The organism is Scandinavium sp. (assembly GCF_036271055.1).
Taxonomy (GTDB): domain Bacteria; phylum Pseudomonadota; class Gammaproteobacteria; order Enterobacterales; family Enterobacteriaceae; genus Scandinavium.
Window position 1 is genome coordinate 343,524 of sequence record NZ_DATBBJ010000073.1, and the last position, 57,303, is coordinate 400,826.

Sequence of the window (57,303 nt, forward strand, 5' to 3'; positions counted from 1 at the left end):
GAAAAAAGGCACGCCGGAGTTTGTGGATACCTGGCCGATTGGTACGGGACCGTATGCGCTGCAACAGTACAAAGTGGATTCGCTGATCCGCTACATTGCCAACCCGAATTATTGGGATGGCGAAGTGCCGACCAAACACCTGATTTTCTCCATCACACCGAATGTGGAAACGCGTCTGGCGAAGCTGCAAACCAACGAATGCCAGATTATCCCTGCGCCGTCGCCGGTACAGTTCGACATCATCAAAAAGAACAAAGATTTGACGCTGCATTCCGTAGATGCGCTGAACGTCGGCTATCTGGCGTTTAATACCGAGAAAAAACCATTTGATAACCTGTTAGTGCGTCAGGCGCTGAACTACGCCACCGACAAAAAAGCCATCGTCAACGCGGTATTTATGGGCTCCGGTACGGTCGCAAAATCACCGCTGCCGCCGAAAATGCTCGGTTACAACGATGGCTTGCCGGACTACGGTTACGATCCAGAAAAAGCCAAAGCGCTGCTGAAACAAGCGGGGCTGGAGAAGGGCGCGGAAGTGACACTGTGGTCGATGCCGGTGCAGCGTCCGTATAACCCGAATTCACGCCGTATTGCCGAGATGATCCAGAGCGACTGGGCGAAAGTGGGGATTAAAGCCAAAATCACGACCTATGAATGGGGTGAATATCTTTCCGGCATGCGTAAAGGCGAGCACGATTCTGCGCTGTTTGGCTGGATGTCGGACAACGGCGACCCGGATAACTTCGCTGATGTCTTGCTCGGCTGCGACAGCATAAAAACCGGCTCTAACGCCGCACGCTGGTGTGATAAAGGGTATGATGGTCTGGTTAAAAAAGCCAAACTGACCAGCGATCCGGCCGCACGCGCGAAGCTTTATCAGCAGGCGCAGGAGATTTTCTACCAGCAAGCTCCGTGGATTGCGCTGGCTAATGGGAAAACCTTCTTTGCCACCCGCAGCAACGTGAGCGGCTACAGTGTCAGCCTGATGGGCAGTGATTTTTCGAAAGCGAAGCTGAATTAAGGAGAAGGTATGTCACATCTGGAAGAGGTCAGCACCCGCGTGGATGCAGCGATTGAAGCGGGTTCTATCACCGGAATGAATGAATTGCTGATTGTACTCAGCGATGATGCGGAACTGAGCCGGGAAGAACGCTACGAGCAGCAACAGCGCCTGCGCACGGCCATCGCCCACAAGGGGCGTCATCATAAAGAAGAGCAAGAAGAACGCCACGAGAATTTGACCAAAGGCGGCACGATTATTTAAGTTTTCGTCTGTACCGGGCAAATGCCCGGCGGCGGCAAAGCCTTGCCGGGCCTACGGAGAGTGGTAGGCGCGGTAAGCGAAGCGCCACCGCGCGAAACAGTTAAAAAGATCGTCTGGCCACCAACCACGCTCCCACCACCAACATCACCGCACCGCATATCGGGCCAATGAGCGCCCGCCACGGAATGCCCTGCTGACGCAGAATATCCATCGCCAGACCACCGATGAGCTGGCTTGCGACCAGCACAGCAATGGTCGTTGCCGCACCCACATACTGATAGCCGCTGATGCTGGCGAACACAAAAAACGACCCGAGCAGACCGGGAATTAACGTCCACCATTTGACGTTTGAAGCCAGCTCCTGAAAGCCACTCAGCCCGTGTTTAATCAGCAAAATCGACACAAACAGCACAATCCCAACCAGCGAGTTGAGCAGCATCGCAATCAGGATCGTGGACGCCGATTGGGTAATTTTCACCATCAGGGTGTTCTGGATAACCAGTCCGATCCCGGCGGCAATCAAAAAGGTGAGGGTTAACGACTGATTCATCCGCGCGCGTCCGGTTCCTGACGTTGGTCGAGCTGGAGCTGCATAAAGGTCAGATCCAGCCAGCGGCCAAATTTAGTGCCGACTTGCGGCATCTGCGCCGTGGTCACGAAACCGAGCGAGGCATGCAAATTGAGTGAAGCCTGGTTCTGCGATTCAATGCCTGCCACCATCACGTGCTTGCCAATCTGTTTGGCTTCGACAATAAGTTGGGTCAATAAAGCACGGCCTAACCCTTTACCCTGGTGCTGCGGGTGAACGTAGACCGAATGCTCAACGGTATGACGAAAACCATCGAATGCGCGCCAGTCGCCAAAGGAGGCGTAGCCGGTAATAGTCCCGTTTTCTTCACTGACTAAAACCGGATAACCCGCAGTCTGTCGGGCTTCATACCACGCAATGCGGTTGTCGGTATCGACGGTTTGATCATTCCAGATAGCCGCAGTGTGCAGGACGGCGTGGTTGTAGATTTCCGCGATCGCCGCGCAGTCTTCCTGGTTTGCGTAACGAATGTTCATGGCTGGCCTCGGGTGTTCACTATAGTAGTACGGTATAGATACTATAGTTCTGCTGGTTTTGACAAGAGGCCAGCGTTATTTGGCAATTACTGCGCTAGCAGGAAGCAGCCAGTTCGGCGCGGTGAATTTTTTCAGCGCTTGCGGGCGATACAGTTGGTTCTTCCATAATCCGTTACTTTGTTGAACGGGTGAAAGCTGCGAGCTTTGCAAACGTGTCACGGCGGCCTGGTGGATCATCATGTCTGCTGATGTGGGGTTATTCAGTTCGCGCGGGGTCGTTTTGTACGGTTTTCCGTCGCCCCATTCACAATGAATGCGGCCCAATGGATCTTCATCATAATGGCGAATATTCAGGTTTACTTTTAGCGTCGCCAGTTCATCACGCAGCCAGCGATAACTGATATTGGACAAGCCATTTCCATCCTCTGCCGCGCTATAACCACCACCGACATCGGCATGAATACCGGAGAATAACACCTGCACAATGCCGGAACGCGGATCCCAATAGGTCGGGGTGAAGTCTATTCGCTGTTCATCTATGGCAATCGCCTGACGCCCAAAACGCACGCCGCTGCCGAGTTTAGTATCTGCAAAGCGATAGAGATCGACGCGTTTGTCGTTCATATACGCAGGAATGCCGAGTGAACCGACCGTTTCCCACACCGCAACGGCTTCTATGGGGACGTTGTAAATCATCGACGCGGGGTCGATGTCCTGACCGAAGAAGTGTGGCGCATCGAGCAAAATATCGGTGAACAGCGAATCTGACACGCCCGATGCTTTGCGATAGTTGGCCCACACCGCCGAGCCTAAGCGGTAGGCGCTGACTTTATCCTGCAAATCCAGTTTGCTGGCGTCCAGCAGCCCGCATTTGCCGATCATTCCCGCCAGTGCGCGCACCGTGTATGCGCCACGGCTGAAACCGACCAGATAAATGCGATCGCCTTTCTGATAGTTGCGGCTGATAAACGTATAGCCGCGCACAATGCGTTCGATAATTCCCGCCCCAAACACGCCGCCCATGATTTTGACGTACCAGTTACGCGAATCGCCCACCCCGTGCAGGTATTTCGCTATCTGAGTGACGTTGCCTGAGGCTGTAGTCACCGTTTTCTCCTGCTCGTTGCCGAGTTTCAACAGCGTAGGATCGTCAACGCCAACTAGATCGGTATACAGGCGATAAACGTTGGTGAAATCCGGTAGGCCGTCGTCATCGTCTTGCTGATTAGGGCCGTTCCAGGTGCCGTCGGCGCAGAAAATAATGTTTTTGCTCATGAGGATAATCGACGCAGGGGAAGGTTATGTTAACTCTAGCGAAGTTGCGTGGGCTTGCCACTCGAAAAGCCATCGAATGCACTATAGTATTACGCCATGAATACTATCGAAGACAATCTTAACCAGCGGATCAGCGCGCGGATCCGCATTGAGCGTGAATCTCGTGGCTGGTCACTCAGCGAACTGGCAGAGCGGGCGGGCGTGTCGCGCGCAATGATCCACAAAATCGAACGCGCTGACAGCAGCCCGACGGCGACGATGCTCGGTCGGCTGTCTGGCGCATTCGGCATCAGTATGTCTACGTTGATTGCGCGGGCTGAAATGCAGGAAGGGAAACTGCTACGCTTTGCTAATCAACCGGTGTGGCACGATCCGCAAAGCCATTATCTGCGTCGTCATGTTTCTCCGCGCAGTGATTTACCCATCGATTTAGTGCAGGTTGAGCTTCCGCCGGGGAGCGATATTCCGATGCCTGCATCGTCTTATGCGCTGGCGCGACAGCTGATCTGGCTGCAGCAGGGCGAATTGTTGTTTATCGAAGGCGACACGCGTCATGAAATGCAGGCGGGAGACTGTCTCGAACTCGGGCCGCCCAATGATTGCCGATTTATCAATGAAACCAATGAGATCTGTATTTATCTCGTCGTGCGCCTGAATCATTCCGGCTCATAATGGTAAGCATGACGCGCGATGAACGACTAGTCTCAGGGGACGTTTTCACAAAGGAGCAGACCATGAATCAACCTAATTTAGGTCATCGTCGCTGGGTGCTGGCATCCCGTCCACACGGCGAGCCGACAAAAGACAATTTCCGCCAGGAAGAGGGCAACGTGCCCACCCCAGGTAACGGGCAGCTGTTGCTGCGCACGGTTTATCTCTCGCTTGACCCTTATATGCGCGGTCGCATGAGTGACGCGCCATCCTATTCGCCGCCAGTTGAGATTGGCGCGACGATGGTTGGCGGCACAGTCAGCCGCGTCGAGCAGTCGAATCACGCTGATTATAAACCGGGCGATTGGGTGCTGAGCTACGGCGGCTGGCAGAACTATGAGATTTCTGACGGTCAGGGGCTGGTGAAACTGGGTGATAAGCCCGAGCATCCGTCATGGGCGCTGGGGATTTTAGGGATGCCGGGGTTCACCGCGTATATGGGCCTGCTGGATATCGGTCAACCAAAAGCCGGTGAGACACTGGTGGTGGCTGCCGCGACTGGGCCTGTTGGCGCGACCGTCGGGCAAATTGGCAAGATTAAAGGCTGTCGCGTGGTTGGCGTCGCGGGTGGCGAAGAAAAATGCCGTTATGCTGTAGAAACGCTCGGCTTTGACGTTTGTCTCGATCACCGTGCAGATGATTTTGCCGATCAACTTGCGAAAGCCTGTCCACAAGGCATTGATGTTTATTACGAAAACGTCGGCGGTAAAGTGTTTGATGCCGTGCTGCCGCTGCTGAATACCTCCGCGCGCGTGCCGGTGTGTGGGCTGGTGAGTGGCTACAGTGCCACTGATCTGCCCGCCGGGCCGGATCGTTTGCCTCTTTTGATGGGCACGCTGCTGAAAAAACGCATTCGCATGCAGGGCTTTATCATCGGTCAGGACTACGGCCACCGTATTGATGAATTCCAGAAAGCGATGGGGCAGTGGATCAAAGACGGATCGATAAAATATCGTGAACAGATAACCGAGGGTCTGGAAAATGCACCAGAGGCCTTTTTCGGTTTATTAAAGGGCAAAAATTTCGGTAAAGTCGTTATCCGCGTCGGTTCCGACGAGTAAGAAATCCTCAGCGGCGCGTCGAGCGCCGCAACTTTTCGTGCAAAAATTCCATTAGCGTCTTTAATTAGTTGTGCAATAACCGTTTTGTATGAAGTGTACGGCCTAAATAACAACCTAATAATTAAATAGTCAATAAAAGTAGCAAATTGATCCATGTTATTTCCAACACCACCCACGATACAGGATATATCCTGCCATCGTGCTGAGTTGTTTGCTCTCGGGCCGTGAAGAGAACAATGATTATGGAAACAGGAAATAACCATGCTTGATTTTGAAAAAGCACAGCGAATGAGTCTGACAACGCAAGTGGAAGTGAATTTGAAGAGCGCGCTTATCATCGGGGCGCTAAAACCTGGAGCACGACTGGTGACCCGGGATCTCGCTGAGCAACTGGGAACCAGCATCACACCGGTACGTGAAGCGCTGCTGCGACTGGTTTCGTCAGGGGCGCTACAGGCGACGCCCGCGCAGGCCTTTCTGGTGCCGGAGGTATCACTCCAGCGCTATACCGAAATCAATCAGATCCGCAAAAAGCTGGAGAGCATGGCGGCTTCAGCGGCGGCAGCGTTGATAACGGAGGAAAAACTTCAGGATTTGCGCGGTTACGTTGAGGCGTTCCACGAAGCGAAAGCAAAAGGCGATATGGAGGCTGCCTTGCAGGCCAACTGCCGTTTTCGTTTTCGTCTTTATGATTACGCAGAAATGCCGACACTAACCACGCTCATCGAGCAACTGTGGGTGCGCATTGGCCCCTGTTTTAATTATTTGCATCCGCTGTCGTGCGAAGTGTTCAAACAGGATCGTTATTATGACGATCTGCTGAGTGCGCTGGAAAAAAAGGATGAAGCAGAAAGTGGGGCGGCCATATGCCGGGCTATTGATCAGGGTGCGGCTATTTTACAGCGACAGTATTTTAATTAATTTCCGTTATTAATCTGTATCCATAAGCCCTAAAATCTGTGCCGGATTACCCGGCACAGATCCACTATTACTGGAACGAATAAGCGACCGATAAACCGACGCCGTAATTACGCCCCGGTGCGGGTTCGTAATAACGTCCGTTGGATTCGTTCACAATCACCGATCCTGCATATTCGCGGTCGAACAGGTTATCGACGCGACCAAAGACGTCCATTTTCCAGTTACCCACGCCAAATTTATAGCCGGTGTTCAGGCCAACGACTGTCCACGACGGCGCTTTGGCCGTGTTCTCGTCGTTTGCCATGATATCGCTCAGATAACGAATGTCGCTCCCCGCGTACCAGCCGAGTTCCGGCTCATAGCCAAATGAAGCGTAACCCATGTTGCGCGCAATGCCCGGAATGCGATTACCGTTGCAGTTGGTGTCGTCGCAGACATTGCTACGGTATGTCGCGTCGATCCATGTCCAGGCAGCTTTCAGACGCCAGCTTTCCCCAAACTGCTGATCGAGAGACAGCTCCGCGCCCTGACGACGGGTTTTGCCCGCATTTTTATAGGTGGTACGCCCGCCGCTGCTGGTGTCAGTAACGATTTCATTGTCGGTATCGGTCTGGAACAGGGCGGCGGTCAGCAGGCCATTGCCAATACGCGTTTTGCTGCCCACTTCAACCGTTTCATTGGTGGACGGTTGCAGGCCAAAGTTCAGGCCGCTCTGGTTGTCCGGACGATAGGAAAGTTCGTTGATTGTTGGTGTTTCGAAACCGCGTCCCGCAGAGACATACACGTTCCACGCGTCGGTCACCGCATATTTTAATGAACCTGCCGGGAGCCATTTATGATAACTGGCGTCGCCGCTGTCGTTGCCATTACCCGGCGTGACGTAGAAATCGTTCGAATCGAACCACACTGAGCTGTAACGCACGCCCGCGTCCAGGCTAAGTTTATCCGTCAGTTGCCACTGTGTTTGCAGATACGGGTCGAGGTTCCACATCAGGTTGCGCTCGTTGCGGCGCATCGCCCCTTGCTGACCGTAGTCCGGCACACCGTTATCCAGTACGTAGTTTTCGTAACCTTTGCGCTTCTCGCTCATGTTTTCGTAGTCGAGGCCAGTGGTGAAGGTTACCGGCACCAGCAGTTCGCCACGGTGCGTCCAGCGGGTGTCGATGCCCTGATAATGACGGTCGAGATCGATAACGCCGCCGGAATGCGAAGGATTCTGCTGCGGCCCCATTGGGACCGACTGATATTGCGTGGTCTGGCGCTCACCGGCATACATCATCACGCTCAGATCGTCTTGCTCGCTGAGCTGGCGTTCATAGCGCATGCCCGCCTGGGTCTGTTTAATCGTCTTGCGAGTGTCGTACTGATCTGCACGCGGTGACTGCTGCGGATCCGCACGCCATTCGCTGTAGGTCAACCCACCCGGATCGTTCGCCTTGATGTCGACACTGTTGAACATTAGCGTCAGTTTGCTGACGTCATTAATGCGCACGCCAAGTTTGGCGTTGGCGAGGTTTTTCTGTGCGCCGCTGTCATCACGATAGCCGTGCGTAGAGAAACGAGTGGTAGAAACCGTGTAATCGACGTCGCCTGCCTGCGTGCCATCGCCGACCGCACCGCTGGCTTTCAGGCCGTAGCGCCAACTGCCGTAGCTGCCGTAATAACTGCTGGCTTCAATCGTTGTCGGCTGTTGCCCGGTTTCGGTGGTGACGTTCATCACGCCGCCGGAGGAATTACCGTAGAGCGCCGAGAAGGGGCCGCGTAAGACTTCAACGCTATCGACGCTGTTGATATCAATATTCGACGTCTGGCCCTGACCATCTGGCATGGTTGCCGGAATACCATCGACATACAGGCGAATCCCGCGCACGCCGAACGTCGAGCGCGAACCGAATCCGCGAATGGAAAGCTGTAAATCCTGGGCAAAGTTCTGGCGATTTTGGATCTGCAAACCTGGCACTGAACCGAGGGATTCCGAGAGGTTAACGCGCGGCGCGGCCTGGCGCATCTCGTCCCCATTGACCACGCTGACGGCGGCAGGGGTATCTAACTCGGAAACGGTTTTGGGTGTGGCAGACACCACCATGGTTTGTTCGTCAGCAGCGTAGGCGTCTGGCAGTGAAAGAAGTGGCAAAAGTAATGCCGGAAGCGCGGCCCTGCGGACAGTAATGATTTTCATGTAATTCTCGTGGTAATGAACAAACTGAAACAACTGTGAATATGTTAAAGCTTTTGTAAATCATTTGAAAATCATAACGGCACATTACGTTAAGTGCAGGTTTAACAATGGCATGTTTTTGACGAAACGGGAGAATTATCGCTCCCTTTTTAGATGATTAATGATTACTATTCTCAACAACTAACGCAGTGCCATGACGCTGCGAGCAGGAAGCATGTCGGGCAGTAAATTAATTTGCGTTTCAAAGGGAGTCGTCATGTCTTTACGTCATATGTCCATGCCACGTTTTCGCCGTTCTCTGCTGCTGTCTTCTTTATTGCTGGCCGGATCGTTTAGCGCCCATGCTGCGGATGAAATGCTGCGCAAAGCCGTCGGCAAAGGGGTTTATGAAATGGCCCTCAGCCAACAGGAAAACGCGCTGTGGGTGGCAACGTCACAGAGCCGTAAAACCGATAAAGGTGGGGTGGTTTACCGTCTTGACCCTGTCACTCTGGAGGCGACTCAGACGATCCACAGCGATCTCAAACCATTTGGTGCGACCTTCGACAACCAGACGCAAACCCTGTGGTTTGGCAATACAACCAACGGCACTGTCACGGCGATTGACGGCAAAACCGGCGATGTGAAAGGGCGCGTGGTACTGGATTCACGCCAGCGCAGTGAAACCGTTAAGCCATTGCAGCCGCGCGAACTGGCAGTCGATGAAAAAACCAACACCGTGTTTGTGACCGGCGTGGGCAAAGAGAGCGTGATTTGGGCGATTGATGGCGCAACGCTGAAGCTGAAAGCGACCATCAGCGGCACGGGTAATCGCACGACCGCGCTGGCATTGGATAACGATGCACGTCGTCTTTACACCGTGAGTGCAGACGGCGAGCTGATCACCATCGACACCGATAAACACAGTATTCTGACCCGTCAGAAACTGGTGGATGACGGTAAAGAACATGCGTTCCTGAACATCGCGCTGGATAAGGCTAACCACCGCGCTTATATCACCGATTTCAAACAGCCAGAACTGTTAGTGGTGGACTATCGTGACGGCAAAGTGCTGAACAAAATCGCAGTGCCGGAATCCTTGGCTGTGGTGTTCAACCCGACGCGCAAAGAAGTGTATGTGACAAACCGTAAGGCCGGGAAAGTCAGCGTTATCGACGCGAAAACCAATAAAGTGGTGAAAACGTACGATACCCCAACCAACCCGAACAGCCTGGCGCTTTCTGCTGATGGCAAGACGCTGTACGTCAGCGTGAAACAGGCATCCAGCCGTGAGAAAGAGGCCACTCAGCCAGATGATGTGATTCGTATTACTCTTTAATCTCAGGCATGAAAAAGCCGCTCATTTTGAAGTGAGCGGCTTTTTTTACAGCCAAAACCTGTAGACCTACGCAAGCGCAGCGCCGGGCAAATTATCTTATTTCACTTCATCCGGATGAACCGGCGCGGTGCTGTGGATTTCGTTCACGCGCTTACGCACACCGAACCAGCCCGCAACCAGCAGCACAGCTAACAGCGGAATTGAGCCGATAGTGTAAGTGCCGTTCGGGTAATCGAACGCCATCAACACCAGCACGCTGAACAGGAACAGCAGCGTCAGCCATGACGTAAACGGTGCGCCCGGCAGCTTGAAGCTGACATCGGCACATTTACCTTCTTTGATGAACTTACGCAGACGCATCTGGCACACCACGATGAACGCCCACGAAGCGATAATGCCGATAGACGCGACGTTCAGCACAATCTCAAACACCCGTGAAGGCACCAGATAGTTCAGGAATACGCCGACTACATACACTGCCAGCGTTGCCAAAATGCCCGCGTAAGGCACCTGATGACGGCTCATTTTCGACATGAATTTCGGTGCAGATCCGCCCATCGACATCGAACGCAGAATACGCCCGGTGGAGTACAGGCCGGAGTTGAGGCTGGAGAGTGCCGCCGTCAGAACCACCATGTTCATCACGTCACCCGCGTAAGGCACGCCAAGTTTGGAGAAGAAGGTCACGAACGGACTTTGTCCGGCCTGATACGCATTCCACGGCAACAACAGCACCAGCAGAACAACCGAACCAACGTAGAACAGACCGATACGCCAGATAACGCTGTTGATGGCTTTTGGCACCATCGTCTGTGGATCTTTACATTCGCCCGCCGCAGTACCGACCAGTTCAATCGACGCAAACGCAAACACCACGCCCTGAACCAGCACCAGCGCAGGCAGTAGGCCGTGCGGGAAGAAGCCGCCATTATCGGTGATTAAATGGAAGCCGGTTGTACCCCCGTCGAGCGGTTTGCCGCTGCCGAGGAAAATGGTTCCCACAATAAGGAAGGCGACAATCGCCAGCACTTTGACCAGCGCGAACCAGAACTCCATTTCGGCGAACCACTTCACGCCGATCATGTTCATGGTGCCGACAATCGCCAGCGCGCCAAGGGCAAACACCCATTGTGGCACGTCGCCAAACGCGCCCCAGTAGTGCATATACAACGCGACGGCGGTGATATCGACGATCCCGGTCATGGCCCAGTTGACGAAGTACATCCAGCCTGCGACATAAGCTGCTTTTTCGCCGAGGAATTCACGGGCATAAGAAACGAAGCTGCCGCTCGAAGGGCGATGTAAAACCAGTTCGCCGAGCGCACGCAGAATAAAGAAAGAGAAAATACCGCACACCAGATAAACGATGGCGAGAGAAGGGCCTGCCATCTGCAAGCGAGCGCCTGCGCCCAAAAACAACCCTGTACCGATTGCGCCGCCGATGGCGATCATTTGTACCTGACGGTTGCCCATCGCTTTGTGATAGCCCGCTTCATGCGAGTTCAGCCAGCTGCGTTTAGCTGCGTGATGCTCCGCCGTGGTGTCCTGTTTTGTGTTCATGTTGTGTATCCCGGTTACCTGTCTTTACCCCAATCGGGGCCCAAAAAGTCCCGCTGCGTTTAAACGATTACGCGGCAGCACACCGTTCTGTCTTTCTCAGCATTCTGACGTAGAGATAAGGCAAAACATGGCGCAGCATCCTACCTGCAAATGGTAAACGACGCAAAACTTACCCGGCTATCCGGTGACGCGTTTCTCGGTTTTTCGAGTGGTCGGAGCACACGAGTGAAGATAAGTCACAAAAGGGACAAGAAAGCGCCGAGTTGCGCAACAGATTCAAGGTGTTAGGCGAAGGCTGAAGGCGTTTTCACCCGGTGCTCAACTGAACACCGGGCGAGGGGGTTAGTGGGTTTCGTCGAACTGTAACAGTCTGCCGGTATTTCCGAGCACCATCAGCGTACTCAGGTTATGCAGTAAGGCGGCCACCAAAGCGCCTGCGCCGCCGAGCCAGCCGAGCGCTGCGGCGGCAACGATCAGGATGGTCCAGCCGAGACCGATAAAGACGTTGACCATCAGCGTCTGGCGACATTTGCGGCTCAAGCGGATGGCAGAGGCAATGCGGCGCAGATCGCTCCCGGTCAGCACCACATCTGCAGAGACGAGGGCGATATCCGCACCGTTCGCCCCCATCGCCATCCCAACGGCACCGGCTTTCAGCGCCAACGCGTCATTAATACCATCGCCCACCACCAACGGTCGCCAGCCTTCGTTGACGGCTTTTTGTACTACCTGCAATTTCGTGGCAGGCAGCGCCTGAGCTACCACTTCCTGAATACCCAACGACTGAGCGACACTGTTCGCCGCCGCCAGGCGATCACCGGTCAGCAGGAGCTGTTTATCAATGCCCATCTGGCGCAGTTCCTGTAACGCTTCGGGTGATTCCGGACGCAGCGTATCTGCCAGCAGCAGCCAGCCAAGGAACTGACCCTGATGGGCCACACCTACAATTGGCCCTTGATGGTCAGGCTGCGGGAGCGTCGTGATGGCGTATTCCGCGAAGAGATCAGCGCGTCCCAGCAGGGCAATACCTGAGTCGGTGCGGGCCACGATCCCCAGTCCCTGTTTTTCCTCTACGTCCTGAACCGACACCTTATTCTGCGCATCGACATATTCTGCCAGCGCATGGCTGACCGGGTGACTGCTGGTTGCGCCGAGCGAGGCGGCAAGTTGCAGGACTTGATCATACTTGCATTGCGGGGCAAGCACCGAATCCACCAGACGCAAACGACCTTGTGTTAGCGTACCGGTTTTATCGATGATCAGCGCGTCGACATCCGCCAGTTCTTCGAGAAACGCAGCATTACGGATCAGTACGCCATGACGGGCCGCCACAGCGATCCCTGCCATCGCAGTGGCTGGCGCGGAAAGCACCAACGCGCACGGACAGGCGGCGACCAGAACGGCAAGCATCGCCTGACTGTCGTAGGTTAAGAACCAGGTGCTGGCGGCGATCAGCAACACGAGGATCAAATATTGCGAGGCGTAACGTTCAAGCAAACGCGTAATCGGGGGCTTTGCCTGCTCGGCATCTTTCATTAAGGCAATCACTTTCCCCAGCGTCGATTGCTCGCCGGTATGCGTGACCTCCATGCGCAGCAGGCCGTTCAGGTTGATAGCGCCGCCGAAAATCAGCGTGCCGGGGCCTGCTTCCTGTGGCACCGATTCCCCGGTGATTGAGGCGACATCCAGGCTGGCGTAGCCGCTGATGATTTTGCCATCCGCAGGCACGTTGTCCCCGGCGCGGATCTCCACAATGTCGCCTTTTCGCACGGCGCGACTGTCGATTTCCTCAAGCGAATCATCGGCACGAACGCGTCGCGCTTTGCTGCGCGTGAGTTGCGTCAGCCCGGCAATCGCTTGTCGGGTGCCCATCACGCTGCGCTCTTCAAGCATATGGCCGAAGATCATCAGCACCGGCAACAGTGCGGCGGTGATCAAATCGCCCAGCGCCCAGGCTCCCAGCATGGCAAGCACAATCAATAAGTCCGTGACGCCATGCAGGTCAGGGTGGCGAAGGCTGTGCAGGCCCGCGCGAAAGACCGGAATGGCAACGATAAGCCAGGCCACGCCTGCTAACAGATCGCTGATAGCGGTCTGCTGCGGGGCAAGTGAACGCCAAAGCAGGCTCAACAGGATCAGGCCAATTGTCGTCATCGCCAGACTGAGCTGAACGGTCATTCGTCGCTGCTCTTCGGGCGTCAGCAGGGTCTGGCTAAAGTTAGGGTGGATATGCCCGTGACTGCATTGATGACTCATGGAATGCCTCCGTACCACTGCGATGAAGAGGAGGGCTGTTCAACCTGTGGTGTTGGCCCCGGTAAAATTAACTTGCTGTCGTCGTCCGGGTTGACGGTAATGACTTGTCCGGCGTGGGAGAGGACTGCCGAGATTTTCTCGCGCCAGATACGTTGCAGCATTCCGGCATCGCTGCCTGTGGCCCGCACCTGAGCCAGCTTAGTGATCGTTTGCGTAGCCACTTCCGCTTTGGCATGCATTTCGCTGCTGCTGGCTTGTGCCTGCTGGATAAGACGGTCTGCCTGCTGTTGCGATTTCTGCAACTGCAGCGTGGCCTCATTCTGCGCCTGAGCGATATTCTGCTCGGCGCGCTGGCTGGCCGTCAGAACGGCATTGAAGGCATCGACCGCATTGTCAGGCAGCGACGAAGCCACATCAACACGTTCAATGGTGATGCCGGGGTCGTTGTCACTGCCTTTCAACAGCGCCAAATCGTGAGCGATTTGCTGTTTCAAATCGCTGCGCAGACGGGATCGCTCCTGTGCCGCATGGCTGTCGTTCTGCAATGTTTCCGGGCGCGCCACCAGAATGGTGTCCAGATCGCGCCCGGCGGCGACCAGCGTCGCGGCGTGCTGTGCCAACCGGTCCAGTAGAGGGTCAATGTGTGATCGTTGCAGCACATAGCGCAAAGGCGAATGAATGCGATAAAAAACCTGCATGTTCAGCTGAACCACACCGGAATCGCCAGTCAACAGATAACCCGCACCAGCGCCTGCATCGCTGCTGCGCTGATCGGCAGACAATAGCTTCTGCTGTTCACTGCGCTGTAAGGGCAATACATCATGTTGAAGAATACGCGCTGGGCCGGGAATGATTTCGACGCGATCCACGGGCTTTGGCCACGCGAACAGCATACCGGAACTCTCCACGTTGACCGGTTTTCCGAAGCGGAACACCACCGCCTGCGTATCCGGCGTTATCTGGTGAAAGCTGGAAAAGACCCAGGCAAGTGCTGCCAGCAGCGTTGCGCCATACAGACTAAAGAAGGCAATCCGGTAGGACTGCCCCCACGGAGAGGCAACTGAGGGCTGTTTTTTCATGGATTGGCCTTATCCGCGTCGTCGGGTTTCTGCACCAACGCCTTGAACGGGGCGGTATCTGTGCTCAGCACAATGCGCGTACTTTTGTTCACCACATCATTGAGCGTATCAAGGGAACGCAGCAGGTTATAAAGCTGCGGATCAAGTGCATAGGCTTTGGCGTAAATTGCGGCGGAATCTTGCTGCGCCTGCGCGGTGATGGTCGCTGCTTTGATCGAGGCATCCGCTTCGGTGATGCGCGCTTCTTTATCGGCACGGGAATGAATTTCTGCGGCCTGGCGATTACCTTCTGCAGTGCGTTCGGTGGCAATGGTTTCACGTTCGGCACGCATTCTGTCCACGGTCGCGTTCAGGGTGACCGCCGGTAAGGTCAGGCGCTCAATGCCAACATCGATCAGCTCAATTCCGTAGCTGTTCAGCAATTGGGCTTTCAACTGTTGTTTGATCTGCTGCTCAAGCTGTGGGATTTTCACCTTACTGCCGTCAGTATTCACAATGTCTGACAGGCTGTAGTTACTGGTGGTGGTCTCCAGCGATGAGCCAATAAAGGTGCGAATCTGGCGCGCGGCTTCTTCTGGCTGATTTTGTACTGCCCGAATAAAGCGCAGAACATGAGGCTGATCAGGGCTCACTTTCCAGATAGCCCATGCCTGCACAATGACGCGCAGGCCGTCGCGCGTGCCGACATCCTGTAAGCCGCTGGAGGTGGAGCGGCTACGCAAATCAACTTCAACCGGCGTTTCGAACGGCGCTGGCAGTCGCCACGCGAGACCAGGATCGAGCAGCACGCGTACCGGGCTACCAAAACGGGTAATGATCGTCGCACTGCCCGCATGAACTTGCACCAGACAGGCGGTCAACAGGGCAAGCGTCACCAGCAGCGCGGCTACGCCGTAGCGGATCCACAGGCGACGCGGGCCGGTGGGTTTCTTCTGCGATTGCACAGGGGTCAACCCCACTTTTTCAGCGTTCGCCGGGGTGGAGATAGTACGGATTTTCATTGTGTGTGAACCTTAGTCATTCAGTGCTATCGGGAAGGTTGAGAAAACTGGCGCAAATCGAGAATCGACTGGTTTTTACCCGCGACCTGGCTATCCAGTATCAGCAGCGGCGTGTTCGCCAGCGCTTTGCTGTAGGTCTGATAACGACGCTCGTTGAGATACGCTTCCGGGTTAATTTCCCAGGCGTTGTGCTCGGCGCTGTAACGGGTCAGGGCAATATTGGCCTGCGCCTGCAACTCATTGGCCGTTGCAGTGGCAGCATCAATCGCCGTAGTCGCTTTTCGCTGTGCATCGTTAGCCTGCGAAGCTGAATAACCTCGTTCCCGGGCAATCTGGGCATTCGCCGTAATTTGCGCGGCCTGCACACCGTGATAGGCATTGGCCGCGCCAGCCGGTGGATGAATGGACTCTATGCGAGTGTTCAGCAATTCCACCCCGATATTGAGTGCGTTCAATCGCTTCTGGATTTCCGTATTCAGTGCCGTCGACATTGTGGCGCGTTGTTCATTCAGCAACGCATCCAGTTGTTGATGGGCAAAATACTGGGTCAGCACCTGGCGGGCGATACGCTGCAGCGTTGTGGACAGATTGTCTGTCTGGTACAGGCTGTTCATGGCATCAGCGTCGCTCATCCCCACGCGCCAGATCAGGCGAATGTCCATGTTTACTATCTGGAAACTCTGTTTATCGCCGTTGGCGCTGGCGATAATCTGGGCCTGGTCGGTCAGGTGACTGCTGTCCCACAAACGCCAACTTTCCTGCGGCGCAGGACCTTCGATGGTATTGGGGATTTTGACGCCGGGCTGTTCATCGACGGAGGATTTTTCGCTGAGTTGCAGTTCATGGACCGCGCCATAATCCACAAACACCACACGCCCAAAAGGCCACGGCAGGCCGAGATGCAAGCCGGGAGAAAGCACTTTCACCGGACGACCAAACTGTTCGTAAACACCGCGCTTATCGGCAGACACTTCATTCAAGCCGCTGACCAGCCAGCCGACGACGACGATACCGCAGACCACTGGCAGAAAAAGCTGGCCCATCAAGCGGAAAGCCTGGATCTTGCCGATATCAACGCCAAAGTGCTGAACGATTTTTTTACGCAGTTGCAGTAACGGACTCAGGGGCCAGCGGTACTGTTCGGCGATCAGGCTTTGAGTCAGGAACGGCGGCTGTTTCTCGGGATGCGGAAGGGTGCAGGCTGCAGCAAGGGCGCGCAGCAGAAACTCGGCGGCGACCAGCACCACCACTAAACTTGCGAGCCACATCAGCCAGTACGCACCCTGCGGGGAAAAACGGGAAACTGGCAATGCAACAGCCGTCAGCAGGAACAGGCTGAGTAGCGTTCGCAGCAACCCTACGGTCGCTGACTGTAATCCCCAACTGCGAACCCGGCGCAGGCTCAACATCCTTTCGCAAACAAGTAGCGCAAAGCACGCGGCAAGTAGCAGCGTACAGACCAGAATCAGCCCATTGTCGGGTGCCGAAAGGGTGGCGACGACAGAAAAATTATCCGAGACGAGATAAATCGCCAGCGCGGCGCTTATCGCTGTCAGCGCCAGTTGAAGGCAATGGTGAAGCCACAATTCAATACGCGGAGTGAATACGACGGGACCGAATTTGCGCGTTTTCACGCTGGCGTTTTCATCCAGGGGGAGAGAACGCGGAAGAGGGGAAACCGTGCGCAGCGCATTTTCAATGACCGCAAAGGCCAAGAGCAAAGAGGCCATCAAGGGGCGGGAAAAAACCATCCATGGTTCAGGGACGTCACTATACTGCATCAAGATATAAGCAATACCGGCAGCGCCCGTCAGCATGCAGACGAGCGATCGGCACCATAATAGACGAGAGCGTAGACGCGTTTCCTGGTGGGTGTTTTCACTTTGAAGATTGGGCACCATGACGGCTCCAGCGAAAAGACAAAAAGACAGCCTGTAGCAACAGGCAGTGAGTACAGAAACGGAGAAAGGTTATAACATAACAAGAAAATCACAAGTGACATATGGGACAAAAGGGCACAAAGATGCGTCAATATGTGTCGGAGCGATTCGCACGCCAGAAAGCCTTAAACAGGAGCATGTATGAAAATTATTCGTAGTGGTTCGCTGCCGTCGGTCAAAGGGCCAGAGGCATGGTTTAGCGGTACAGTGAGGATTGATGCGCCATTTCAGGCGACAGAACCGGCCAAAGTGGGCGGGGCAACCGTCACCTTTGAACCCGGCGCACGTACCGCGTGGCATACGCATCCGTTAGGACAAACGCTAATTGTCACGCAGGGCCGTGGCTGGTTGCAGGAAGAGGGCAAAGAAGCAGAAGTGCTTAATCAGGGGGATATTGCGTGGATCCCGCCCGGCGTAAAACACTGGCATGGCGCGAGTTCCGTCACTGCAATGACCCATATTGCTATTGCCGAAGCGGAGAACGGCTCCCCCGTGACCTGGCTTGAGAAAGTGACCGACGAACAGTACGCCGGACGCTAATAATCAGTGGATAAGAGTGAGCGTGCGGGTCACCGTTACGCTCTCGTTATTGCCAAAATTGTCGCAACGAAAAGACGTTGATAGCTAATTTTGTGCTGAGCAAATGTAAATAAATTGTTTCTCATGCGGCGCAACCCCTTCTAATAATGCAGACATGTTCCTCATAACGAGCCTGCGACATGTCTTATCGAATCAGTATTCTGGATAAAAGCCCACTGGCGGATGGCGAGACCGCATCTCAGGCGCTCGCGCGTACCCTGGCGTTGGCACAGCAAGCGGATGCCTGGGGTTATCACCGTTTTTGGATTGCCGAACATCACAACACTCCGCAATTGGCGAGTCCGTCACCGGAAGTGGTGATTGGCTGGCTGCTCGGGCAAACGCGGCGCATTCGTATCGGCTCTGGTGGCGTGATGCTGCAACATTACAGCCCGTACAAAGTGGCGGAAAACTTCAATCTGTTGGCCTCATTGGCTCCGGGGCGGGTGGATTTAGGTGTCGGGAAAGCACCCGGTGGCCTGCCGCATTCCACTCGCGCGTTGCAGCAAGGCGTGGATCCACAAGCCAAGGGCACTTTTGCCGATCAATTGACTCAACTGGATAGCTGGTTGTCGCAGACCCGCGTAGAAAGCGCTGACACGGTACTTGCCACGCCAATCCCGCCGCAACGCCCGGACGGCTTTCTGCTTGGCGCAAGTCTCGAAAGTGCAGAGCTTGCCGCGCAACTGGACTGGAACTTTGTTTTTGCCGCGCATCTCAATGGAGATAAAAATTTGCTGCGTGAGGTGATCACTCGTTGGCGCTCGCTCAGCCTGCGGAACGTCATTATCGCGGTGCAGGTTATTGTGGCTGCGGATGCCGAACAAGCGTCAACCCTGGCGGAGCAGGTTGAAGTGTGGGGCGTGCGGCTGGAAAACGGTCAGCGTGTGTCGGTTGCCAGCCAGCAGCAGGCGGAAGCCTTTGCGCATCAGGCGGGCAGCCCGGCGGTGGAAATAGTCCGTCGCGAATCCTCTCTCATTGCCGGCACTGCGTTGCAGGTACGCGCTCAGCTTGACGCGTTGCATCAATACTACGGTGTGGATGAGTTCATTATCGACACCCCGATTACCGAAGGCGCAGCCCGACTGACATCGTTACGTCTGCTGGCTGAGGTGCTCAACCGCGCGGAGGTGCTGTCATGAGCTTCGAACAACAGTTGATTGCCTGGCGTCGTGAATTACACCAGTTCCCTGAGTTATCTCTGCAAGAGTTCGTTACCACGGCGCGCATTCGCGACTGGCTGCAAAGCGCTGGACTGACTATTTTGCCTTACGCGCTTAAAACTGGCGTGGTGGTAGAAATCGGTAAAGGCGAAAAGGTGATTGCCCTGCGTGCAGATATCGATGCATTGCCGATTGAAGAAGCAACTGACGTCGCCTTCCGTTCACAAAATGCGGGCGTGATGCATGCCTGCGGACATGATGTTCACACCAGCGTCATGCTCGGTGCGGCGCTGCTGCTCAAAGCGCGCGAAGCGGAATTACCCGGCCGCGTACGCATCCTTTTTCAGCCAGCCGAAGAGAGTTTTGGTGGCGCAAAAACGCTGATCCGCGCGGGCGCGCTGGAAGGGGTTTCCGCTATTTTCGGCATGCATAACGAACCTGGGCTGCCGGTGGGCGCCTTTGCTACTCGCGGCGGAGCGTTTTACGCCAACGTCGATCGCTTTGTGGTGCGAGTACACGGAAAGGGCGCCCACGCAGCCCGCCCTCATGAAGGAAAGGACGCCATTTTGCTTGCCAGTCAACTGGTGAGCGCGTTGCAAAGTGTCGCCAGTCGCGAGGTAAACACGCTGGATTCGGTGGTGCTCAGCGTGACGCGGATTCAGGGCGGCAATACCTGGAACGTGTTGCCGGAAAATGTCGAACTGGAAGGCACGCTGCGCACGCATCGCACCGAGGTGCAGCAGCAGGTCAAAGCGCGAGTCAGTGAAATTGCCGCCGGATTTGCCAGCGCGTTTAACGCCCAAATTGACGTCATCTGGCATGCGGGGCCAACCGCGTTGGTGAATACCGCCGAATGGGCAGACTTTGCCACGTCCGTTGCTGACGAAGAGGGCTACCGCACTACAACGGCCGATTTGCATATGGGCGGTGAAGATTTTGCCGTCTATCTACAGCAAATACCGGGTGCGTTCGTCAGTATCGGCAGCGCCAGTGAATTTGGTTTACACCATCCGGCGTTTAATCCGGATGAAAAGTTGATTGCCCCAGCGGCACATTATTTTGCCGCGCTGGCAGAAAAAGCCTTACACAACATTTAATCACGCAATTCTAATATTACCGGCAGGGTAAGGGGTCATTATGTCTTCAGCACGGCAATTACGGCTTGGCACGATATTACATGGGGCTTCAGGAAATATGTCTGCCTGGCGTCACCCGGCGGCGCAGGCCGACGCAAGTATTAATTTTGAGTTTGTAAAACAGACGGCGTTAAAAGCAGAAGAAGGGAAGCTGGATTTTATTTTTGTTGCTGACGGGTTATATATCAACGAGAAATCCATTCCGCATTTTTTAAATCGCTTTGAGCCGCTAACGGTATTATCGGCGTTGGCGAGCGTGACGAAGCACCTTGGCCTGGTTGGCACCTTATCCACCTCCTACAGCGAGCCGTTTATCACCGCGCGCCAGTTTGCCAGTCTGGATCATTTGAGTAACGGGCGTGCAGGCTGGAACGTGGTGACATCGCCGCTGGAAGGCTCCGCGAAGAATTTCTCTCGTGCGCAGCATCCGGACCACGCCCTGCGTTACCGCATCGCCGATGAATATTTGCAGGTAGTGAAAGGGCTATGGGATTCCTGGGAAGAAGACGCGTTTGTACGTAATAAAGAAAGCGGGCAATTCTTTGATGCCACTAAATTGCACGCCATTGACCATCACGGAGATTTTTTCCAGGTCGCCGGACCGCTGAATATTGGTCGCACGCCTCAGGGCAGGCCGATCATATTTCAGGCCGGTGCATCGGACGACGGGAAAAAACTGGCGGCGACGCACGCTGACGCCATTTTTACGCATCACGAGTCGCTGGCCGAAGCGCAGGTGTTTTATCAGGATGTGAAAAGTCAGCTTGAAACTCACGGCCGCCGTGCGGATCAACTGCATATTTTCCAGGGCGTGAGCGTGATTGTCGGCGACGATGCCGATGACGTTGAGCAGCAATATCAGACTACCGCCGCATTGGTGTCCGTTGAAGACGCGCTTAATTATCTCGGACGTTATTTCGAGCACCATGATTTCAGCCAGTATCCGCTGGACGAACCGTTCCCGGAACTGGGTAATTTAGGCCAGAACAGCTTCCGTAGCACCACCGATGAAATCAAACGCAATGCGCAGACACACGGTTTGACGCTGCGCCAGGTTGCTCTGGAAGCTGCCAGCCCGCGCCCGCGTTTTTCAGGCACCGCCGAAGAAGTGGCTGATGGGTTGCAACTGTGGTTCGACAGCCACGCCGCCGACGGTTTCATCATTCAGGGCGGCACACCGGATACCTTCCCGCGCTTTGTCGATCGCGTTGTGCCCGTACTCCAGGGGCGTGGTCTGTTCCGTCACGACTATCCCGGCCACACCTTGCGTGAAAGCTTAGGTTTGTCGCTGCCCATCAATCAATTCACACAAAAATAAGAGACTTCACCATGCAAAAATCATCGCTGCTGCTTGCCATCGCGCTGGCTTTTTCCGGACTGGCGCAGGCCAATGACGTCACCATTAACGGCACGGGCGTGAGCGTCGAAGCCAATAAAACACCGGTCAATACCGACAAAAACCCTTCGGCTATTTCGCAACTGCCAGCCGGGTTTAAACCGGCAGTACCGGGTAAATTTACCGTCGCGGTGGCAGGGCTGAATCAGCCGCCGCTGACCGTGTTCTCTGACGACAATAAAACGCTGCTCGGCAGTGAAGTGGATATCGCCCGTCTTGTCGCTGACAGCCTTGGGCTGCAATTAAACGTCGTCGTGACCTCATGGGAAGACTGGCCGCTCGGCGTGGCATCTGGCAAATATGACGCCGCAGTCAGCAATATTACGGTCACAAAAGAGCGCAAAGAGAAGTTTGATTTTGCGACTTACCGGAAAGATTCCCTCGGTTTCTACGTTAAATCGGGCAGTCAGATCAGCAAAATTGAAACTGCGCCGGATATCGCCGGGCTGAACATCATCGTCGGGTCCGGCACCAATCAGGAAGCCATTCTACTGGCGTGGAATGCCGAAAACCTCAAAAAAGGCTTAAAACCGTTCACCCCGATTTACACCAAAGACGATGCCGCACAAACCCTGGCGTTACAGTCCGGGCGCGCAGATGCGTTCTTTGGCCCGAACGTGATTGGCGCGTGGAAAGCGGCGCTGAACGGCAAAACCAAACTGGTTGGCAGCGTGGATGGCGGCTGGCCGAAGGCGGCACACATCGCCGTAACGCTGAAAAAAGGCAGCGGATTAGCTGAGCCCGTTCAAACGGCGCTGAATGGCGTCATCAAAAACGGCGATTACGACAAAGTGCTGAACCGTTGGGGCGAAGGCGTCGAGCGCATTCCGCAGTCTGAAGTGAACCCTGCCGGACTCGGCGATTAAGGAGCCCACCATGAGCGAACGCTTTCGTGATGTCTCGCCGGAAGACGCTGAACTCCAGCCGATTCTGAACGGTCTGTTTGCCGAATACGCCGCGCGTTATGGCGACTATTTCTCGCGTGATGCCGAGGTGGAAAACACCGAGTGGTATCTCGCCCCACAGGGGCTATTTATCGTACTTGAACGTGACGGGGTGATCATCGCGACCGGCGCGTACAAACCCTATGACGCTCAGACGGCCGAAATCAAACGCATCTGGACCGACAAGACGCTACGCCAGCAAGGGCTTGCCGGGCGAATTGTCGCCGAACTGGAAAGAAGGGCGCTGCTTGCCGGTTACAGCCAGATGTACCTGACAACCGGGTTTCGCCAGCCAGAAGCGGTGCGCTTGTATTTGAGCCAGGGCTATCAGCCGCAATTCGATCTCAACCGTGATCCGGAAGAGTACAGCCGACCGCCGTTTGACGGACGCCTTCGGTTCACCAAAGTGCTGGCGGTTCCTGCGCTCAGCAAAAGTGCCTGAGGAGTGACGATGAAAAGCAATGAGATCATCAAAGTGGTGCCAGCGCGGTATCCGCTGCGGATTGTCGGGGCCGGCGTGGCGCTGTTGATTCTGGCGATTGTCGTTCAGTCGGTAGCGTTTAACCCGCGCTGGGAATGGGGCGTATTCGCTCGTTGGTTCTTTGACCCGGTGATTCTGGAAGGATTAGGACAGACGCTGTTATTGACGCTGCTCGGCACGGTTTTGAGCGTGATTTTCGGCGGCGTACTGGCGCTTTCCCGGCTCTCATCATCCTGGTTACTCAGCAGCCTGGCCTGGGCGTATATCTGGCTGTTTCGCTCGCTCCCGCTGATTGTGGTGCTGATCGTTCTCTACAATTTTTCGTATCTCTACGACACGCTGTCGCTCGGCATTCCCTTCACCGGTATCGAATGGGTGAGTTACCAGACCATCAACGTACTGGGGCAGTTCTCCACCGCCGTTGTCGGTTTGACGCTGGTGCAAAGCGCGTATACGGCTGAAATCATTCGCGGCGGTTTTTTGGGTGTCGATCATGGGCAGTACGAAGCCGCATCTGCACTCGGTTTGCCTGCATGGCGGCGTACACTGCGCATTATTCTGCCGCAGGCGTTACGCACTATTTTACCGTCCGGTTTCAACGAAATTATCAGCCTCGCCAAAGGCACAGCGATGGTTTATGTGCTGGCGATGCCGGAGCTGTTTTACACCATCCAGATGATTTACAACCGCACGCAGGAAGTGATCCCGCTGCTGATGGTGGGCGCGGTGTGGTATCTGGTGATCACCAGTTTCCTCTCCGCGATTCAGTATCTGGTGGAACGTGCGCTGGCGAAGAGTGAACGCCGCTCTGCTGTGAACAGCAACCGCAGCCGCGTCGTAACGCCTGCATCTCCTGCAACTGCCCCGGAGGCCGCACATGCTCAACTCTCCTGAAGGCCATATTTCGATTACCGGCGTCAGTAAATATTATGGCCGTCACAAGGCGCTGGATAACGTATCGCTGGAGATCCCACCCGGCACAGTGACGGTGATTTTAGGCCCGTCCGGTTCGGGGAAATCGACGCTGCTGCGCACCATTAACCATCTGGAACGCGTCGACGAAGGTTTTATCCAGATTGACGGCGATTACATCGGCTATCGTCGACAGGGCGACAAGCTGTATGAACTTAAAGAGAAAGAGATCCTCCGTCAGCGCGTCAACGTGGGTTATGTGTTTCAGAACTTTAATCTGTTCCCGCACATGACGGTGCTGGAAAACCTGATTGAAGCCCCGGTGGCGCATCGTCAGCTCAGCAAGAAACAGGCGATTGAGCGCGCTTATGAATTGCTGGATGTGGTTGGATTACGCAACAAAGCCGATGCATGGTCGCGGCATCTTTCCGGCGGTCAACAGCAGCGCATTGCTATTGCGCGGGCGTTGGCGTTGAGGCCGCGCGTGATGCTGTTTGATGAACCGACCTCGGCGCTCGATCCGGAACTTGTCGGAGAGGTACTGGACGTTATCAAAACGCTGGCGCGTTCCGGTACGACGCTGGTCGTCGTGACCCATGAGATTGGTTTCGCGCGTGAAGTGGCCGATCAAGTCGTGTTTATGGTCGACGGAAAAATCGTTGAACAGGGCGAAAGTGAAGCGGTGCTCAACCACCCGCAACACCCGCGAACGCGTCAGTTTTTATCGAAGGTACTGTCATGACGAAATGGACATTATTGGGCGCATTGCTCTGCGCCAGCGGCGCGATGGCAGAAGGGCACATCGACCTGAAAGCCAACGAACAACCGTTGCCCGTCACGCGCGATGAAAAGGCGATCGCGAAGATCCCGGCAAACTATAAATTCGTTGAACCCGGTACGCTGACGGTCGCCATTTCAGCGTTAAATTCACCTCCACTGGCGCTACTCGCCAGCGATAATCGCACACGCATCGGCAGTGACCCCGATATTGCCCGTTTGCTGGCGGGCAGTCTTGGCCTGAAATTGAAACTGGTGCCAACGGCGTGGGAAGACTGGCCGCTTGGGATCACCTCCGGGCGTTATGACGTGGCGCTGGTCAACATTGCCGTCACCGAACAGCGCAAAGAGAAGTTCGATTTCGCCACCTATCGCGTCGATTCGCTGGCCTTTTCGGTAAAAGCAGATAGCCCGATTCAGGCGGTGAAAGGCCCGGCCGATCTCTCCGGCAAAAAAGTGATTGTCGGCTCCGGCACTAATCAGGAGCGCATTTTGCTCGGCTGGAACACGATCAATGAGAAAGCAGGGCGTGCGCCAGCATTGCCGGTGTATTTGACCGATGATGCGTCGGGTAATTTGTATATTCAGTCCGGACGCGCGGATGTGTTCTTTGGACCACAGTCTGTCTCGGCTTATAAAGCCGCGTTAACGGGTAAAACCAAAGTGGTCGGTCTGGGTCCGAAAAAAGCCTTTGTCGCCACCACCACTAAAAAAGGCAACCAACTGGTTTATGCCTTACAGGCGGCACTCGATGGCGGTATTGCCCGTGGGGACGTGCCGCGCATTCTTGCCCGTTGGGGTGAAGACGGTGAAGGCGTCGCACAATCCGACGTGAACCCGCCAGGGATCACCTATTAAGCATTTGGGTCCATACTGTTGTTTCTGCATCCACAGAGGAACAACGTATGTTAACGCTCTATGGTGTGCCGGGCTGGGGCTCGGCAATCAGCGAAGTGATGCTGACGATGGCGGACATGCCGTACCATTTTGTTGATGTGAACGGCTTCGACAGCCCGGGCCCTCAGCATGATGTGCTTGAACAAATCAATCCCCTTTGCCAGGTGCCAACGCTGCGCCTGGAGGACGGGACGATCATGACTGAATCGGCGGCTATTGCGCTGATGATCCTCGATAAGCATCCAGAACTTGCACCGGCCATCGGTATGCCGCAACGGCATCTGTTCCAGCGTCTGTTGGTATGGTTGGTCGCGAATGTCTACCCGACTTTCACTTACGCGGATTATCCGGAACGTTTTACGCCAGATGCACCGGAACAGTTGAAAAACAGTTGTATTGCTTACCGAAAAACGCTGTACCTGTGGCTGGATCAACAACTGGCGGGACCGTATGCAATGGGTGACAGTGTCACGCTGCTCGATGCTTATATTGTAGTGATGAGAACCTGGGGACCCCGTGCGGCGTGGTTTGCGGAAAACACACCGAGGATTAGCGCCATTGCCGACTACATCGCTCAGCGTGAAGAACTGCAAAACGTTTTGCGTAAAAACGACATCTTAACTGCACAAAACGCCAATTAAGACGCTGAGAAGGTGATAGTTTTAAGCAACACAATAAGGAGACCACCATGCCGCACGTAGACATCAAATGCTTTCCCCGTGATCTGAACGACGAACAAAAAACCGCGCTGGCGGCCGACATTGCGGCAGCCATTACCCGTCATCTGGGCAGTAAAGATGGCGCGATCAGCGTCGCGTTGAATCAGGTCGCTGAGACCGACTGGAAATCGCAGGTTTGGGATACAGAAATCGCGCCTCAGCTTGAGACGTTGATTAAAAAACCGGGTTACAGTCTGTAACTATCCTCTGTAGATTGCCCGGCAAGCGTGCGCTGTCGGGCAACTTATTACTCACTCCGCCGCTTTAACCATTTTCCCGCTGGTCACAAACGTCCCCGCTCCGAGATGATGCAGCGTGTTTCGTCTGTCGCCGTTAAACTGCCAGCGCCCGGCGATAAAGGCTTGTTCGTCTGCCGCGGCGGCGACGACTTCGCCAAACAGCGTGTCGTATTTCTCTTGTGCCGCCGTCGCGGGCAGCAATTTACATTCCATCCACGCCAGGCATTTCTCTTCCACGACCGGCAGACCTAAAACCGGGCCGTGTATGACTGGAATGCCATAGCAGTTGAATTTATCTTCATCGCGCCCGCTGACGCTACCCACCGCGTAGGTCCAGTTCGCCGCGTCGACGGCGGGGATCACGATGCCAAATTTTCCGCTGCGTTCAATCAACTCCCGCGACCAGGCACTTTTATCCACCACAATAGCAATGCGCGGCGGCTCAAACTCTACCGGCATCGACCATGCGGCGGCCATAATGTTGCGGCGATCGATACTCTCGTCATAGCTGGTAATCAAGACGGTCGGGCCGTGATTGAGCAGGCGACTGGCATGTTTTAATTCCACGGGACGAAAACGGCTCATAGCAATTCTCCTGATAATTTTTCGCATTAAAGCCTGTTCCTGGCGCAGAAAATAGCGGTCGCGCACAAACGGTAAAAATGACCGCACAAAAACGCCAGCCAGACGAAAAAAATACGTTATAAACACACTATATCTGAAGCATGGAGGCCGTATGAGCCCATTTTTAACCGCGTATTTTGACCGTCTTAGCTGGACAGAAACCGCCGCTGTCGACATCGATACCCTGCGTGCGCTGCATCTGCGCCACAATTGCACTATTCCGTTTGAGAATCTGGATGTGCTCTTGCCGCGTGAAATCCAGCTCGATGACGCATCTCTTGAAGATAAACTGATTGCTGCCCGTCGCGGCGGGTATTGTTTCGAGCAAAACGGTTTGTTTGAGCGCGTGTTGCGTGAAATTGGTTTTGATGTGCGGAGTGTGTTGGGGCGTGTGGTGTTGTCGAATCCTCCACAAATGCCGCCGCGTACGCACCGTCTTTTAGTTGTGGAACTGGCGGGCGAACGCTGGATTGCTGACGTCGGTTTCGGCGGACAAACACTGACCGCACCGATTTTATTGCAGGCCAACAAAGAGCAAACCACGCCGCACGGCGTGTATCGTTTACTGAACGAGGGCAACGACTGGACGCTCCAGTTCCGTCATCACGATCGCTGGCAATCGATGTATATCTTTGACCTGGTGCCGCAGTATTTCTCTGACTATGTGGCGGGTAACTTCTGGTCGGCACACTGGCCGCAGTCGCATTTCCGTCATCATCTGTTGATGTGCCGTCATCTGCCGGACGGCGGCAAACTGACGCTGACCAACTTCCATTTTACCCATCAGGAAAACGGCCATACCGTCGAGCAAATCAATCTGCCGGACGTAGAGAGTCTGTATTTACTGTTGCAGGATAAATTCGGGCAGGGCGTGGATGACCCGAAAAATGGTTTCACGCTGGCTGATTTGGCGGCGGTGATGGCTGCATTTGATACCCATGCGGAAGCGGGGAAATAATCTATTTCACTTGACTTGCTCCTCTCCATTGCGGAGAGGAGCAGAATGTATGATTTGTTGCTTACGTAATAAATTAAAGCTATATCCCAGATGGCTTTAGGTTTTGATGCTGCCGATTATTTTAACGATCGCTTTCTATTCATCAGTATGTTGGAATCTATTTTAAGCATTCTAATTATTTCATCAACAGAAGGATTCTATTGTATGGATAGGCTGATAAAATCATCGGTGGGTTTTAGAGGAACGAATAACGAGCATGATTTAAGAATTGTACGTAAGCTTTTATCTGAAAATGGGTTCAGGACAATGGCAAGCGATTCGAATACCCATAAAGATGTGGTGCGCGCACTTACAGCATTCCAGAAAACTAATTTCATTTATGTGACTGGGATTGTAATGCCTAATTGCACGACATTTAAAACATTGAAACAAAAAATAAATATCATAAATCGATCTGGGTATGACTCAGTACATCCTCGATATTCCGCATGCAATATGCGACCCAGCCAAGATTGTCTCAATTTAATGAGGCAGTATGAGAAATATCAGCAGTACCCCTATGACGACCAGACGGCAAAACGCATCAACCGTTATTGCAAGGGCGCGACTGTTGGCTATGGGCATCTCATTGTTAATGCACAACAGTTTGAGAAGTATCGCAATGGAATGTCAATGAGTGAGGCGACTAAACTATTTAACAAAAACCTCGAAGAATTTGTTTTGGCAGTCCAGCAGTGTGTAAAAACAAGAGTGTCGCAAAATGAGTTTGATGCGCTGGTGATGCTGACTTACAACATAGGCTCAGGCAATGATCGAAAAAGGAGTGGGCTTTTTTATTCAAACGTATTGAAAATCGTCAATGGCGAATCAGTTGATGATCTTTATAGTGCATGGAAGCTTTACACCATTTCACAAGGGAACGTAATGAATGGTTTAATTCACAGGCGAAGGTCCGAATATGAGGTGTTCGTGGGGAAAGGATATACGAAAATATGAAACTCAACTGGGTATTATTAGTGGTGTCGTTCTCATGTTTTGCAACCACGTTTGAAAATGAACACTTTAAAATAGAAATTGATACAGACAGTTGCTCTGACACTGATCTGGTTTGCACTTCTATTCCTTATCATTCGGTTAACAAGAGAGACGGTTCATCATTGGTGATAGACAATGGCAGGACTTATAATGTTGGCCCGTACCGGAATTTTCGCGGCTATACCTTCACTCATGGTCACTATACATATTTATTGAGGATGGATTTGGATTCGACCGAAGCGGATGCGTGGCGCCTGAACGTATTTAAAGGTAACAGTCTTCTCATTTTAGATGAACCGATAACAATCAATGATGACTAGATATTTTCTGACCCTCTGCAGAAGAGGGCCAGAAAAGATATTATGACTCAACGGCGCGAACGAACAATCTGATATCGGCGGGTGAAATATTCCACCGGCGCGCTCCAGACGTGGACCAGACGGGTGAACGGGAACAGCAGGAAGATGGTCATGCCCAGCGCCAGATGGACGCGGTAAACGATCGCCACGCCTTCCAGATGGGTTGATGCACCGCCCTGGAACGTCACCACTGATTGCGCCCAACCCACCAGTTTCATCATTTCGCTGCCGTCCGGATGTTGTGCCGAGAATGGGATGGTCGACAGCCCCAAAATACATTGAATCAGCAAGATGCAGAGGATCAGAATATCGGCTGTCGTCGACGTCGCGCGAACGCGTGGGTTAAACAGGCGACGAATCAACAACCCCGCACCGCCAATCAGCGTTAACACACCGCAAGCTCCGCCGAGGATCATCGCCATTTGCTGTTTCACTGAAATCGGCAGGAAAGATTCATACATCCAGTGCGGGGTCAGCATCCCAAAAGCATGCCCGAAAAAGACCCCGAGAATGCCAATATGGAACATGTTCGACCAAATCACCATTCCGCGTTTATCCAGCATCTGACTGGAGCCTGCGCGCCAGGTGTACTGCCCGTAGTCGTAGCGCAGCCAACTGCCGATGATAAATACCGAGCCGCAGATGTAGGGGTAAATATCGTAAAAGAAGACGTCAAAGAAGTGACTCATTTGGGGCCTCCGGGACGAACGTCAACGTACTGCGGCGCGACGTCCTGACTGAAACGTTTCTGGTAGTTTTGCAGCGGAGAGCTGTCGCAAGCGGAAGTCGTCGCGTTATCCTCGATGAACTTCACTTGTTCCTCTTCCCACACTGCGTCCAGCGCCTGACGGGTGTCGTCACGCACCTCGTTTTTCACTTGCGGAGTGACGCTGTCACTTCTTAAGGGGCTATTGGCAAGCAACAGCAGGGTATCGAACAGTTGGTAATAGTTTGATTGCCGTTCTTTGAGTCGGCCGCCCAATAGCGCCAGAATTGGCGCGACGTTTTGTAATCCTTCACGCGCTTCTTCTGGTGAACGGGTGCTGAGAAACTCGAGATATAGCGGTAGATGGTCCGGCAATTCACGGCAGTCGAGCTGCAAGCCCGCCTGTTCGTATTGCGCCATTAAATCGACCATCGCCTGACCGCGATCGCGGGATTCGCCGTGCACGTGTTCGAATAACAGTAGAGACATCGCGCTTCCGCGTTCAAACAAATCGCACCACAGCTCCTGCTGGTCCAGCAGTCGGGCGCTGAGATAGGTTTCCACCCACGGTGCTAGCGTCGGCGCATCCTGCGTCACCAGTTCCAGCGCTTCTTCGCGATTGTCCCACAGCACCGCGTCCGGGTATTCCAGCAGCAGTGCAATCAGCTTGAGGATCGGCATTATTCTCCCTCCCCATGATGGCGCACGCCGGAGACGTCAATGGCGTCAATGCGTTTGCTGTTGAACAGGTTGAATTTGGTGTCGGAGCCGTGGCAGCCGTCGCCGAAGGTAAAGCCGCAGCCGTTTTTCTCCGGGAAGGCATCGGCAGCCATTTCGCGGTGACTGGTTGGGATCACGAACCGATCTTCGTAGTTGGCGATGGCAAGATAGCGGTACATCTCTTCTACTTGTTCCACGCTGAGACCGACTTCCTCGATGGCGCGAGTATCGGTCACGCCTTCCACGGTTTGTGAGCGTTTGTAGTGACGCATTGCCATCATGCGTTTCAGTGCGCGCAGTACCGGGCCGGTATCGCCCGCTGCTAATAGGTTGGCGAGATATTGCACCGGTATACGCAGACTTTCGACGGACGGCAGAATATTGCCGTTATGCGGCAATGCGCCTGCGTCGGCGACAGACTGAATCGGTGACAATGGCGGTACGTACCAGACCATCGGCAGCGTGCGGTATTCCGGATGCAGCGGCAGGGCAAGCTTCCAGTCCATTGCCAGTTTGTAAACAGGCGACTGCTGCGCAGCTTCGATGACGTTCTGCGGAATCCCTTGCTTCAGCGCTTCTTCAATTACATGCGGGTCGTTCGGGTTGAGGAACACATCGCACTGGCGTTCGTACAGATCGGTCACATGCTCGGTGCTCGCGGCTTCTTCAATGCGATCTGCATCGTACAGCAGTACACCGAGATAACGGATGCGCCCCACGCAGGTTTCCGAGCACACGGTTGGCTGACCGGATTCAATACGCGGATAGCAGAAAATGCATTTTTCCGATTTGCCGCTTTTCCAGTTGAAGTAGATTTTTTTGTACGGGCAGCCGCTGATACACATGCGCCAGCCGCGGCATTTATCCTGGTCGATCAGCACAATGCCGTCTTCTTCACGTTTATAAATCGCACCGCTCGGGCAGGTTGCCACACAGCTTGGGTTCAGGCAGTGTTCGCACAAACGCGGGAGATACATCATGAAGGTGTTTTCGAACTGGCCGTACATCTCCTTTTGCATGTTTTCAAAGTTCTGATCCTTGGCACGTTTTTCAAATTCACCGCCGAGCAGTTCTTCCCAGTTCGGGCCCCATTCGATTTTGTTCATGCGCTCGCCGCTGATAAGCGAGCGTGGGCGGGCGGTTGGCAGATGTTTGCCTTCCGGGGCGCGCTGTAAATCCTGATAGTCGTAGGTGAACGGCTCGTAATAGTCGTCGATGGACGGTAACACCGGGTTGGCAAAAATTTTCGCCATCAGGGCAAGACGACCACCGAGACGCGGCGTGAGCTTACCGCTGATACCCCTGATCCAGCCGCCTTCCCATTGCGCCTGATCTTCCCAGTTTTTCGGATAACCGATGCCCGGTTTGGTTTCCACGTTGTTGAACCACGCGTATTCCATGCCTTCGCGACCGGTCCAGACGTTTTTACAGGTCACCGAGCAGGTGTGACAGCCGATGCATTTGTCGAGATTGAGAACCATGCCAACCTGGGAACGTATTTTCATTTTGTCGCCTCCTGGACCTGATCGTTGTTTTCGTCATCCAGCCAGTTAATGTTTTTCATTTTGCGGATCATGATGAATTCGTCGCGGTTGGAGCCGACGGTCCCGTAGTAGTTAAAGCTCCACGCCAGTTGGGCGTAACCGCCGATCATGTGCGTGGGTTTCGGGCAAATGCGGGTGACAGAGTTATGAATGCCGCCGCGCCGTCCGGTGACTTCTGAACCTGGAATATTCATGATGCGTTCCTGGGCGTGGTACATCATCGTCATCCCTGGCGGTATACGCTGGCTGACGACGGCACGAGCGGTGAGGGCGCCGTTGGCATTAAAGGCTTCAATCCAGTCGTTATCGGCGATGCCGAGCTCTTTGGCATCGGTTTCGCTGAGCCAGACAATCGGCCCGCCGCGCGACAGCGTTAACATCAACAGGTTTTCACTGTAGGTGGAGTGAATGCCCCATTTCTGGTGTGGCGTCAGGAAATTCAGCGCTTTTTCCGGGAAGCCGTTCGGCGGGATCTCGTTCATGTGCGTGACGCTGCGGGTGTCAATCGGTGGGCGGTAAGCCACCAGGCTTTCGCCAAACGCGCGCATCCACAGATGATCCTGATACAACTGCTGACGACCGGACAGTGTGCGCCACGGGATTAATTCGTGAACGTTGGTGTAACCGGCGTTATAGGAAACGTGTTCGCTTTCAAGGCCGGACCACGTTGGGCTGGAGATGATTTTGCGCGGCTGGGCAACGATATCGCGGAAGCGGATTTTTTCGTCTTCTTTGTTGAGCGCCAGATGTGCGTGCTCGCGACCGGTGATTTTGCTTAATGCCTGCCAGGCTTTAACCGCTACCTGACCGTTGGTTTCAGGCGCAAGCGCGAGAATGACTTCGGAAGCATCAATCGCAGTTTCAATGCGCGGACGACCTTTCGCCGGGCCGTCGAGCTTGACGTAATTGAGCTTGCCGAGGAATTCGATTTCAGTCTCGGTATTCCAGGAAATGCCTTTCCCGCCGTTGCCGAGTTTATCCAGCAGGGGCCCGAGGGAAGTGAAACGTTCATAGGTTGCCGGATAATCGCGTTCAACCACCGCAATGCTCGGTCCGGTTTTACCCGGCACATATTCACATTCGCCTTTGCGCCAGTCGGCGACTTCAAACGGCTGCGACAACTCTGCCGGAGAATCGTGCATTAACGGTTGCAGCACCACGTCGGTTTCGGTGCCGAGATGCCCGATACAAACCTGAGAAAATTCTTTGGCGATGCCTTTGTAGATTTCCCAGTCACTCTTCGCTTCCCATGCCGGATCGACCGCCGCCGACAGCGGATGAATAAACGGATGCATATCCGAAGTATTCATGTCGTCTTTTTCATACCAGGTGGCGGTTGGCAAGACGATATCGGAGAACAGACAGGTGCTGGACATACGGAAATCGAGCGTGACCAGCAGGTCGAGTTTGCCTTCGAGCGCTGCCGTTTGCCATTCGACTTCCTCCGGCTTCACATCATCACTTTCACCCAGCGCTTCGCCCTGAATTCCACTTTCGGTGCCCAGCAGATATTTGAGTAAATACTCATGACCTTTACCGGAAGATCCCAACAGGTTAGAGCGCCAGACGAACAGATTGCGCGGATGGTTTTTGCCGTTGTCCGGCTGTTCGCACGCCATGCGAATATCGCCGGATTTCAGCGCCTGCTCGGTGTAAGCGGCGGGCGTGACGCCTGCTGCGTCGGCCATCTCTTTGATCGACAATGGATTAAGATTGAGCTGCGGTGCAGACGGCAACCAGCCCATGCGCTCGGCGCGGACGTTGAAATCAATCAAATGGCCGGTGAATTTGCTGCTGTCGGCCAGTGGCGAAAGCAGCTCTTTCGCGGTGAGTTTTTCGTAACGCCACTGGCTGGAGTGGTTGTAGAAATAGGAGGTGCTGTTCATCTGGCGCGGCGGACGGTTCCAGTCCAGCGCGAATGCCAGTGGCAGCCAACCGGTCTGCGGACGTAGTTTTTCCTGGCCGACATAGTGCGCCCAGCCACCGCCGCTTTGACCGACGCAGCCGCAGAACACCAGCATGTTGATCATCCCCCGGTAGTTCATGTCCATGTGATACCAGTGGTTGACCCCGGCACCGAGAATGATCATCGACCGGCCATGCGTTTTATGTGCGGTGTCGGCAAATTCACGGGCGATTTGGGCGATATCGTATTGCTTCACGCCGGTAATTTGTTCGGCCCAGGCGGGTGTGTAGGCTTTGATTTCGCTGTAATCTTTCGCCGCCAGCGGGTCGTCTAATCCGCGATCGAGACCGTAGTTGGCGAGGATCAAATCGTAAACGCTGACGACCAGTCCGGAAGTGCCATCCGCCATCGTAAGCTGTTTTACGGGAACCTGGCGAACCAGAATCGGGTCCTGTTTCACGCTGCGGAAATGCGGGTTTTCGTTGCCGCCGAAATAGGGAAAAGCCACGCCCGCGATGCTGTCGTGCGTGCCCAACAGGCTGAGCTGTAATTCCGTTTCCGCGCCCGCGGCAATCGATTCCAGATTCCATTTGCCTTGTTCACCCCAGCGGAAGCCAATCGCGCCGTTGGGGACGACCAGATCTCCTGTGGTATTAAACGCAACGGTTTTCCACTGCGGATTGTTGCTTTCGCCAAGGTTATCGACCAGATCGGAGGCGCGCAGCATGCGGCCCGGTACGTAACTGCCGTCATCACGCGCATCCAGTTGCACCAGCATTGGCATGTCGGTGTAGCGACAACAATAGTTGATGAAATAGTCGCTCGGGTTGTCGAGATGGAATTCGCGCAGCATGACGTGGCCCATCGCCATGGCCAACGCGCTGTCGGTGCCTTGCTTTGGCGCTAACCACTGATCGCTGAGTTTTGCCACTTCCGAAAAATCTGGCGTGATAGCGATGGTTTTGGTGCCTTTGTAACGCACTTCTGTGAAGAAATGCGCATCCGGCGTGCGCGTTTGCGGCACGTTCGAACCCCAGGCAATGATATAGGACGAGTTGTACCAGTCGGCGGATTCAGGTACATCGGTTTGTTCACCCCAGGTCATCGGCGAGGCGGGCGGTAAATCGCAGTACCAGTCGTAGAAACTGAGACAAGTGCCACCGAGCAGCGAAAGATAACGCGTCCCGGCGGCGTAAGAGACCATCGACATTGCCGGGATTGGCGAGAATCCTGCGACGCGATCCGGGCCATAATGCTTAATCGTCCAGACGTTCGCCGCGGCGATCAGCGTATTCAGTTCTTTCCAGTTGGAGCGAACAAATCCGCCGTGACCGCGCGCCTGTTTGTATTTCAGGCATTTAGCCGGGTCCTGCATGATCGCATTCCAGGCATTGACCGGGTCAGTGTGTTGGCCGAGGGCTTCGCGCCACATTTCGATCAAGCTTTTACGGATCAGCGGATATTTCAAACGGTTGGCGCTGTACAAATACCAGGAATAGCTTGCCCCGCGTGGACAACCGCGTGGTTCATGATTCGGGAGATCAGGGCGCGTGCGCGGATAGTCCGTTTGTTGCGTTTCCCAGGTCACCAGCCCGTTTTTAACGTAAATTTTCCAGCTACAGGAGCCGGTACAGTTCACGCCATGGGTCGAGCGCACAATTTTGTCGAACTGCCAGCGCTGGCGATAGCTGTCTTCCCATTCGCGGTTGGTGTTGTATTCCTGGCCGTGACCGTTGGCGAAGGTGTCGCCTTTTTGCTTAAAGTAGCGAAATCTGTCCAGTAATTTGCTCATGACATGGCTCCATTTTGCTGGCAAAGATGCCGGGCGGCGCTTCGTTTGCCCGGCCTACAAAAGACTGCCGGCTTCGTGCGTAGGCCCGGCAAACGAAGCGCCGCCGGGCAAAAAACAGGCGTTATGCAGATTTGCGGCGGCCGTAGACCAGCCACGTCACCACCACGCAAACGATGTAGAACACGAGGAAGATTTTCATCGCGCCGACCGGAGAGCCGGTCATTGCCAATGACGTGCCGAAGGCTTTAGGAATGAAGAAACCGCCGACGGCGCCAATCGCGGAGATAAAACCGAGTGCGGCGGCGGTATCGGTCACGGCTTCCTGTTGTGCCTGTTCGTCGCTACCGCCTTTGGCTTTTACGCGGTCAATGGTGATGCGACGGAAGATCACCGCAATCATCTGGAAGGTTGAGCCGCTGCCAAGACCGGCAGTCAGGAACAGCCCCATAAAGACCAGATAGAAGGTAAGGAAGTTACCCGGTGAAGTGTCGCTCGGCAGGGTAAAGAAGATCAGCGCGCTGAAAATCGCCATGAAAATGAAGTTAACCAGCGTCACGCGCACGCCGCCGAGCTTATCGGAAATCACGCCACCAAATGAACGCGCCAGTGCCCCGAGGAACGGGCCGAAGAACGCCAGTTTGAGGATATTCACATCCGGAAACTGAGTTTTGGCGAGCATCGCAAAACCGGCTGAAAAACCGATAAACGACCCAAACGTTGCCAGATAAAGCAGGGCGAGGATCCACGTATGCAGCCGTCCTAACACCGGCAATTGCTCGGCGACTGAGGCTTTGGAACTGGCGATATCGTTCATGCCAAACCAGGCGGCAATAGTCGCCAGCAGCAGCAAAGGCGACCAAATCCATGCGGCATTAGTCAACCACATCGTCGAACCATCATCCTGGGGAACACCCTGCACACCAAGGAAGGTATAGATGGGCAGGAAGATCACCAGCGGGGCAACTAACTGCATTACGCTGACGCCCAGATTACCAAGACCGCCGTTAATGCCGAGTGCACTGCCTTGTTTCGCTTTCGGGAAGAAGAAACTGATATTGCCCATGCTTGAGGCAAAATTCGCCCCCGCAAATCCGCACAGTAATGCGATGACAATAAATACCCAGAATGGAGTAGCGGTATTTTGAATGGCGATCCCGAGCCAGACGCAAGGAATAATCAGAATAACGGTGCTTAATACCGTCCAGTGGCGACCGCCAAATATTGGCACCATAAAGGAGTAGGGTACGCGTAATATTGCGCCGGAAAGTGAAGGTAGGGCGGTTAATAAGAACAGTTGATCGGTTGTGAAATTAAATCCGACTTTATTAAGATTCACCGCAACAGCGCTGAATAACATCCATACGCAGAATGCCAGCAGTAGGCAAGCCACGGAGATCCAGAGATTGCGTCGGGCGATGCCTTTGCCTTTATTCTCCCAAAATTGCGGATTTTCTGGCTTCCAGTCATTTAAAAGGTAATGATTATTCTTCTCATTTCGTTGTGACATATCGCCCTCGTCTGCACCCGTTCGTTATGAAAAAAGGCAAAAAGAGTACGTCGAAACGTAATGTTTCGCAGAAAGTAAGGATTTTTTTGGTTATGTGAAAGAAGGATAGATAAAAAAGCGCAACCCCGCGAATGGGTTAAGAATATAGCTGCGCTTAAGTGTTACCAATTGTAAAAATTAAATTAATTCCAGGTTAATAGCTTGTTTTAAGTGGCGGCTAAATGCCGCGTCGTCGACCTCTGGCATCCCTAAGACGTAGATACCATCCAGCCCGCAAACAAGGGCTATCAAACGCCAGGCGATATTTTCTGCGCTGTCAGACAGCGTAAATTCTCCGGCTTGTTGCCCGGCAATAATCACACGCACGGCTTCACCGTGCCACAGTGACATCGTTAACAGATAAGCGTTTTTAATCTCAGGATCGCTGTCGGCCAACAGCTGCGCCTGACGCCACAGGCGAATGTAAGGTTCGAGCCGACGATCTTCACTTCCGAGCAGCGAAAATAGGCGTTCACGCCAGCTGGCATTTTCAGGCACCAGCGGCAGGGCCATCATTTCACGGATAACCCGCACAAACGCCTGCGATTTCAGTTCACCGGATGAGGTGAAGTGGTGGTGAACCTGACCGGCAGCAACGCCTGCCCGATTGGCGATGTTACGCACGGTCATCGCGCTGAAACCCTCTTCGAGTGCGACGTCAATCGCGGCCTGCATAATGGTCTCGCGACGTTCTTCCCGATTCAAATAGCTCATAGTTTTAGTCCCTGACGACAATGTAGCGATGATAACAAAAAGCTGGACAAGCGTTCAACTCTCAAGCAGGATCGCAATCTGGACAAGTGTCCAGATTGGTTCTAAAGAGGAAAAGGTTATGTTTCGTCAATGGTTAACGTTGGTTGCTATCGTGCTGGTTTATATCCCGGTAGCCATCGATGCCACGGTATTGCACGTCGCGGCCCCCACGCTGAGCGTATCGCTCGGGGCCAGCGGCAATGAGCTGCTGTGGATCATTGATATTTATTCGCTGGTAATGGCGGGCATGGTGTTGCCGATGGGCGCACTTGGCGACCGCATTGGCTTCAAACGCCTGTTGTTGATCGGCAGCGGCTTGTTTGGTCTGGCTTCATTGTGTGCGGCGTTTGCGCCAACAGCGGAATGGCTAATTGCGGCGCGAGCGATGCTGGCGATTGGTGCCGCGATGATTGTTCCGGCCACACTTGCCGGGATCCGCAATACGTTTAGCGAAGCGCGCCACCGTAATATGGCGCTCGGGATGTGGGCGGCGGTCGGTTCCGGTGGGGCGGCGTTTGGCCCGTTGATTGGCGGTATCGTGCTGGAGCATTTCTGGTGGGGCGCGGTGTTCCTGATTAACGTACCTATTGTGCTGCTGGTGATGGCGCTCAGTGCGCGCGTCGTGCCGCGGCAAGCCGGTCGCCGTGAGCAGCCGCTGAATTTCAGCCATGCTCTGATGCTGATAGTGGCGATCCTGTTGCTGGTCTGGAGCGCGAAAACGGCAATGAAAGGCGTAATGGCGCTGTGGATTGTAGGCATTGTGCTGCTGTTTGGCGCAATGTTGCTGACCGCCTTTGTGCGGATTCAACTGAATGCCAAAACGCCGATGATCGATATGCGACTGTTCACACACCGCATTATTCTTAGCGGTGTGATGATGGCGGTTACAGCGATGATCACGCTGGTCGGTTTCGAACTGCTGATGGCACAGGAACTGCAGTTTGTTCACGGTAAAACGCCGTTTGAAGCTGGGCTGTTTATGCTGCCGCTGATGCTGGCGAGTGGTTTCAGCGGCCCTGTTGCAGGTATTCTGGTGTCGCGCTTGGGTTTGCGTCAGGTGGCAACCGGCGGCATGGCACTCAGCGCATTCAGCTTCCTGGGTTTATCGATGACCGATTTTAGCACGCAGCAATGGCAGGCGTGGGGGCTAATGGCGCTGTTAGGTTTTAGCGCCGCCAACGCGCTGTTAGCCTCGACGGCTGCGATCATGGCCGCTGCGCCGAAAGAGAAAGCGGCGGCGGCTGGCGCTATCGAAACCATGGCCTATGAACTGGGCGCAGGGCTTGGCATCGCACTATTTGGCTTGATCCTTACCCGCAGCTATACCGCGTCGATCATGTTGCCAGAGGGTTTGGGTGCAGAAGCAGTGATTCGGGCTGGCTCGTCCATTGGTGAAGCCATGCAGCTTGCCCAGACGCTGACCCCGACACTGGCGGACTCAGTCGTTCAGGCGGCAAAAAGCGCGTTCATCACTTCTCACAGTGTGGCGTTGTTCAGCGCAGGCGGCATGATGCTGATTCTGGCGGTGGGCATTTGGTTCGGCCTGGCGAAAACCCGCCAGACCGCATAACTAGTTTCGGGTGGCGTGCCAGCACAACAAGGAGCCTGCGCAAACCATGCAGGCGCCTTGCCAAAATGCCCAGGAAAGCGGGGCGTCGAGCAGGACTGAAGCCAGAGCGGAAGAGAGCACTGGCGTGAAGTAAGAACCCACAGCCAGAAGACTGACACTGCCGTGAAGAATGCCGATATTCCACGCCGCGTAGGCAAACCCGAGCGACAATGCGCAAAGGATAAGTTTAATCACCACCGGCCAACTGAAGATCATCGGTGGCTGGGCGCTGGAAAAATACTGCGCCCACAGACTGAGCGCCGTGAGTAACACAAATAGGGTGATGCCGTTTTTACCTTTGGCATATTTTGCCGTCACGGTGCAGTATGCCGCCCAAATAAAAGCCCCACAAAATGCCAGAATATAGCTGAGTGGGCTGCTGGCAATATTTTGCTTTATTTCTGCCAGATTCAGACCTTCCGAACCGCCCAACACCCAACTGACACCGAGTAATGAAATCAGCAGGCCAGGGATCACCCACCAGCGTGCTTTCTGACCATTAAAAAGAATGGCAAAGGTGATAGTCAGGCTGGGCCACAGATAATTGACCATCCCGACCTCAATGGCTTGCTGGCGCGTGGCGGCATAACCCAACGAAAGCGCGAGGCAGATTTCATAGCTCACAAACAGCAAGCAGCCTGCCAGTAAATATCTGACAAAAAACGTTTTAAGTTTTGGGAAACCGACGGTAAAAAGCAGTAATACGCCGCTGCAAGTGTAGATAGCAGCCGCGCCGCCAACAGGACCCAAACCCTCGCTAACGCCGCGAATAAGGCCAACCATCGTACTCCACAGCAGGATCGCCAACAGGCCGATAAGTGTGGCTTTTTGTTTTGTCATGAGCCTTGTCTTGTTCATCCTGAAAACCCGCAAGAGTACGGCAAAGCGGCAAAGGCATTCAAGCGCCAGCAACAACCAGACGTTGCAGCCCGGAAACATCAACCCGTTTTTGTGCTTCGGCGAGACTCCAGTTGACCTGCAGATTCATCCACATTTCAGCGGAACTGCCGATCACTACGGACAATTTAATGGCCATTTCTGGCGTTAACGCGGCTTTGCCGCTCAGCAGTCGGCTGGCTGTAGAAGGGGCGATATTCATTGCACGCGCGAATTCACGCAGGCTGACATTCAGTTCATCCAGCGATTCCTGAATGATATCGCCAGGACTGGACGGTTTTGCCATTTTCATCAGTGGTAATCCTCATAGTTGAGTACATGAGCGTCGCCGTTGAAAAATTCAAAGGTTAAACGCCAGTTTCCTGAGACGGTTATTGCCCATACACCTTCACGTTCGCCGCTCAACTCGTGTAACCGGTAGCCCGGCAGGTTGAGGTCGGTGGCTTTTGTTGCGGCATCAAGAACCGTTAGCCGATTGCGTAAACGTTTGACATGTTGCGGCATTACCCCGGCTGTCTCATTAAAAAAGAACAGGTTGCGTAATCCTTTATGGCGGAAGCTCATGATCATCGATCCCTCCCTGTTCCTTGCTGAGGAACAGTATATTCCGTGTTGCGTGTGACGCAACGGTTATTTTTTGCGTCATGAAAAATGGCGAGAGTGAGTTTGCGTCGGGGAAGGAAAACAACAAGCAGCATGCGGTGATTGCTCGAGCAGCGCCGCAAAAGAGAGAGGGCCCGGTACGAAACCGGACCCCTGATCGGAGGGGAAAGAGAAAACTAGACGAATTTCGCCAGCGGATCGGCGGCAGCAAACGCGATTTCGCGATCGGCCTTCGGTGGATAGATAAGCTCATTGGTAATGGCGATTTTGAGTTTTTTAGCCTCGTCACGCACCATTTTGACCTGCTGATCCCACCCTTCGGTGTAAACCGCGCCCCAAGCCCCCAGGTCGAGACAGGTGACATAAACTTCCTGACGATAAGGCAGCGCATCAACGCCCAGCAAGCTAGCGGCCGCGTTATGCCCGGCAAATTTGCCAAGCTGAATCGCGTGCTGGCAAGTCATCAGCGCGGTGTTACCGAGATCGTCGGTTTTGGCGTGTGCCATATCGCCCGTGGCGAAGATGTTGTTGTAGCCAGGGATCTGCAGGTCAGGGGAAACCATAAAGCGGCCCAGCGCATCACGCTCAGCGGTCAGGTTTTCACCCAGCGGGCTGGCCTTCACCCCGGCAGTCCATACCACGGTGGAAGCGTCAATATGTGTTCCGTCTTTAAGTGTTACGCCGGAGGCATCGACCACTTCAATTTCTGTATTCAGAAGCCATTCGATACCCAACTCGTCGGATGCTTTACGAATGATGTCTCGCAACTCTTCGCTGTAGCGTCCACCGATCACAGAACCGCGCTCAACTACGATTACTTTGGTCTTCGTATCGTCACCCAGCAGCGCTTTTAAGCGTGAAGGCAATTCGGTCGCCAGTTCAATACCGGTGAAACCGCCGCCGCACACAACGACTGTGTTACGTGCGTTGCTTTCAGGCTGATTTGCCAAGGCATTCAGATGATCTTCCAGGCGCTGAGCTGTCTCCAGTTGGTCGATATCAAAGCCGTGCTCGTTGATGCCTTTAATGCCGAAGTGGTGCAGGTGGCTGCCGCTCGCCACAATCAGACGGTCGTAAGTGATAAAAGTCGATTCTGAGGTTGCTGTTTTGTACCACACACCGTTCTGCGCAGAGTCAATGCGTTCGGCATGCCCAGCGATGAAACGAATATCCAGCTCGGCAAAAAGCGGCTGCAAATCGGCGGTCAATGAAGCGACATTGGCTTCATAAAAACGCGGTCTGACGCGTAATTCAGGTTGCGGTGCCAGCACGGCAATTTCCAGAGCGTCATTACCTTCCAGATGGGCAAGACGCGCTGCGCTGACGGCGGCCCACATGCCTGCAAAACCGCTGCCGATAATAAGAATACGTTGTTTCATTTTTCAGTCCTTCTGCATTTTCTGGCCGTCTGGCCTCAATAACTGCCACTATACTTGTCGGAGTTAACTCCGACAAGATCTTTCTGAGTATCTGGGGTATCATCTCGGCAGAAACAGAAAAGGAGTAGAAATATGGCGTTTTACAGTTCTGGCGTGGAATACGGTATCCACAGCCTGATGAGCATGGTTGATGCAAACGGCGACGCGCGTGAAATGAGTGTGCGCGAGCTGGCAGAGCTACAGAACGTGCCATATGACTATCTCGCGAAAATTTTTACCCGGTTATCACGGGCTGGGCTGGTGGTCAGCACAGAAGGCAAGGGCGGTGGATTCCGCTTAGCGAGAGCCAGTGAACTCATTAGCGTGCTGGATATTGTGCAGGCTATTGATGGGCAAAAATCGATGTTTGAATGCCGCGAAATCCGTCAGCGACTGGCGTTATTCGATGAAACTCCGCCTTCATGGGTCTGTGATGGACCTTGTGGGGTTCGCTCTGTGATGGACAGCGCCCAACAGCGAATGGAAGAAGAACTGGCTCGTCACACCATTCTCGACCTGGCGCGCAAAATGTTCCGCAAGGCGCCGGAAACCTTCACTATCGAAGTAAAAGAGTGGATTAACGATCGCCGAAGTAAAGCGTAATTCACTTAAGCCAATTAGAAACGGCGCCCTTCTGGCGCCGTTTGTCGTTTCAGTGAGAATTAATGGCGCAGATCGATGACCATGCGACCACGAATTTGGCCTTGTTCCATCTCTTTGAAAATCGCGTTGATGTCGCCCAGCGGGCGCATCGTGACTTTCGGCACAACTTTGCCTTCCGCAGCGAACTGGAAGGCTTCAATCAAGTCCTGACGAGTACCCACCAGGGAACCGACGACCTGAATGCCATCCAGAACCAGACGCGGAATATCGAGGCTCATGGATTCTGGCGGCAGACCCACTGCAACCACACGGCCACCGGCACGCACAGCGTCAACGGCGGAGTTAAAGGCCGCTTTTGCAACGGCTGTGACAACAGCTGCGTGCGCGCCACCGGTTTTTTCCTGCACGATTTTGGCGGCATCTTCGCTGCGTGAGTTAATGATTAAATCCGCACCCATTTCGGCAGCCAGTTTCAACTGTTCATCATTGACGTCCAGCGCGATCACTTTCGCGTTAAACACATTTTTCGCGTATTGCAGCGCCAGGTTGCCCAAACCGCCAAGCCCGTAAATCGCAATCCACTGGCCCGGTTTGATGCCGGAAATTTTCACCGCTTTATAGGTAGTGACACCTGCGCAGGTGATGCTGCTGGCCGCAGCAGATTCCAGTCCATCCGGCACTTTTACCGCGTAATCGGCGGTAACAATGCATTCTTCAGCCATGCCACCGTCCACGCTGTACCCGGCATTTTTCACATCCCGACAGAGGGTTTCATTGCCGCTGTTACAGTATTCGCAGTGACCACAGCCCTCGAAGAACCACGCCACGCTCGCGCGGTCGCCCGGTTTCAATGAGCTGACGCCAGGGCCAACTTCTTTGACGATCCCGATCCCTTCATGACCGAGAATTACGCCGGTTTTATCACCAAAGTCGCCATTTTTGACGTGCAGATCGGTATGGCAGACGCCGCAACATTCCATTTTTAGCAGTGCTTCGCCATGTTTCAGCGGACGCAGCGTTTTTTCCGTAACATTGACCTGATGGTCATGACTAACTACAGCAGCTTTCATGTAGTGCTCCTTTCAAGAATGAAAATGACGGCGTCTCCGGTGTACGTCGTTACTCCTTTAGAGTTAACACGTTCTATAAAATAGGCAAGAGAGCGGTAACACAAAGTAATAAAATTACTTTAGTTGGTAGTTTATAATTCCATTTAAGTCATAAGTGATAGCTATGAATCACTGGAAATCAATACAAAAGAAGGCACCCGAAGGTGCCTTTGAGACGGGATTAAATGCCTTCAAGCAACGCGTTCAACCGGGCGATCTCCTGCGCCCATTCGGCCTGCAACTGAGGCTTCTGGTGTTTAGGTTTACGCGCTAAATCCTCTGCAAGTCGCGTTTCCAGACTGACCAACCTAGCCAGAAGATCATCCATATCGTCAATTGCGGAGCCCGTTTTCACGCCAGATGCGGAGAACAACGCGGTTTGCAGCGGTTCGCGTAGTCGGTCCCACACCGTGTCGGCGTCATGCCACTCTTCCAATACGCCGTTTTCAATCAGCCAGAAGCGATTGCAGCTTTGCTGGATCAGTTGCCTGTCATGACTTACAAGCAGAACCCCTCCCGCGAAGGATTGCAGCGTTTCGGCTAATGCCTCTTTGCCCTCCATATCCAGATGGTTAGTAGGTTCGTCGAGCATCAACAGGCTGTAGCGCGCTAGCGTCAGGCCCACAAACAACAACCGCGAACGTTCGCCTCCGCTTAGAGAATCCACGCGTTGACCGTGGCGAGCCCAGGCAAAACCTGCGCCAATAAGCGCCATTTTTCGATCTTCTGGCGCGGGTGCGAACGGTTCTAAAGCGTCGAAAAGCGTGGCCTCATCCGCTAACTGATGTAACGTCTGATCGTAATAACCGAGCTCCACGCGTGGGTGGATTTTTAATCCGCTCATCGACGCGTTTTCCCGATAGGCTTGCCAGATAAGCCGCAAAAGTGACGACTTTCCGCAGCCATTGCGTCCGATTACTGCGACCCGATCGCCGCTTTTCAATCTCGAGACCGGAGCCGTAAATAATGCCTCCAGACCCGGCGCAGGTGAAACCGCCAAGTTTTCCAGCTCCAGAAGACGGTCGGCGCGAAGCAGGTCGCCATGCAACTGCAAGCGCCACTGGCTACCCGCCGTGACATCGGTTTGGATGTCTTTCAATCGTTCGACCTGTTTTTCCATCTGCTTAGCCTTGCGGGACAGCGCTTCGTTGTCGTATACGCTTCCCCATACTGCCAGCTGTTTGGCACTGGTGGTCACCCGGTCTATCTCTTTTTGCTCGGCTTTGAAACGCAGAGCATCGCTTACGTCTTGTTCCTCCAGCGCCTGACGGGCGGCGCTACAGGGAAGAGCGAAGCTATGCAGACGGTGGTCACGTAGGATCCAACTGGTATTGGTGACGTTATCCAATAGCTGTTGGTCATGAGAGACCACAATAAAGCTGCCGTTCCAGCCGTTGAGAAAACGCTCCAGCCACAGCAGCGTGGGCAGATCGAGGTGGTTGCCTGGCTCATCCAGCAATAACAGGTCCGGGGAGGTGATCAGCGCCCGCGCAAGTAGCAAGCGCGTGTGTTGTCCGCCGCTTAACGTGGCGGCCGTTAACGCAATATCTGCGTCACTGAACCCCATTTCAGCCAGCAAAGCTTCGGCACGCCAGCGTTGGTTTTCTCGTTCGCTTTGCGCAATCTTTTCCAACACCGCATCGAGCATCGTCAGCGGTCCGATTGATTCCGGTAAATGTTGTTCAACACGCGCCAGCAGGCAGTGATTAGCAACAGAAACGGCACCTGATGAGGCCGCAAGGGTGCCATCCAGCAGTTTTAGCAGGGTACTTTTGCCGCAGCCGTTATAGCCAATCAGCCCGACGCGATCGCCTTTTTTCAGGGTGAAAGAGAGGTCAGTAAACAGGGGCCCAAAGGCCGTTTCGCTGCATAGCGAGTGTGCGCTTAATAATGTACTCATTGAACTTACTCAAGTGTTATTGGCGTCAAAACGCCTCGTCATATAACGCCGACGATAACCCGGTAAGCCCGAGGGAAGGGATTCAGTCTTTGGTGTCTTCGCTCAAGCAGAAGTTATCGCAGCACGGTACGGATAACGCTTGAGCAGGTGCGATCGCCAAAGGCATGTGAAATATCAAACATTTCACAGTACAGCATGGGGATCCTCCTTTTTATATTCAACAGATTAATGGGTGAATTCAGTGTAGCGGGGATTGTCAGGCGACGCTACGCCTGCCGGACCTACAAATTATCGTAGGTCCGGGAAGCGCAGCGCCATCCGGCATTAAATCGAGGTGCGACGGTAGCTGCGGTACTCCGGCTGCCAGAAGTTATCATCGATCGCTTGTTGCAGCGCTTCGGCAGAGGTTTTCACCGCCACACCTTGCTGCTGCGCCATTTTACCGATGGCAAACGCAATCGCACGCGACACGGTGTGAATGTCCTTTAACTCCGGAAGCACCAAACCTTCACCGTTATTCACCAGTGGCGAATGTTTGGCCAGCGTTTCACTCGCCGACATTAGCATTTCATCGGTGATACGCGACGCGCCAGAGGCGATCACACCTAAACCGATGCCAGGGAAAATGTAGGAGTTATTGCACTGCGCGATAGGGTACGTTTTCTCTTTCCACACAACCGGGGCAAACGGGCTACCGGTTGCCACCAACGCACAGCCTTCTGTCCAACTGATGATGTTCTGCGGCGTGGCTTCTACGCGTGATGTCGGGTTTGACAGCGGCATCACAATCGGGCGCGGGCAATGCTTGTGCATCTCACGAATGATTTCTTCGGTGAATAGCCCGGTCTGGCCGGAAACACCAATCAGAATATCCGGCTTGGCGTTACGCACCACATCCAACAGCGACAGCACATCTTCGTTGCTGTCCCAATTGTTCAGGTTTTCGCGCTTTTGCACCAGTTTGTTTTGGAACGCCAACAGGTTAGGCATCTGGTCAGTCAGCAGACCGAAACGGTCAACCATGAACACCCGAGCTCGCGCTTGTTCTTCGCTCAATCCTTCACGCTGGGTCTGGGCGATGATTTGCTCGGCGATCCCACAACCGGCAGAACCTGCGCCGAGGAACACGATTTTCTGGTCGCTGAGCTGGCTACCGGCCGCACGGCTGGCGGCAATCAGCGTGCCAACGGTCACTGCCGCCGTGCCCTGGATATCATCGTTGAACGAACAAATATCATCGCGATAGCGGTTCAGCAGCGGCATCGCGTTTTTCTGTGCGAAATCTTCGAACTGCAACAGCACGTTCGGCCAGCGTTGTTTCACCGCCTGAATGAAATCATCGACGAACTGATAGTACTCGTCGTCGGTGATGCGCGGGTTACGCCAGCCCATGTACAGAGGGTCGTTCAGCAGTTGCTGATTATTGGTGCCCACATCAAGCACCACCGGCAGCGTGTACGCCGGGCTGATGCCACCACAGGCTGTGTACAGTGATAGTTTGCCAATCGGAATGCCCATTCCGCCAATGCCCTGATCGCCGAGGCCAAGAATGCGCTCCCCGTCGGTCACCACGATCACTTTGATATTGTGGTTAGGCACATTTTGCAGAATATCGTCCATGTTATGCCGGTTTTCGTAGGAGATGAACACGCCACGTGAGCGACGATAAATCTCTGAGAAGCGCTCACACGCGGCACCCACGGTCGGGGTATAGATAACGGGCATCATCTCGTCGAGGTGGTTTTCGACCAGACGGTAGAAGAGGGTTTCGTTGGTATCCTGGATATTGCGCAGGTAAATGTGTTTGTCGATTTCAGTCTTAAATCCCTGATACTGGATCCAGGCGCGCTCGGCCTGTTCTTCGATAGTTTCAACCACCGCGGGCAGTAAACCTAACAGATTGAAATTGCGACGCTCTTCCTGGCTAAAGGCGCTGCCTTTATTGAGAAGAGGAAACTCCAGTAAAACGGGGCCTGCATAGGGGATATAAAGCGAACGATTGTTTTTATGATTGAGCAACATCTTACGGATCCTTTGTCATCACGCCAGGCCCGGACATGCATAGCGGGAAGGGCCGGCAGGGTCTTCGGCGCGGCAAAGTATAAAGCAAGTGTTAATAAAAAGGGTAAAAGCGTCAGTTCATTACCAAAAAAAACACCATCTTGTGCCAACGATGGTGTTTGTCTTTATCGAAACAACGGCTCAATAGCCCTGGAATTACTCGGTACGGCGTTTACGGCCGGTGGCATGGGTGTGGTTATGCTGAGTTTCCGAATCGCCTTCGATAAGGACTTTTTTCTGGTTCGATAGCTTGTAGTTCAAGCCAAGAATATGACGTGCCTGACGGTTCGATTTCATGCTGACTCCTTAATCCTGTGAATGATTTCAAGGTCAATCCCGGGGGGGCCGGGCGAAATTTACCCCTTAGCGCAGACAAACACTCTGCCTGCGTGATTGATACTTGACCATTCGGCGCAAAATAGCAACACGGACTGACGCTTTCAGGAACTCTCCGAGGTTTAACCCTTTGTGCGCCTGCCATCCCACCATCATTTCACTGGGCTATGCTTGATGGTTCGCGGCTTGATGATTCGCGCAGAAGTTTCCTGTTCAGCTCACCCTGAGGTCTGCCCATGAAAGTTTTAGGCTATGCAGCACAAAATCCCACCACACCTTTGGCCCCTTTCTCTTTCGACCGACGCGAGCCGCGCCCGGACGATGTAACAATTGAAGTGTTGTACTGCGGTGTTTGCCATTCTGATTTGCATCAGGCCCGTAACGACTGGGGATTCAGTACCTATCCGCTGGTTCCCGGCCATGAAATTGTCGGGCGGGTAACGGCTGTTGGTGACAGCGTCACTAAATTCAAGCCCGGTGACCTCGCCGCCATCGGCTGTATGGTTGATTCCTGTCGCGTCTGCGAGCCTTGTAAAGAAGGGCTGGAGCAGTACTGCGAAGAAGGCAACACACAAACCTATAACGGACACGACCGCCACGATCACCAGCCCACCTACGGCGGGTATTCGCAGTTCATCCATGCCAGCCAGGACTTTGTCTTGCGCGTCCCTGAAGGACTCGACCTGAAAGGCGCCGCGCCGCTGCTGTGTGCGGGGATCACCACCTGGTCACCGCTGCGTCACTGGAATATTGATGAGAACAGTAAAGTCGCAGTAATCGGTCTTGGCGGTCTCGGTCATATGGGATTGAAACTGGCCCATGCGCTGGGCGCAGAAGTGACGTTATTTACCCGCTCGCCGGGAAAAGAGGCTGATGCGCGTCGCTTGGGCGCGAACAATGTGGTGCTCTCTTCTGATGAAAAACAGATGGCAGCGGTGAAAAATCAGTTCGATCTGATTATCGATACCGTGCCTTACGAGCATGATATTAACCCGTATCTGCCAACGCTGGCGCTGGACGGCACGCTGGTGTTCGTGGGTTTGCTTGGCGATACGCCGGAATTTAATACCATCCCGATGCTGATTAACCGCCGCTCGATGGCCGGTTCAGCGATTGGCGGCATTGCCGAAACACAGGAAATGCTCGATTTCTGTGCCGAGAAAGGGATCGCGGCCGATGTCGAAGTGATCAACATTCAGGATATCAATCACGCTTACGAACGGATGCAAAAAAGCGATGTGAAATACCGCTTTGTGATTGATATGGCGTCGCTTCGGGCCTGATTTCTACGGTCTGAATCGTGTGTTCTATACTTAACAGCCCAATGGAAAGAGGAGTGAACGATGACAATCCACAAGAAAGGTCAGGCACACTGGGAAGGCGATCTCAAGCGCGGGAAAGGCACCGTTTCCACAGAAAGCGGGGCGCTCAGCCAGCAACCGTACGGCTTTAACACCCGCTTTGAAGGCGCAAAAGGCACCAATCCGGAAGAGTTAATTGCAGCCGCGCACGCGTCCTGTTTTTCTATGGCGCTTTCATTAATGCTGAGCGAAGCCGGGTTTACCGCCACGTCAATTGACACAGAGGCCACGGTGTCGCTGGATAAAGTCGATGCAGGTTTTGCGATTACCAAAGTGGCGCTGCAAAGCAAAATCGCGGTTCCGGATATCGATCCGGGTACGTTCGACGGTATTATCCAGAAAGCGAAAGCCGGATGTCCGGTATCTCAAGTGCTGAAAGCTGAGATTACGCTCGACTATAAACTGAATTAAATCCTCGCACCGCCCGCATTCTGCGGGCGTATAGCGACATCCGTTACCGCATTTTTCTGGCGAAACTGAAAGGCTTTGTGTGACGTTGTCACTTATGTCTGCGCATTTCGCTGCTGATGGCGGCGCAGGCGACTCAGACTCAACAGAATAGCCAGCCCGGAAGCCGCCACCGCGACCCACAAACTCATTCGCACTGCATTTTCTTCCAGTGTCGCACTGGTGCCGGATACCATCACCGCCAATAACACACCAACCAACGCCGCCCCAAGACACTGCCCGAAGGTACGCATAATCGCCAGCACACCGGATGCGTAGCCACTGTATTCCCGCGCCACATTCGACAGCATTTCGCGGTTATTCGGACTCTGAAAGCAGCCAAATCCCATGCCACATACCAGACTGCGCAAACCGATATCCCACATTTCCGCATGAGCGGGCAGCATCGCCAGTAAGGCCAAACCCACAACAAACATCAGTAATCCCACGGTCGAAATAATGGAGGGCGAATATTTGTCTGCCAGACGTCCGGCGTGGGGCGCGACTAACACAATGCCTACCGGCCACGGCGTAAACAGCAACGCAGAGGTGAAAGCGCTGTAACCGTAGACGCTCTGGAACAGAAAAGGCAGGGCGACGAACGTAATCCCTTGGCTGATAAACGATGCCAGTGAGGTCAGTGCCGCAAGGGAAAAGCGGCCAGAAGTGAAGATTACCGGCGGCAGCAGCGGTTTTTCAATCCGACGAATATGCCAGACAAACGTAATCCCGCTGATGAGCGCCAGCGCGGCCCATCCCATTACGCTGACGCTAAGCGAATGATCGGCGGCATGGGGATTAGCAAAACTGTTTGCAGCCATGATCAAAGCGCCGAGCATTGTCGCGGAAAGCAGCGCGCCGACGCCATCAAATTTATGGGCATCCAGCGTGGGTTTATGTGGGATTGCTTTAATAGCCAACGTTAACGCCAACATTCCCGGCAGAACGTTAATCGCAAACAGCCATTGCCAGCTCAGTGTTTCGAGCAAAGTGCCGCCAAGAACCGGGGCGATAGCCGTGCTGGAAGCAATCAACAGTGCATTTAACCCAAGAATACGACCCAACAGACGCCCTGGAAAAACGGAGCGCAATATAGCCGGTGCAATGCTGAGCGTAGCGGCGCCGCCAATGCCTTGCAAAATGCGCATCACAATCAGCATGTCGGCATTGGATGACATTGCACATCCCAGCGATGCCAGCGTGAACAGACTCAGCCCAAAGATAAAAACAGGACGAAAGCCAAACCGGGTGGCGAGTGCAGCAAAAATTGCCAGCGTCATGGCGGCAGAAAGCAGATAACCATTGGCAAACCACACGGCGACTGGCGCGGCAACCTGTAACGACTGCGCCATTTGCGGCAGGGCAATGTTCACCATTGAACCGTCAAACACGGCCATCAGCGTGGACGTCATTACTGCCGCCATCGCAAATGCACGTTCGCGACCTGGTAAACCTTCATCACCCGGTTTTTCAGAAAAGAGTTCCATTGTTTGTGTCTCGTTAGCTGGTGTTTCGATGATGAAAGGATAAACTCACAATATAACAGGCGGAAGATGCAGCATTGACATTGTATTGTTGCACCAGGCGCCTTATCTAAATGAGCAGGAATCTCTTTCTGATGACCGATCCTGATTTTAATCTGCTGATTGCACTGGATGCGCTGCTGACAGAAGCAAGCGTAGCGAGTGCAGCCCGGCGTTTGAATTTAAGCACTTCGGCGATGAGCCGAACGTTAAGCCGTTTGCGTGAGGTAACGGGCGACCCATTATTGGTTCGCGCAGGCAGAAATATGGTACTAACACCCTATGCACAAGCCAGCCGTGAGCGGGCGCGCAACGCTGTGCTCGAAGCAAGAGCGGTTTTGCAGCCTTCAAAAGTTGAGTTGAATCTGGCAAAGCTTGAGAGAGTATTTACATTGCGGGCAAACGACGGCTTTATTGAGGCGTTTGGTCCGGTGTTGATTGCCGCCGTCGCCGCCATTGCGCCGCTGGTTTGTCTGCGGTTTGCACCGAAGCCGGAGAAAAGCTCGCGTTATTTGCGCGAAGGTCTGGTGGATTTAGAGATTGGCGTGCTGAGTAATATGGGGCCGGAAATCCGTCTGCAGGCGTTGTTCCGCGATCGTTTTGTCGGGGTGGTGCGCAAAGGTCATCCTTTGGAAGCGATGGAATCTGTAAGTGTGAGTGACTACATCGTGTGGGGACATGTTGTCGCTTCCCGTCGTGGACAACCGCACGGGCCCGTCGATGAGGCGCTGGCAGAGCGTGGACTGGCGAGAAAGATTGTCAGCGTAGTGCCCGGTTTTCCTTCGGCGCTGGCAGTGGCTCAGGCTTCAGACTTGATTGCGCTAGTTCCTGCATCGTTTCTGAACCCACCAGAAACGCACACCACACTGCATATGTTCGAGTTACCGTTCAAGACCCGTGCTATCACGATCTCGCAAATGTGGCATCCGCGCATGGAAGTCGATCCCGCACATCGCTGGTTGCGGCAAACGGTATTAGCCGTGTGCCAACGGCATTATCCGCAAAACGAATAACACGCTTGATGAGCCTGATTCGCAAAGTGATTAGCGCTGTGCCAGGCTTTTTCTCAGTGTGCCCGTTCAATGTGCGCAGGATCCGTAAATGGTTGAATTTATCGGTCATATGTTGGTAGGAACGCCCGTCTGGGTCTACGTTTTGTTTGTGTTCTTACTGATTCGCGGTATTAAAGCTCGTCAGCCTGCGACAGTTACGCTGGAGCGGTTGGCGATTATTCCGCTGATTTTTTTATGTTGGGATGTCTACGATCTGATTATTTACCGCCATCTGTCCTTCGGCCTTGTTGCGATGTGGATTGGGGTGCTGATGGTCGGTGCAGGGTTGGGGCTTTGGCTGATCAAGCCCGAACGCGTCAGTCGCGGGACACTCCCACGCACGGTGAATCGTCAGGCTGATTATTCGGCGTTACCGTTAATGATGGTGGCATTTATTATCAAGTATACGTTTGGCGTGATGTCGGCCGTTTCGCCGCAAACGTTACAACAGCCGGGTATGAGTGCTGCCGCCGTAGTGGTGGGGGGTTTGTTTGCCGGGAGCTTTATCGGTAAGTTTATTCGCTATTTACAGGGCTACTTTGCACCGGTTCAGAACGCAAATTAGGAGGATCCTGCTTCAAAACTTTTGGCCTTATGTTTGGCTCAGGCTAGATTAATCGCTTGAAAAATTTACGCATTCTCTGGGTGTTTTCGCTACAAATGAAGATCAACAGTACGTTCAGGAATTATAATGACAATTAATCGCAATGCCGTGGCTGTTCTTACTGCTCTCGTATTAACAAGCGCATGCGCGCGCGCTGATGTCGATTTGGGATCTATCGATATTCTGTCACGCGACAATCCAAAAAGCCCGGTGCCTAAAGGCTTTGTTGTCGGTGGGGTCGCGGTGAGCGGCCAGGCACGCTATGAGGCTCAGGATAACAATACCTGGGCTATTCCCGGCGCGCTCTATTTCGGCGATCAGCTGATGTATCTCGGCGATCGTGCACGCTATTACTTCCATTTTGATGACAATTTCGCGGTGTATGGTTACGGGCGCTATCGCTTCGGCAACCTTGATCCCGATGATGCGGATGCCCTGCACGGCATGCATAAGCGAAAAGGGGAGTTTGAAGCGGGTGTCGGTGGCACGCTCATTACCCCTTACGCGTTGCTGACCGCCCGTTTTGCCTCAGATGTCACCGGGCGCAGTAACGGTCAGGAACTCTTACTGTGGGCCGATTTCCCGATTATGAAAGATAACCTGCTGGTGATGCCTGGCATGGGAATGATGATCCGTAGCGACAAAATGGCGAATTACTATTTTGGCGGCGTCTCCTCCGCTGAAGCCACACCGCAACGCAAGGAGTGGGATACCGGCACGACGTTTTCACCGATGGCGGCCGTGGTGAGTACATATCGTTTTAGCCCGCACTGGATGGGCCTGTTCGCCGCGAACTACGAGTTTTACGATAAAGACATTGCTAACAGCCCGATTGTTCAGCACAACGGTGAGTTGTATGTCATCGCGGGCGTTGGTTATACTTGGTAGGGTGATAAGAGCGGGAGGCGTGAAGGCGTATGACTGTACTGTGTTCTGGCATTCGTCTGCTGCTGACGGCGGCTTGTCTCCCGGTCGCATTCTGTAACGCCGCTGACGGTAGCCGTATTAAGCATCGTGCTGATGCGGTGCTTGCGTTAATGAGCTATTCCGTTTTTCCTGATGTGACCGCCAGCGATTTAAATATCGGCAGCGGCGGGGGCGAAAATAACGAACTGTCGATGACCCAATTCGGCGGCGGCGCAACCCTGAGCGAAAGTGTGCCGATTTACGTTGAAGGAGCGATGGGCTACAGCCGCTACGATCCGCATTTTGTCTTAACCGACGGCGCGCAAAGCCGTAACATCCCTACCAAATGGAACAGTCTGACCGCGACTGGCGGCATCGGCTGGGATTTCCATCTGTATACCGATCAGTTGGGCGGTAACCTGGTGCTTCGTCCAATCGCCAACGTGATGCTGGGAACCGTTGCCAGCGACGTACGTCTGGGGAGTTTCTATATTCAGCAAAAAAATGATGCTGACTTTAAATTTCTCGACGGCGGGCGGCTGAACGCTTATGGCTTAGGCGGCTCGCTGATGCTCGACTATGAGCTGATCTCCGATCCGCAGGACATTGACGTTGAATTGCGTTATTCCGCGATGAATCTGCAAACTTTTGGCAGCACGTCTGATGTGGTTCAGGGCGAAGCGAATGCGCAAAACCTGGGGCTTTATCTGCGGCGCCGTGCGCCTATTTTTGACTGGACGCTGCTGAAAAGCCCGGTGCGTTATGTGATGGAAGGCGCGCACACTGAATATTTGGGCCAGCAACGCGGACAGCTAGGGTTCAACAGTTTGAGTTCCATTGGATTGGGGATAGAGCTCGACAGCAGTAAATACCCGGTCTTCATCACCCGCACCCGACTGGTGGCACGTTACATGTTTGGTCAAAATACGGATGGCTACGGCATCGGTCTGGCGATGAGTTTTTAACTTTTTTCATCTTTTCACTTTTTTTCAGCAATATTTCTCCTCCTCAATCGTCTACCTCAACACGAACACCATCTAATTATCGTAATGAGGGAAATACCTATGAGAGATTTTGAACAACATGACCATCATCGTGGCCACGGTTTTGGCCGTCACCGGATGGCAAAACCGTTAGTCATCGGCGCAGTGATCTTTGTGGTACTTGGGCTGCTAGTGATGTCTTTATGGAACGCACTCTTACCCGCCATTATTGGCGTGAAAAGCATCGGTTTCTGGCAGGCATTAGGATTGCTGGTGCTATGCCGCATTCTGTTTGGTGGCCTTGGTTTCCGTCCTGGTATGTTCGGCATGCGCCGTCGCATGCATGAACGCTGGATGAATATGAGCCCGGAACAACGCGAAACGTTTATGCAGCAGCGCCGCGAAGGGTTTGGTCGTCATGGTCATCGTGGTCATCACGATCACTGCGGCTGGCGCGGACGTCGTGAAGAAGGGATGAAGCCACACCAGTCGCCGGAAGCAGACGCACCTGAAGCCGCTAAACCCGAGACGCGCGAGTGAAAGCGGACGTGACAGGCGATTCGCTGCTGGTTTCGGCCCTCAATGCCTGTCGGTCACGGTTAACAGCGTTTATCCGTGGCCGCACGGCGGTACGTGACGATGCTGATGACGTTCTGCAGGAAATTACCTGGCAATTGATGAAAGTGGAACAGCCGGTGGAAAACATCGCCGCCTGGCTGTTTCGTGCCGCCCGTAACGAGCTAACCGACAGAGCCCGGAAAAAACGTGAGTTACCGCTGTCAGCGTTTTTCAACGCCGATGAAGACGGTGATTTTCCGGAAGATGAACTGGCGGAAACGTTGTTCGGCGTGGCGCAAACGCCGGAAGATGATTATCTGAAAGCGTTATTGTGGGAAGAACTGGAAGACGCACTTTCAGAACTGCCGCCCGCACAGCGCGAAGTATTCGAAAGAACGGAGCTGGAAGGGTTGAGCTATAAAGAGTTAGCGGATGAAACTGGAGACAGCGTGCAGGCGTTGTTGTCACGTAAACATAAAGCAGTGTTGTATCTGCGCACCCGGATGCGCAGTGTTTA

General features: G+C 54.0%; 53 protein-coding genes and 1 pseudogene (2 of these 54 running past the window's edge). 29 read left to right on the top strand and 25 right to left on the bottom strand.

Annotated elements, in window-relative coordinates; all coding sequences use genetic code 11:
• Both VH187_RS15385 and VH187_RS15390 read left to right on the top strand, forming a co-directional pair.
• Positions 1–1,021 carry the 3' portion of an ABC transporter substrate-binding protein gene (locus tag VH187_RS15385; protein WP_329702313.1) on the top strand. 581 nt of this gene lie to the left of the window's left edge, so only the last 1,021 of its 1,602 coding nucleotides appear in the window; its start codon lies beyond the left edge, outside the window; its stop codon occupies positions 1,019–1,021.
• Positions 1,022–1,030: 9 nt separating this feature from the next.
• Positions 1,031–1,264, top strand: coding sequence for a DUF2526 family protein (locus VH187_RS15390; RefSeq protein WP_329702314.1), 234 nt, complete (start codon positions 1,031–1,033; stop codon positions 1,262–1,264).
• Between the two features lie 100 nt (positions 1,265–1,364).
• On the opposite strand, the gene VH187_RS15395 is transcribed toward VH187_RS15390, so the two are convergent.
• The 3 genes from VH187_RS15395 to VH187_RS15405 all read right to left on the bottom strand — a co-directional run bounded on the left by VH187_RS15395 (position 1,365) and on the right by VH187_RS15405 (position 3,604).
• Positions 1,365–1,814 (bottom strand): DMT family transporter, encoded by a 450-nt coding sequence (locus tag VH187_RS15395; protein ID WP_329702315.1) that lies wholly within the window; start codon positions 1,812–1,814, stop codon positions 1,365–1,367.
• Complete coding sequence (locus VH187_RS15400; protein WP_329702316.1) at positions 1,811–2,329, bottom strand: GNAT family N-acetyltransferase; 519 nt, start codon at positions 2,327–2,329, stop codon at positions 1,811–1,813. The genes VH187_RS15395 and VH187_RS15400 overlap by 4 nt, the downstream gene beginning before the upstream one ends.
• 75 nt (positions 2,330–2,404) lie before the next feature.
• Positions 2,405–3,604, bottom strand: coding sequence for a DUF2235 domain-containing protein (locus tag VH187_RS15405; protein ID WP_329702317.1), 1,200 nt, complete (start codon positions 3,602–3,604; stop codon positions 2,405–2,407).
• Positions 3,605–3,700: 96 nt separating this feature from the next.
• Between VH187_RS15405 and VH187_RS15410 the strand changes: the two genes are divergently transcribed.
• The 3 genes from VH187_RS15410 to VH187_RS15420 all read left to right on the top strand — a co-directional run bounded on the left by VH187_RS15410 (position 3,701) and on the right by VH187_RS15420 (position 6,297).
• A complete protein-coding gene (locus VH187_RS15410) occupies positions 3,701–4,276 on the top strand; it encodes a helix-turn-helix domain-containing protein (protein ID WP_329702318.1) in 576 nt (191 codons plus the stop codon).
• 62 nt (positions 4,277–4,338) lie between these two features.
• A complete protein-coding gene (locus VH187_RS15415) occupies positions 4,339–5,376 on the top strand; it encodes an NADP-dependent oxidoreductase (RefSeq protein WP_329702319.1) in 1,038 nt (345 codons plus the stop codon).
• 261 nt (positions 5,377–5,637) lie between these two features.
• On the top strand, positions 5,638–6,297 hold the full coding sequence (locus VH187_RS15420) for a GntR family transcriptional regulator (RefSeq protein WP_329702320.1): 660 nt from the start codon (positions 5,638–5,640) through the stop codon (positions 6,295–6,297).
• 67 nt (positions 6,298–6,364) lie between these two features.
• Here VH187_RS15420 and pqqU read toward each other — a convergent pair whose 3' ends face one another.
• The gene (pqqU, locus tag VH187_RS15425; protein WP_329702321.1) at positions 6,365–8,476 is read right to left on the bottom strand and encodes a TonB-dependent receptor PqqU; all 2,112 of its coding nucleotides are present in this window, start codon (positions 8,474–8,476) and stop codon (positions 6,365–6,367) included.
• Between the two features lie 256 nt (positions 8,477–8,732).
• Between pqqU and yncE the strand changes: the two genes are divergently transcribed.
• Complete coding sequence (gene yncE / locus VH187_RS15430; protein WP_329702322.1) at positions 8,733–9,794, top strand: 7-bladed beta-propeller protein YncE; 1,062 nt, start codon at positions 8,733–8,735, stop codon at positions 9,792–9,794.
• Positions 9,795–9,890: 96 nt separating this feature from the next.
• Here the strand turns inward: yncE and ansP are convergent, their stop codons facing one another.
• The 5 genes from ansP to hflK (VH187_RS15455) all read right to left on the bottom strand — a co-directional run bounded on the left by ansP (position 9,891) and on the right by hflK (VH187_RS15455) (position 17,591).
• Positions 9,891–11,354: an L-asparagine permease gene (gene ansP, locus VH187_RS15435; RefSeq protein ID WP_329702323.1), complete on the bottom strand. Its 1,464-nt coding sequence runs from the start codon at positions 11,352–11,354 to the stop codon at positions 9,891–9,893.
• A 342-nt stretch (positions 11,355–11,696) separates the two neighbouring features.
• Positions 11,697–13,610: a heavy metal translocating P-type ATPase gene (locus tag VH187_RS15440; RefSeq protein WP_329702324.1), complete on the bottom strand. Its 1,914-nt coding sequence runs from the start codon at positions 13,608–13,610 to the stop codon at positions 11,697–11,699.
• Positions 13,607–14,689, bottom strand: coding sequence for a protease modulator HflK (gene hflK, locus VH187_RS15445; RefSeq protein WP_329702325.1), 1,083 nt, complete (start codon positions 14,687–14,689; stop codon positions 13,607–13,609). The genes VH187_RS15440 and hflK (VH187_RS15445) overlap by 4 nt, the downstream gene beginning before the upstream one ends.
• Complete coding sequence (gene hflC, locus VH187_RS15450) at positions 14,686–15,690, bottom strand: protease modulator HflC (RefSeq protein WP_329702326.1); 1,005 nt, start codon at positions 15,688–15,690, stop codon at positions 14,686–14,688. Before hflC ends, hflK (VH187_RS15445) begins: the two co-directional genes overlap by 4 nt.
• Positions 15,691–15,716: 26 nt before the next feature.
• Positions 15,717–17,591, bottom strand: coding sequence for a protease modulator HflK (gene hflK, locus VH187_RS15455; RefSeq protein WP_329702327.1), 1,875 nt, complete (start codon positions 17,589–17,591; stop codon positions 15,717–15,719).
• Between the two features lie 180 nt (positions 17,592–17,771).
• On the opposite strand from hflK (VH187_RS15455), the gene VH187_RS15460 reads away from it, so the two are divergent.
• From VH187_RS15460 to pptA, 10 genes and pseudogenes are all read left to right on the top strand, one after another.
• Positions 17,772–18,170: a (R)-mandelonitrile lyase gene (locus VH187_RS15460; RefSeq protein ID WP_329702328.1), complete on the top strand. Its 399-nt coding sequence runs from the start codon at positions 17,772–17,774 to the stop codon at positions 18,168–18,170.
• 179 nt (positions 18,171–18,349) lie between these two features.
• On the top strand, positions 18,350–19,351 hold the full coding sequence (locus VH187_RS15465; RefSeq protein WP_329702329.1) for an LLM class flavin-dependent oxidoreductase: 1,002 nt from the start codon (positions 18,350–18,352) through the stop codon (positions 19,349–19,351).
• Positions 19,348–20,469: a M20 peptidase aminoacylase family protein gene (locus VH187_RS15470; protein WP_329702330.1), complete on the top strand. Its 1,122-nt coding sequence runs from the start codon at positions 19,348–19,350 to the stop codon at positions 20,467–20,469. The genes VH187_RS15465 and VH187_RS15470 overlap by 4 nt, the downstream gene beginning before the upstream one ends.
• A gap of 40 nt (positions 20,470–20,509) precedes the next feature.
• Positions 20,510–22,770: pseudogene (locus VH187_RS15475) on the top strand (NtaA/DmoA family FMN-dependent monooxygenase).
• A 10-nt stretch (positions 22,771–22,780) separates the two neighbouring features.
• Positions 22,781–23,290 carry a GNAT family N-acetyltransferase gene (locus tag VH187_RS15480; RefSeq protein WP_329702331.1) on the top strand — a complete coding sequence of 170 codons (510 nt, stop codon included), beginning with the start codon at positions 22,781–22,783 and terminating at the stop codon, positions 23,288–23,290.
• A gap of 9 nt (positions 23,291–23,299) precedes the next feature.
• Positions 23,300–24,223, top strand: coding sequence for an amino acid ABC transporter permease (locus VH187_RS15485; protein WP_329702332.1), 924 nt, complete (start codon positions 23,300–23,302; stop codon positions 24,221–24,223).
• Complete coding sequence (locus VH187_RS15490) at positions 24,207–24,983, top strand: amino acid ABC transporter ATP-binding protein (protein ID WP_329702333.1); 777 nt, start codon at positions 24,207–24,209, stop codon at positions 24,981–24,983. Before VH187_RS15485 ends, VH187_RS15490 begins: the two co-directional genes overlap by 17 nt.
• Before the next feature lie 44 nt (positions 24,984–25,027).
• Positions 25,028–25,876, top strand: coding sequence for a transporter substrate-binding domain-containing protein (locus VH187_RS15495; RefSeq protein ID WP_329702481.1), 849 nt, complete (start codon positions 25,028–25,030; stop codon positions 25,874–25,876).
• A 47-nt stretch (positions 25,877–25,923) separates the two neighbouring features.
• On the top strand, positions 25,924–26,556 hold the full coding sequence (locus VH187_RS15500) for a glutathione S-transferase family protein (protein WP_329702334.1): 633 nt from the start codon (positions 25,924–25,926) through the stop codon (positions 26,554–26,556).
• 47 nt (positions 26,557–26,603) lie between these two features.
• Complete coding sequence (pptA, locus tag VH187_RS15505) at positions 26,604–26,834, top strand: tautomerase PptA (protein WP_329702335.1); 231 nt, start codon at positions 26,604–26,606, stop codon at positions 26,832–26,834.
• A gap of 51 nt (positions 26,835–26,885) precedes the next feature.
• On the opposite strand, the gene VH187_RS15510 is transcribed toward pptA, so the two are convergent.
• Entirely contained in the window at positions 26,886–27,458 is a 573-nt protein-coding gene (locus VH187_RS15510; RefSeq protein WP_329702336.1) for a flavin reductase family protein, read from the bottom strand.
• Positions 27,459–27,609: 151 nt separating this feature from the next.
• On the opposite strand from VH187_RS15510, the gene nhoA reads away from it, so the two are divergent.
• The 3 genes from nhoA to VH187_RS15525 all read left to right on the top strand — a co-directional run bounded on the left by nhoA (position 27,610) and on the right by VH187_RS15525 (position 29,810).
• Positions 27,610–28,455 carry an N-hydroxyarylamine O-acetyltransferase gene (nhoA, locus tag VH187_RS15515; protein WP_329702337.1) on the top strand — a complete coding sequence of 282 codons (846 nt, stop codon included), beginning with the start codon at positions 27,610–27,612 and terminating at the stop codon, positions 28,453–28,455.
• A gap of 90 nt (positions 28,456–28,545) precedes the next feature.
• Positions 28,546–29,451, top strand: a complete 906-nt coding sequence (locus VH187_RS15520; RefSeq protein WP_329702338.1) for a lysozyme — start codon at positions 28,546–28,548, stop codon at positions 29,449–29,451.
• The gene (locus tag VH187_RS15525) at positions 29,448–29,810 is read left to right on the top strand and encodes a hypothetical protein (protein WP_329702339.1); all 363 of its coding nucleotides are present in this window, start codon (positions 29,448–29,450) and stop codon (positions 29,808–29,810) included. The genes VH187_RS15520 and VH187_RS15525 overlap by 4 nt, the downstream gene beginning before the upstream one ends.
• 47 nt (positions 29,811–29,857) lie before the next feature.
• Here VH187_RS15525 and narI read toward each other — a convergent pair whose 3' ends face one another.
• The 6 genes from narI to VH187_RS15555 form a co-directional block, all read right to left on the bottom strand.
• Positions 29,858–30,538: a respiratory nitrate reductase subunit gamma gene (gene narI / locus VH187_RS15530; protein ID WP_329702340.1), complete on the bottom strand. Its 681-nt coding sequence runs from the start codon at positions 30,536–30,538 to the stop codon at positions 29,858–29,860.
• The gene (gene narJ / locus VH187_RS15535) at positions 30,535–31,236 is read right to left on the bottom strand and encodes a nitrate reductase molybdenum cofactor assembly chaperone (protein ID WP_329702341.1); all 702 of its coding nucleotides are present in this window, start codon (positions 31,234–31,236) and stop codon (positions 30,535–30,537) included. The genes narI and narJ overlap by 4 nt, the downstream gene beginning before the upstream one ends.
• Complete coding sequence (gene narH, locus VH187_RS15540) at positions 31,236–32,780, bottom strand: nitrate reductase subunit beta (RefSeq protein WP_329702342.1); 1,545 nt, start codon at positions 32,778–32,780, stop codon at positions 31,236–31,238. Before narH ends, narJ begins: the two co-directional genes overlap by 1 nt.
• Positions 32,777–36,517: a nitrate reductase subunit alpha gene (locus VH187_RS15545; RefSeq protein WP_329702343.1), complete on the bottom strand. Its 3,741-nt coding sequence runs from the start codon at positions 36,515–36,517 to the stop codon at positions 32,777–32,779. The genes narH and VH187_RS15545 overlap by 4 nt, the downstream gene beginning before the upstream one ends.
• A gap of 121 nt (positions 36,518–36,638) precedes the next feature.
• Complete coding sequence (locus VH187_RS15550) at positions 36,639–38,024, bottom strand: NarK family nitrate/nitrite MFS transporter (protein ID WP_329702344.1); 1,386 nt, start codon at positions 38,022–38,024, stop codon at positions 36,639–36,641.
• 177 nt (positions 38,025–38,201) lie between these two features.
• The gene (locus tag VH187_RS15555) at positions 38,202–38,777 is read right to left on the bottom strand and encodes a TetR family transcriptional regulator (RefSeq protein ID WP_329702345.1); all 576 of its coding nucleotides are present in this window, start codon (positions 38,775–38,777) and stop codon (positions 38,202–38,204) included.
• 118 nt (positions 38,778–38,895) lie between these two features.
• On the opposite strand from VH187_RS15555, the gene VH187_RS15560 reads away from it, so the two are divergent.
• The gene (locus tag VH187_RS15560) at positions 38,896–40,386 is read left to right on the top strand and encodes an MFS transporter (protein WP_329702346.1); all 1,491 of its coding nucleotides are present in this window, start codon (positions 38,896–38,898) and stop codon (positions 40,384–40,386) included.
• On the opposite strand, the gene yddG is transcribed toward VH187_RS15560, so the two are convergent.
• The 4 genes from yddG to VH187_RS15580 form a co-directional block, all read right to left on the bottom strand.
• Positions 40,387–41,265, bottom strand: coding sequence for an aromatic amino acid DMT transporter YddG (gene yddG, locus VH187_RS15565; RefSeq protein ID WP_329702347.1), 879 nt, complete (start codon positions 41,263–41,265; stop codon positions 40,387–40,389).
• 58 nt (positions 41,266–41,323) lie between these two features.
• Positions 41,324–41,614 (bottom strand): HigA family addiction module antitoxin, encoded by a 291-nt coding sequence (locus VH187_RS15570; RefSeq protein ID WP_329702348.1) that lies wholly within the window; start codon positions 41,612–41,614, stop codon positions 41,324–41,326.
• Entirely contained in the window at positions 41,614–41,892 is a 279-nt protein-coding gene (locus tag VH187_RS15575; RefSeq protein ID WP_329702349.1) for a type II toxin-antitoxin system RelE/ParE family toxin, read from the bottom strand. The genes VH187_RS15570 and VH187_RS15575 overlap by 1 nt, the downstream gene beginning before the upstream one ends.
• A 209-nt stretch (positions 41,893–42,101) precedes the next feature.
• Entirely contained in the window at positions 42,102–43,304 is a 1,203-nt protein-coding gene (locus VH187_RS15580) for an NAD(P)/FAD-dependent oxidoreductase (RefSeq protein ID WP_329702350.1), read from the bottom strand.
• A gap of 132 nt (positions 43,305–43,436) precedes the next feature.
• Here VH187_RS15580 and VH187_RS15585 point away from each other — a divergent pair, with 132 nt between their 5' ends.
• Positions 43,437–43,946, top strand: coding sequence for an RrF2 family transcriptional regulator (locus VH187_RS15585; RefSeq protein WP_329702351.1), 510 nt, complete (start codon positions 43,437–43,439; stop codon positions 43,944–43,946).
• Between the two features lie 59 nt (positions 43,947–44,005).
• On the opposite strand, the gene adhP is transcribed toward VH187_RS15585, so the two are convergent.
• The 4 genes from adhP to sra all read right to left on the bottom strand — a co-directional run bounded on the left by adhP (position 44,006) and on the right by sra (position 49,313).
• Entirely contained in the window at positions 44,006–45,016 is a 1,011-nt protein-coding gene (adhP, locus tag VH187_RS15590; protein ID WP_329702352.1) for an alcohol dehydrogenase AdhP, read from the bottom strand.
• A 220-nt stretch (positions 45,017–45,236) separates the two neighbouring features.
• A complete protein-coding gene (locus tag VH187_RS15595; protein ID WP_329702353.1) occupies positions 45,237–46,955 on the bottom strand; it encodes an ABC-F family ATP-binding cassette domain-containing protein in 1,719 nt (572 codons plus the stop codon).
• Between the two features lie 324 nt (positions 46,956–47,279).
• Complete coding sequence (locus VH187_RS15600; RefSeq protein ID WP_329702354.1) at positions 47,280–48,977, bottom strand: NAD-dependent malic enzyme; 1,698 nt, start codon at positions 48,975–48,977, stop codon at positions 47,280–47,282.
• Between the two features lie 195 nt (positions 48,978–49,172).
• The gene (gene sra / locus VH187_RS15605) at positions 49,173–49,313 is read right to left on the bottom strand and encodes a stationary-phase-induced ribosome-associated protein (RefSeq protein ID WP_329702355.1); all 141 of its coding nucleotides are present in this window, start codon (positions 49,311–49,313) and stop codon (positions 49,173–49,175) included.
• A 275-nt stretch (positions 49,314–49,588) separates the two neighbouring features.
• On the opposite strand from sra, the gene VH187_RS15610 reads away from it, so the two are divergent.
• Together VH187_RS15610 and VH187_RS15615 are read left to right on the top strand one after the other, a co-directional pair.
• The gene (locus VH187_RS15610) at positions 49,589–50,635 is read left to right on the top strand and encodes an NAD(P)-dependent alcohol dehydrogenase (RefSeq protein ID WP_329702356.1); all 1,047 of its coding nucleotides are present in this window, start codon (positions 49,589–49,591) and stop codon (positions 50,633–50,635) included.
• A gap of 60 nt (positions 50,636–50,695) precedes the next feature.
• Positions 50,696–51,124, top strand: a complete 429-nt coding sequence (locus tag VH187_RS15615; RefSeq protein ID WP_329702357.1) for an OsmC family protein — start codon at positions 50,696–50,698, stop codon at positions 51,122–51,124.
• Between the two features lie 92 nt (positions 51,125–51,216).
• On the opposite strand, the gene VH187_RS15620 is transcribed toward VH187_RS15615, so the two are convergent.
• The gene (locus tag VH187_RS15620; protein WP_329702358.1) at positions 51,217–52,647 is read right to left on the bottom strand and encodes an MFS transporter; all 1,431 of its coding nucleotides are present in this window, start codon (positions 52,645–52,647) and stop codon (positions 51,217–51,219) included.
• Between the two features lie 131 nt (positions 52,648–52,778).
• Here VH187_RS15620 and VH187_RS15625 point away from each other — a divergent pair, with 131 nt between their 5' ends.
• From VH187_RS15625 to VH187_RS15650, 6 genes are all read left to right on the top strand, one after another.
• On the top strand, positions 52,779–53,696 hold the full coding sequence (locus tag VH187_RS15625; RefSeq protein WP_329702482.1) for a LysR family transcriptional regulator: 918 nt from the start codon (positions 52,779–52,781) through the stop codon (positions 53,694–53,696).
• Between the two features lie 88 nt (positions 53,697–53,784).
• Positions 53,785–54,300 carry a DUF6622 family protein gene (locus VH187_RS15630; protein WP_329702359.1) on the top strand — a complete coding sequence of 172 codons (516 nt, stop codon included), beginning with the start codon at positions 53,785–53,787 and terminating at the stop codon, positions 54,298–54,300.
• Positions 54,301–54,426: 126 nt separating this feature from the next.
• A complete protein-coding gene (locus VH187_RS15635; RefSeq protein WP_329702360.1) occupies positions 54,427–55,227 on the top strand; it encodes a MipA/OmpV family protein in 801 nt (266 codons plus the stop codon).
• Positions 55,228–55,256: 29 nt separating this feature from the next.
• Complete coding sequence (locus tag VH187_RS15640; RefSeq protein ID WP_329702361.1) at positions 55,257–56,210, top strand: hypothetical protein; 954 nt, start codon at positions 55,257–55,259, stop codon at positions 56,208–56,210.
• 99 nt (positions 56,211–56,309) lie between these two features.
• A complete protein-coding gene (locus tag VH187_RS15645) occupies positions 56,310–56,768 on the top strand; it encodes a hypothetical protein (RefSeq protein ID WP_329702362.1) in 459 nt (152 codons plus the stop codon).
• On the top strand, positions 56,765–57,303 hold the 5' portion of the coding sequence (locus VH187_RS15650) for an RNA polymerase sigma factor (RefSeq protein ID WP_329702363.1). Its footprint extends 19 nt past the window's final position; the window shows 539 of its 558 coding nt (coding positions 1–539); it begins with the start codon at positions 56,765–56,767; its stop codon lies off the right edge, out of view. Before VH187_RS15645 ends, VH187_RS15650 begins: the two co-directional genes overlap by 4 nt.

Bases quoted from the DNA above. Each gene is read 5' to 3' on its own strand.
- VH187_RS15390 (WP_329702314.1), top strand. From the start codon at position 1,031: ATGTCACATCTGGAAGAGGTCAGCACCCGCGTGGATGCAGCGATTGAA.
- VH187_RS15395 (WP_329702315.1), bottom strand. From the start codon at position 1,814: ATGAATCAGTCGTTAACCCTCACCTTTTTGATTGCCGCCGGGATCGGA.
- VH187_RS15400 (WP_329702316.1), bottom strand. From the start codon at position 2,329: ATGAACATTCGTTACGCAAACCAGGAAGACTGCGCGGCGATCGCGGAA.
- VH187_RS15405 (WP_329702317.1), bottom strand. From the start codon at position 3,604: ATGAGCAAAAACATTATTTTCTGCGCCGACGGCACCTGGAACGGCCCT.
- VH187_RS15410 (WP_329702318.1), top strand. From the start codon at position 3,701: ATGAATACTATCGAAGACAATCTTAACCAGCGGATCAGCGCGCGGATC.
- VH187_RS15415 (WP_329702319.1), top strand. From the start codon at position 4,339: ATGAATCAACCTAATTTAGGTCATCGTCGCTGGGTGCTGGCATCCCGT.
- VH187_RS15420 (WP_329702320.1), top strand. From the start codon at position 5,638: ATGCTTGATTTTGAAAAAGCACAGCGAATGAGTCTGACAACGCAAGTG.
- pqqU (WP_329702321.1), bottom strand. From the start codon at position 8,476: ATGAAAATCATTACTGTCCGCAGGGCCGCGCTTCCGGCATTACTTTTG.
- yncE (WP_329702322.1), top strand. From the start codon at position 8,733: ATGTCTTTACGTCATATGTCCATGCCACGTTTTCGCCGTTCTCTGCTG.
- ansP (WP_329702323.1), bottom strand. From the start codon at position 11,354: ATGAACACAAAACAGGACACCACGGCGGAGCATCACGCAGCTAAACGC.
- VH187_RS15440 (WP_329702324.1), bottom strand. From the start codon at position 13,610: ATGAGTCATCAATGCAGTCACGGGCATATCCACCCTAACTTTAGCCAG.
- hflK (WP_329702325.1), bottom strand. From the start codon at position 14,689: ATGAAAAAACAGCCCTCAGTTGCCTCTCCGTGGGGGCAGTCCTACCGG.
- hflC (WP_329702326.1), bottom strand. From the start codon at position 15,690: ATGAAAATCCGTACTATCTCCACCCCGGCGAACGCTGAAAAAGTGGGG.
- hflK (WP_329702327.1), bottom strand. From the start codon at position 17,591: ATGGTGCCCAATCTTCAAAGTGAAAACACCCACCAGGAAACGCGTCTA.
- VH187_RS15460 (WP_329702328.1), top strand. From the start codon at position 17,772: ATGAAAATTATTCGTAGTGGTTCGCTGCCGTCGGTCAAAGGGCCAGAG.
- VH187_RS15465 (WP_329702329.1), top strand. From the start codon at position 18,350: ATGTCTTATCGAATCAGTATTCTGGATAAAAGCCCACTGGCGGATGGC.
- VH187_RS15470 (WP_329702330.1), top strand. From the start codon at position 19,348: ATGAGCTTCGAACAACAGTTGATTGCCTGGCGTCGTGAATTACACCAG.
- VH187_RS15480 (WP_329702331.1), top strand. From the start codon at position 22,781: ATGAGCGAACGCTTTCGTGATGTCTCGCCGGAAGACGCTGAACTCCAG.
- VH187_RS15485 (WP_329702332.1), top strand. From the start codon at position 23,300: ATGAAAAGCAATGAGATCATCAAAGTGGTGCCAGCGCGGTATCCGCTG.
- VH187_RS15490 (WP_329702333.1), top strand. From the start codon at position 24,207: ATGCTCAACTCTCCTGAAGGCCATATTTCGATTACCGGCGTCAGTAAA.
- VH187_RS15495 (WP_329702481.1), top strand. From the start codon at position 25,028: ATGGCAGAAGGGCACATCGACCTGAAAGCCAACGAACAACCGTTGCCC.
- VH187_RS15500 (WP_329702334.1), top strand. From the start codon at position 25,924: ATGTTAACGCTCTATGGTGTGCCGGGCTGGGGCTCGGCAATCAGCGAA.
- pptA (WP_329702335.1), top strand. From the start codon at position 26,604: ATGCCGCACGTAGACATCAAATGCTTTCCCCGTGATCTGAACGACGAA.
- VH187_RS15510 (WP_329702336.1), bottom strand. From the start codon at position 27,458: ATGAGCCGTTTTCGTCCCGTGGAATTAAAACATGCCAGTCGCCTGCTC.
- nhoA (WP_329702337.1), top strand. From the start codon at position 27,610: ATGAGCCCATTTTTAACCGCGTATTTTGACCGTCTTAGCTGGACAGAA.
- VH187_RS15520 (WP_329702338.1), top strand. From the start codon at position 28,546: ATGGCTTTAGGTTTTGATGCTGCCGATTATTTTAACGATCGCTTTCTA.
- VH187_RS15525 (WP_329702339.1), top strand. From the start codon at position 29,448: ATGAAACTCAACTGGGTATTATTAGTGGTGTCGTTCTCATGTTTTGCA.
- narI (WP_329702340.1), bottom strand. From the start codon at position 30,538: ATGAGTCACTTCTTTGACGTCTTCTTTTACGATATTTACCCCTACATC.
- narJ (WP_329702341.1), bottom strand. From the start codon at position 31,236: ATGCCGATCCTCAAGCTGATTGCACTGCTGCTGGAATACCCGGACGCG.
- narH (WP_329702342.1), bottom strand. From the start codon at position 32,780: ATGAAAATACGTTCCCAGGTTGGCATGGTTCTCAATCTCGACAAATGC.
- VH187_RS15545 (WP_329702343.1), bottom strand. From the start codon at position 36,517: ATGAGCAAATTACTGGACAGATTTCGCTACTTTAAGCAAAAAGGCGAC.
- VH187_RS15550 (WP_329702344.1), bottom strand. From the start codon at position 38,024: ATGTCACAACGAAATGAGAAGAATAATCATTACCTTTTAAATGACTGG.
- VH187_RS15555 (WP_329702345.1), bottom strand. From the start codon at position 38,777: ATGAGCTATTTGAATCGGGAAGAACGTCGCGAGACCATTATGCAGGCC.
- VH187_RS15560 (WP_329702346.1), top strand. From the start codon at position 38,896: ATGTTTCGTCAATGGTTAACGTTGGTTGCTATCGTGCTGGTTTATATC.
- yddG (WP_329702347.1), bottom strand. From the start codon at position 41,265: ATGACAAAACAAAAAGCCACACTTATCGGCCTGTTGGCGATCCTGCTG.
- VH187_RS15570 (WP_329702348.1), bottom strand. From the start codon at position 41,614: ATGAAAATGGCAAAACCGTCCAGTCCTGGCGATATCATTCAGGAATCG.
- VH187_RS15575 (WP_329702349.1), bottom strand. From the start codon at position 41,892: ATGATCATGAGCTTCCGCCATAAAGGATTACGCAACCTGTTCTTTTTT.
- VH187_RS15580 (WP_329702350.1), bottom strand. From the start codon at position 43,304: ATGAAACAACGTATTCTTATTATCGGCAGCGGTTTTGCAGGCATGTGG.
- VH187_RS15585 (WP_329702351.1), top strand. From the start codon at position 43,437: ATGGCGTTTTACAGTTCTGGCGTGGAATACGGTATCCACAGCCTGATG.
- adhP (WP_329702352.1), bottom strand. From the start codon at position 45,016: ATGAAAGCTGCTGTAGTTAGTCATGACCATCAGGTCAATGTTACGGAA.
- VH187_RS15595 (WP_329702353.1), bottom strand. From the start codon at position 46,955: ATGAGTACATTATTAAGCGCACACTCGCTATGCAGCGAAACGGCCTTT.
- VH187_RS15600 (WP_329702354.1), bottom strand. From the start codon at position 48,977: ATGTTGCTCAATCATAAAAACAATCGTTCGCTTTATATCCCCTATGCA.
- sra (WP_329702355.1), bottom strand. From the start codon at position 49,313: ATGAAATCGAACCGTCAGGCACGTCATATTCTTGGCTTGAACTACAAG.
- VH187_RS15610 (WP_329702356.1), top strand. From the start codon at position 49,589: ATGAAAGTTTTAGGCTATGCAGCACAAAATCCCACCACACCTTTGGCC.
- VH187_RS15615 (WP_329702357.1), top strand. From the start codon at position 50,696: ATGACAATCCACAAGAAAGGTCAGGCACACTGGGAAGGCGATCTCAAG.
- VH187_RS15620 (WP_329702358.1), bottom strand. From the start codon at position 52,647: ATGGAACTCTTTTCTGAAAAACCGGGTGATGAAGGTTTACCAGGTCGC.
- VH187_RS15625 (WP_329702482.1), top strand. From the start codon at position 52,779: ATGACCGATCCTGATTTTAATCTGCTGATTGCACTGGATGCGCTGCTG.
- VH187_RS15630 (WP_329702359.1), top strand. From the start codon at position 53,785: ATGGTTGAATTTATCGGTCATATGTTGGTAGGAACGCCCGTCTGGGTC.
- VH187_RS15635 (WP_329702360.1), top strand. From the start codon at position 54,427: ATGACAATTAATCGCAATGCCGTGGCTGTTCTTACTGCTCTCGTATTA.
- VH187_RS15640 (WP_329702361.1), top strand. From the start codon at position 55,257: ATGACTGTACTGTGTTCTGGCATTCGTCTGCTGCTGACGGCGGCTTGT.
- VH187_RS15645 (WP_329702362.1), top strand. From the start codon at position 56,310: ATGAGAGATTTTGAACAACATGACCATCATCGTGGCCACGGTTTTGGC.